Source organism: Arthrobacter sp. WCS2018Hpa-7, assembly GCF_031843805.1.
Classification (GTDB): domain Bacteria; phylum Actinomycetota; class Actinomycetes; order Actinomycetales; family Micrococcaceae; genus Arthrobacter.
This window is the reverse complement of record NZ_JAVTJB010000022.1, coordinates 1-57,296: the sequence shown is the minus strand read 5'-3', so window position 1 is coordinate 57,296 and position 57,296 is coordinate 1. Positions and strand designations below refer to the sequence as shown.

Below are 57,296 nucleotides of genomic sequence, written 5' to 3'. Positions count from 1 at the left end.
GCGACGTCCGAACCGGCTTCGCGTCCGATCAGAGAGGTTTCCGACGACGAGGTTGGCGACCAGCGCGCACATCGCGCCGAAGGCATTGACGGCGCCCAGCACCCCCGCCGGGTTCGCGAAGCCCAGGTCGGTCAGCCGCTGTGGTAGGACGACGGCCGCGACAACCATAAAGCCAGCCACCCATAGGAAGCCAAGCAACGCGAAACCGATGCAGTAGCGGAAGATCTGAACGGCAGTCGCCGACGTGGCCGAGATCGACGTAGTCGCAGTTCCTGGGGGCTTCAACTCGGAGAACGAGGTTGGGTGGGACATGTTGTGCACTCCTTCAGGCATCGTTGCCGGGCGGGTGCCCGATGTATGAAGATCATAGAACCTAATTTACCAACCAGTCAATAAATTAAAATGAGGCGGTATTCTGAAGTTGTGAGTGAAGCTAGGCAACGTGGAGTCGGACGCCCCCCAGCAGGTGGAGAGGACAAACGGCAGCGCATCCTTGATGAAGCTTCAGACGTCTTTGCCACGGATGGGTATGAGGCGTCATCCCTTGATCAGATTGCCCGGCGGGCCCGCATCTCGAAGGCGGGGCTGCTTCACCATTTCGGCTCGAAAGTAGCTCTTTACTCCGCGGTTCTCGAGCAGTGGGATGGTCAGAACCAGGATCAGTGGACTCCCTCTGAGGAACCGTGGGACTTCCTCGATTCATGGGTAGATCTCGCGGTCCGTAACGAACGCCGCCCGGAGACGATAGCGCTCTATACCTCGTTATTGCCGAGTGTGATGAACCCGGACCACCCCGCCCACGGGTGGATGCGCGCGCATCTGGAGCGCGCTGTCGAGCTTATTGCTTCAGGGTTCGAAGAGGGAAAGCGGCGCGGGTATGTCAAGGCGGATGCACCTTCGATCGAGCTCGCTCGATCAGTCACGGCCTACTCCGACGGCATTCAGGTACTCTGGCTGTGCCAGCTGAGCGCTCGGGATGGCCAAGAATCTGGGGTCGAGTTGCCGATGAACCTCGCCGAGCAGATGAGGATCTTCATCGACATGATCAAACGCTCGTGGGGAATCTGACTCGCCTTGCGCATTTAGGGTTGCGGACGAGCGGTCTGCCCCGCTCTGATAGTTGGACTAGGTGTCCAACTATGTGACTCCACCGCGTTCGTTGTGATGGTGGATTGCGCGGCCTGAGAATATGCCGCTCCAGTCACTAGTTCAACCGACGTAGGGCGAACTCACCCGATGCAAACGGTGGGTGCTCAGGTGCACTGACATGCCACAACCAGCTATCCTCGTCACTCAATCTGGGCCGGTGCCAAATCGTTTTTCATGGGGTGCCATCAGTCTTGTCGCCCTGGAAGCCGCAACGACGGACGCGGATAGGCCTAGCCTGGCTGAAAGATGGACAAGAATCATTCAGCGATGGAACGGCAGTTGCCGCCCCTGTCGAGGGCAGTGTTGCTGACGACGTCTTGACTTGAACCGTGCTAGCGGCCCTATGCCGCATGAGAGGTTAAGGATCAGTGAATCGGTTCTGCCGCACTGGGGGCTGCTTCGTCCTCGGCCTTGTATACGCCGAAAGTCACGCGTGGCATTTGGGCAAAGTCAGTCACGGGTTCATAACTCTCGACGATGCTGATGTTCTGTTGGACTTCGTGAGGCCAGCGCATCCCAATGATCCCTGAATGGATACGGGAGTCGGACAGCACGAACTTCAGGGCGGTGTCGTACAGGCTGTGCGCCTGTTGCCATCCGGGGGCGAGGAATGTAGCTTCTCGTTGGAAGATCCCGGAGGTCATCGTTCGCATGGTGACAATGCCGGCACCCGCTTCGTCCGCTTGGGGCAGGAAATGGCGTGCTGCCCCCTGGTAGATGAGGTTATAAGCGATTTGATAGACCTCGATCTCTCCTGTGCTCAGGAACGGTATCAGTGTCCATGGTTCCTCTGAAGTGATACCGATGTGGCCGATTTTGCCCTGTGCACGCAGTTTGACGAGTGCACTGAGAGGGCCGCCATTGATGACATGGTCCACGTCTTTGTTGGAGAACATGCGCCCATGGATTTGTAGCACGTCGATATGGTCGGTTTGCAGGCGTTCAAGGCTGCTGTGGACGCTGTCTTCCATGCCCGCGGCATCAAGATGAAACCACGCTTTGCTGGCGAGCACGCACTCATCGCGGCGTTCTTTCATTACCCGACCAATGAGAGTCTCGCTGTAGCCATCGCCATATGCCTGGGCCGTGTCGATGTAGTTGATCCCTGAGTCAAGACCGGCGTTGAGAGTGTCGATAACAGTTTCTGCCCCTTCCTCGCTCAGCGGGTTCCATCCGGTGGCCTCGTGGACGTATGTGAAAGCTGCCCCGCCAATCGCGATTGGTGAGACCGCGAGTCCTGTTCGACCCAAAAGACGTTTCTGCATGACTGCTCCTAATCTTTGATGTTCATTTATGGAGGAAGGTGGGGATGCGAGATCGGGTAATGTATCGCTTCCGAACCGACGAGGTGCTTCGTAAAGCAGAGTCACCTCAAAGCGACCGTCACCGGCACTCGTTGTGTCTGGTTTTCCTGCCGAGTCGGCGGCGAGGCCCGCTGAACCTGGTTGGCAGTTGTTATTAAGTGGTTGGGGTTGGCGCCGCAGGTTCCATCTTCCGGCGATCCCGGACGTTATGGTCGGACCAGTACTTTGCCCGTAGTGATGCGGCCGTCGAGTACGAGGGCAGCAGTTCCTCGATGTACGCCCTGGCCGGCGCGACCCCGCCGGTGGGCATGACGTCGGAGAGGCTCAGCAATGACGGGATCAGCGTCTCGTCGAAGCCGGAGGGGACCACAACAAGGGTTCCCGAAGCCTGCGGCACGCGGGCATATTCGCCCTGCCCGCCGTCGTCGTGCCCGCCCCAATGGGCACCATTGCGGCAGGAGGTCTGCAGGCCTTCCTTGCAGAAGTCGCAGGTGCCGTCGGAGGCAACGAAAGGTGCGATGACAAAGTCACCAATTGTCGGGCCGGTCACTTCGGAGCCGAGTTCTTCGACGATGCCGACGAACTCGTGGCCCATGCGGGCGCCTTCGGGGGATTCGGGTTTGGAGGCGTAGGGCCACAGGTCGCTGCCGCAGATGCAGCCGGCGACTATACGGACGGTTGCGTCGGTGGGCTCCTGGATGGTGGGGTTGGGGACGGTTTCGACGCGCACGTCTCCGGCACCGTAGATCAGTGTTGCTCGCATGGTGTTTCCTTCGTAAATTGGTGGCCAGGTTCCAGTGAACACCGGTGGTGGACCTCGTGGGAGTGCATGTCAGTACCCCCATGAACCGGTCCCCGGCGTGCGCGGACTGGCAGTTCCTCCCTCGCGTCAGCCCCCGGGCGTAGCGTGGAAGCCATGACACACAGCGAGGACGTGTGGAGGTTCCTGACCACCCGCCGCGTCAGAATCACCCCCGATGAAGCAGGACTGCCCGCCTATGGCGGCAACAGGGTGTTGATTGAGGCACCATTTGGGTAACACCCATGAAGCACATCAGCGAGAAAGAGAATGCCTACTGATCGTTGGAGCGAGGAAAGCCTTGCACGCCACGGGGCGGCCGGAGCTGTGCGCCAGGACTAAAACAACGCCCTGGTTCCAGAATCGTGGGCATCGAACTACGTTTAGGGCATGTCGAGTCGGGTTTTGTATGCGGTGTTTTTGTGGTGTTCCAGGCGGCGATGATGCCGGCTCCGAGCATTGGTCGGTGAGTCGTGCGAAGCGGTAGCCGGGGTCTGTGTCGAGGGCGAGGTGCATGTATTGGTGTGCTTTGGATCCTCGGCCTTCCCACCAGTTGATGTAGCCGATGGTGGTGAGGATTGGTGCTGCGTGGTGTGGACGGGTTCTGGTGTGTGCGTGAATGAGGAGTCGTTGGGCCCTTTAGACGCGCGACCACTTCGGCGCGGTCCCGGTTTGGGCGAAGAGATGTGTTGGGGTGGTTCGTTGATGCCGGGGATGTCTGCCATGAGCCGGTCGCGGATGTGCGGGAATTGAAAGTTCGCGATGAGCGTGGCGCAGTCCCCGTCGGTGGGGAAGTCGATGCTATCCAGCAAGCCCTCCAGAGCCTCCTGGCTTCTAGTGCCGCCTGATGGGGTGCCCCGGCGCGGATGGTGTTAATGCGGGTTTTCGGCGGCGGTGGCGTGGTCCGCTTCGTCGGCCCGCGTGGGGAGGACTATGCGGTTGGTGGGGTGCGATGGTGCTGCCGCGGTAGATGAATTCCGGGTATCTGCGGATCGTCTGCAAGGCCGGGGAGGGCGGTGGTGTTCCAAAACCCCGGTAAGGCTACGGTCGAATGCGAGGACGGGGCACGAGACTTTGGGCCGATCAGTCCATTGAGGGCTGAAGGAGTTCGAACCGGCCGGAAAGATCCTGAAAACCTTGTGCGCCCCATGCCAGTGCATCATGTTTTCGGGAGAGAAGTGAACACTTTCAGCCCTGTAACCCAGGCGTGGCAAAGAATAACCGCATTCCCCCGCTGGGGTCGCTTGAGAAAATGAACGTTAGAGTACACTAGGCCAATCGTTCGGAGGTCGTTGGCGTACTCTGGCGCCCGCCGTCCGGGCTGCCTGCCCGATGTTGGCGAAGGTGCCGCGCCTTGCACGATCTACCCGCCGACTCCGCGACGCCCTCGTAGCCTCCGTCATTGGAACGGGGAGGGCGCCGCTGCTCCGCAACAGTTCGTCAGGGAACGGTCAGCACGATGCGTCCGCCGCTCACCTCCCCGGAAGCGAGATGAGCGTGCGCGGCCCGGGCCTCATTTAGTGGATAGCTCGCAGCGACGCGGAGGGCGAGTTCTCCTCGTGCGGCGAGGTCCGAAAGGGTCGTGAGCATCGCGCCATCGGCGGCGATCTGTGTGAGTCGGACCCGTATGCCGCGCTCGGATTGCGGTAGGGCGTCGATACGCGTGGAGACGAATGCGCCCCCGTCTCGCACTGCGCCGAGGACCTCGTCGCCGAGCATCGCGGTATCGATGACACCGTCAACACCATTCGGATAGCGGCTACGGATAGCACCCACCAGCGCGTCGTCGGAGATGAGGTACTCGTCGGCGCCGGCGATGTCTGTGGCGAATGCGCCGTCTGCCGAACGACCACATGCGATAACGGTCGCGCCCCGTCGCTTCGCTAGCTGCACGGCGTACGCTCCCACGGCGCCCTGGCCGCCGGTGACCAGAACCGTAGTTCCCGGCTCGATTCGGAGCAGCTCGACGGACTGTGCCGCGGTGAGTCCATTGAGGGGGATAGTGGATGCTGCTGTCGGGTCGATGCCTTCCGGGGCTGGGGCGAGTGCGTGGCTCGGTACGATGACGTACTCGGCTTGCGCCCGATACTTGGCCACGGCACCAGCGCTGATTGCGATCACCGCTTGACCCGGTTGCCACACTGTTCCTGGTCCGGGGACGTCAACGACACCGGCGATATCCCAGCCGATCCCGAAGAAGTCGCCCTCCGGTGGTGCCGGAAACCGCCCGCTCCAAGCTGCGATGTCGGTGGGATTCAGGGCGGCCGCCTGTACTTTGATCCTCACTTCGGCATAACCCGGCTCCGGGATTGGGACTTCCTCGACGCTGATATCGTCGAGAGTGCCCACCGAACGGTAGATGACTGCGCGCATAGTTGCTTCCTTACGAAGGTCGATTTTGTTTATTCTGACTCGCACTTCCCACTGGTAGCTGGGCAGTGCGAACATTCTTTTGTTTCTTCTCAGCGCGAAGCCGGGAGACCCTGTCTAATCCCTACGAGTGCCTGACTCAGCCTCGAAGTCTGAACGTCGATCGCCTGGGGTCCGTTGCCTGTGAGTACGCGCAGTTCGCTGTCGTAGACTGCGCGTGCTGAGGTGGGGTTGATCGTTCCGGCGAGAGAGAACCCCGCATCGCGGAGAATTTCGTCCGCGTAGGAAGTGGGGCGGCTCCGTTCACCAGGAACATGTGGATAGCTCACTGTGAATGCGATCAGCTCAGAGCGCTTGTCTGCAACTGTCACCTTCGCCGCCGTGAACGCATTCTCAACGAGACGATACGGTTCGCCGTCCTCATCAACGCGCCACCAGGTCGATGCAAGCGCGACCGGCCCATGGCAGATGAGCGAGATCACGCCGCCATTCTCGCGTACGACATGCAAGGTCTCACCGAGCCATGCGTCCGATGTTAGATCTGCCATCGGAGCGTGACCGCCGGGTACATGCACGAAGTCGAACTCAGCTAGATTGAACGCGTCCGAACGGTCTCGGTGTCGTTGCACGATCGTTTCGAGCGAAGCGAACGGTATGGCGGGAAGGTTGCTTAGTCTCTCGACGAGTTCCTCGCGATACTCAACAAGCTCCGGTTCAGTGTTCGGAAGGATGCGGGAAACAGGGATGCCGCCGAGATGTTGCTCGAGCAGGCGCACCTCGCGCTCACGCCGCTCCGCGAGACCTCGGTGCCGGCGACGTAGCCCCTGGATGTCGGGCTTGCGTCCTGCCTGCTCGATCATCGTCAGACCGATGGTCAGCCCGAAGGCTGACCCAGCATGCATGGCCAAGGCGATGCCGTTGATATCAAGCTGTGGAGCCCGCCCATCCGGGGTTGCGAAGGTGAAATCGTACTCGTCGCCGAACGTCCGGAGGATCTCCGCGAGCTCGACGAGAAAGAATCCCGTCGATATTGAGCCTACATGCGCCGGCTCGGCGATTCTGAGGTCGTGCGCCGACGAGATGATGATGAGCGCCTTACGGCGCATAGCTACCGACATTCGTTGCTCCTGCTCTACGTTGTCTATAAATGGCATCATAGACACATATTGGCACTGAGTGCCACATTGCGTCTAAATGCGTTCCAACGCACAAATGGGCACGGAGTGTCACGACTGATAAGATGTGAGCATGGTTTTGATTGTCGACGTGCGTCAACGAGCCCGCGATGCTCTTCGCCAGGGCATCGCCGAGGTTGCACTGGCGTTGTTCGATGAGCGGGGTTTCTCGGCGGTCACTGTGGACGAGATCGCAGAAGCTGCTGGCATCTCGCGGCGTACGTTCTTCCGACATTTCGCAACGAAGGAAGACGTCGTTTTCACGAATATCATGGAGAACGGCATCATACTTCGTGATGCGCTGGCGCTGGTGCCCTCGGACGTGCATGCCTGGAGCGCAGTGCACGCAGCATTCCTGCAGAGCGCCGATTCCGTCGATTTGGCTCGCGAGCAGTGGCTTCTCGTACTCCGAGTCATCCAAGCAACACCGGCGCTTCGCGCACGAAACATCGAAAAACACTTCACATGGGCACAGTTGCTCGCCCCGGAGATCGAAACCCGACTGCACGGCTCCGTTATCGCTCGACGGAGAAAGTCTTTGACCTTGGCGAGTGCGGCGTTGGCCTGTCTCGATGTCGCACTCTCGGAGTGGGCTGCGGGGGGCGGTGAAGAACGATTCCGGGACGTCTTGACGGACACGTTCGCCGCGATCACGGATGCTGCTTGAGGGAGACCACGTGCCGATCGACTTCGCGGCCCCCATCCGAACCGATGCGGACTGATCACTCGCGGGACTTTTCGGTCCGCTGAGGTTCGAGGCTACTGGAATCTCCGCTTGGCCCACACCACCTCGACAGGCGCAGCGAGGGTGATCTCACGCAGTCGTTGAGGCTAGCGGGGACGGACCCGCTCACTGATAACACCGAAGGACGGGCAGCCAGCCTCGGCGGTAGCGAGGAATTCATCCGCGTGGCCATCGAGTACACAACGATCCTCCCGGAATAGACATCTTTCACCGCGCGGAGATAGCTTCCCCTCTGCGGTGGAATGTTCGGTAATGTCGGTCGGTCACTCATTGTTCGGCACCTCTGCAGTGAAGTCCCGCTCCACCAGGTCATTATGAACAGGCGGCCCCGGGTCTGCCGTTCAGGCCACGCTGCTCCGAGAACACAGGCTAGGTGCCGTGGTCCCTGCATAGGCGCTGGATCCTGTTCTCGCCCGCTGTGACGCCCTTCACTGGAGCTCGTCAGTGATGAAACGGTACCCGAAGCCGGATCCTCGGCATGGATATCCAAGGCCGCGTTGACGCGGTCGCGGTGCGCCTTGATCCAGTCGCGTTCCGTCACCGGGCTGGCCCTCTGACGCCGGCTGGTCCCGGGGAGGGCATGTGACTCAGGGTATATCCGACATGGTCAGGATCCTTCCACGAGCGCCAGCTCTTTAGGTCAGGGGGTCAACCAACACCGGGGGTCGTCCCGTTATCTCTGAAGACGTGCGTGATGCCGCCCGACGTCGAGCACTCGGGCGGCATTACGGCGAGGCTTCGGTCCCGAATTACTCTCGCAACAGCATTCCCCCGTTGATCGACCACACCTGACCGTTGATCCACACGGCATCGTCTGACAACAGGAATGTCACGACGCCAGCGAGATCTTCCGGCCGCCCTAAACGTGTGCTGGGGATTGTCTGGCGAACAAATTCCAGCGCCTCCGGCGGGAGTGCCATCTTTTCCGCGGATGTTGTCGGCACGACACCCGGAGAAACTGCGTTGCTGCGAACGCCGTCACGCCCCCAGCGCACTGCGATGTGACGAGTGAGTGCGTTGATTCCCGCTTTGCTCGTCTGGTAGGCGGCTCGCGAGTGGTCACCCACGTGTGCAGCCGCTGAGGAGGTATTGATGATGGACCCACCTCCCTGGGCGATAAAGTAGGGCAGCACTGCACGCGCTGTCAGGGCGTAGCCAATGAGGTTCACCTCGAGCGTGCGACGCCAGACCGCGATGTCCATGCCGAGGATGTCACCGTCTTGCCCGAGCACCCCCTCGGAGACGTCGGCTCCGACGTTGTAGAGCCCATCGACCCCACCAAAGCCTTCGACCGTCGAGCTGACAAGGTTCGACACCGACGTCTCATCCGCGAGGTCGAACTGTACGGCGATCGCGGCACCGCCGGCATCGGTGATCTGCTGCACGACAGCATGAGCAGCGTCGAAGTTCACATCTCCCACAGCCACGGACGCCCCTTCATTGGCCAACCGCTCGGCAGTCGCGCGCCCGATGCCGTTTCCGCCACCAGCCACGATGACTCGTTTGCCTGCCAGACCGTTCATGTTGATCACTCCCTGGAGATAGTCGCCCGTTGCCCTCTTTCGGCGCCTCCGGGCGGCGGTGCCATTCGGCATCCGCAATATACAGAGGTTAGCCTACTTCTGCACGATAACCTACGAATGTAGGAAAGTAAGAGAATAAATTGATGTGTACGATGGCGCCGGCGTCACAGGTTCGATTCGCCCTACGCCCTCTGCTGGCGGGAGGGCGGCGCGGTTGACGATCGGCAGCGTGTGGCCGCGATCAGTGCGGCGATCAGTTGCTGCGGCCTGACGGGGTGTCACGCCAACCTTCTTCCACTTATGGCGTTCTGTGCACGACTCCTATGTCGCACAATGATCCGCAGTCAGGTTGGCATTCAGCTGGAGTAGGCGCCCCAATAAAATCACCCTCCGGATGTAGGATAAACACCACATGCAGGCTTACAACAGGAAGTGACCGCTCATGGCAAGTTCATCGTCGGCGAATGACAACCCGAAACCGAGCGACAGGCGAGTGTTGCGAACACTCAAGAACCTAAATGAAGCGCTCCTGTCGCTGATTGAGAAGTACGATCTCGCAGAGATCAACGTCGCCACGATTGCCGAAGAAGCGGGCGTAAGTCGCTCCACCTTTTACGACCACTATCAGAACGTGCACCAGCTCGCCGAAGTCGCCTGCACCATCCTGATCGATGAGCTCGTCGAGTCGCTCCCGACGCCAGATTCGGACACGGTCGAACAGCGCGGCCCACAATCTCTGCAAGCGTTCTTCGAAAACCTCAAGGACCATGCCGGGCTCTACAGCAATCTCCTCGGCCCGCAGGGAAGCGCACTGGTTTCGGACCACATTCGTCGTCGTATAACGGCAGCCGTCCGAACCGGTATCGAGAACTCATCTGGCGCGTGGCCGCGCGACACCCGACCCGCACCCCGGGTGGACGACCAGGTCGCTGCAGCCTTCACCGGGGGAGCACTGATCGGCGTGGCGCTCGACTGGTTACACAGCGGCTTCCCATGTATGCCTGAGGAGATCGCTGCGATGACATGGAAATTGATGTCAACGCAAGGCAACGGGGCTGGCGCATGATGCGCCAGACATCAGCAGATGGCAGCCAGCCTCGGCACGAACGTCAAGATGCCCGGCTATCCACAAAGCCAAGCCCGACGTGATTGATGGGACTGCCGCCTCGGCGGTCTGTGCCACGTTCTCTAGGAGAACAGCGATGTGCAACCTGTTCTTGACCTCCGACCCTTCCGCTACGCGCTGAAACCAGAAGCAGTCATGGCCGGGACCGCCAATCTGGTGCCACGCGCAGGCGGCGCAACGTCGTCGAACGCAGCTTCAACACGCTCAAGCAACGGCGATCCCTGGCTACCCGCTACGACAAACCAGCTCTCACCTACCGCTCAGGGACTATTAGGAGACACGCCGTAGCAGACTTTTGGGTGTGATCCTAAGCTTTGCCAGCCGATGGCAGGTGTTCAACTTCCTTGGAACCGGAAGGCCCAATGCTCTTGGACAAGTGCTGGTCCGCTACCTAGTTCGCGTCTTGAGGAGGAACCGGTTACGGGGTTTCGCTGGCCTGGACGAGATCTGCCCCGAACCCGTGCTGCCTGAAGACCATCCCTAGCGTTGGCTGCTGACGTGCACATCATAACCACAAGCACTCAGGACGCTTGGGGGTACATTTCCTGGGGTGACGGGCTCTGAGCCAGAGAAAATATGACCCGAAGGACTGAGTCACATAAGGTACGTGCTGCACTGGAGCCGGGTTCGCTTAGTGGCGGTCCGCCCGCGGCCTAGCCGGTCCCTCAACGGGGGCCTGAACCGGATGACATTCGGTTGTGGGCAGCCTCGCCCGGTGTGGTCATTCTCAATGCTTCGTGTCAGGATCGCGTTTCGCATGGCGGTCCGCTTTCGGATGAGATGGGCTGGTCGGCCGTTTTGGTGCTGCCAGGGCCTCTTCGTCCGGGGGTCTGCGGGTGCCTGCCACCAGCGCATGCCTTGTCGTAGCGTTAGGATATGGACTATCAGGCAGAGCTGCGCGGCTTTCTGACCACACGTCGTGCGCGTATCACCCCTAAGGAAGCGGGCATGAATCCGTTCCCGGGGATGCGCCGTGTGCCCGGTCTTCGCCGTGAGGAAGTCGCATATATGGCGGGGATCAGTGTCGATTATTACACGCGGCTCGAGCGTGGCCGGGTCCAGGGGATCTCTGATGAGATCCTCGCCGCAGTCTCCCGCGCTCTCCGGCTGGACGACGTCGAGCACGAGCACCTGTTTCGGCTCGCACACGCGCTCCGACCGGCAGGCTCACGGATCAATAAGCCGCGACGCCCGTCAACGGCGGGGCAGGACGTCATTCTGCAGCGCGTACTCGATGCGCTCGAGGTTCCGGCTCTGATCCAGAACACGCGCCTGGACATCGTGGCCGCGAACCGGATGGGGTGGGAGCTCTACCCGCACGCGAAGCAGCACGTCGCCCGGAGCCACGGTGAACCCTTCAACCTGCTCCGGTTCCAACTCCTCGACCCGAGAGCACCGGACTTCTACGTCGACTGGGATCTCGCAGTACGCAACGGCGCCGCACTGCTTCGCGAAGCGGCAGGACGGGATCACGCAGATAAGGACCTCTTCGCGCTCATCGGGGAGCTCTCGGCGAAAAGCGAACTGTTCCGGACACTTTGGGCCTCCCACGACGTACTCCGCTACCGGTGGGGACAGAAGCGCTACCGGCATCCGCTCGTCGGCGATCTGGTGTTCGAGTCTCAGACATTCGCGGTGGCCGGAAACGCATCCCTCGACCTCGTCGTATTCACGGCGAGCCCTGACTCCCCGACTGCGGACGCTCTGAAGATCCTTGGGAACTGGACCACCGAGCATGACCGAGCGCCAGAGGAGTCCGACGCATCCCAACGGGACTAGAGCTCCCTGGCGGCAGCACTCCTTGACAGCCGCTGCTCTCCGGTTGAAGTGAACATCATAGCGGCTGCTCACGCCCCTGCCGCCGCATCACAGGTATTCCCAGCGTGAGGGGGTCTGCCAGACCCCGGGACGATGCGGGTCTGGTTCGTCGGCTGCCAGTGCCGTTACATGGATAACGGCCGCCGGAACTGTCGGCGGACGTCGTTCAAATGAACGTCGTGACGATGATCTGGAGAAGTAATGACCACGCAGGAACACCAGGGTATAGCGACTCAGCCGCGCGGGATGTCTCGCGGCTTGACGTTGCTCTTCGCGATCGCAGGGGGACTTTCGGTCGGCAACATGTACTGGGCGCAGCCGCTCCTCGCCCCGATTGCCCAGGATATGGGCGTCGCGTCGAGCGATGCCGGGTTGGTGATCACGTTGACCCAGATCGGGTATGCGGTCGGGGTGTTCCTGATTGTCCCGCTGGGTGACACCATGAACCGCAAGCGGATCGTCCCGCTCATCATGCTCGGCGCCGGTGTCGCCCTCGCGGCGGCCGCAGCAGCCCCTGGGTTTACCATCCTGCTGGTCGCCATCGCCTTGATGGGATCCTTGTCGATCACTGGGCAGATCCTGACGCCCCTCGCCGGGGATCTCGCCTCGGACGCACAACGCGGCCGGGTGCTGGGGACCGTGGCGTCCGGCCTCATGCTCGGCATCATCCTCGCCCGCGGATTGGGGGGTCTGGTCGCAGATGTCCTCGGCTGGCGTGCCGTGTTCATTGGAGCGGCGGCGTTGACACTACTCCTCGCCGGCGCGCTGTCGCAGCGTCTGCCCCGCGTGGACTCGCAGAAGGCGCAGCCCTACGGGCACCTGCTGATGGGCGTTCTGCGGACCGTCCGTGGTGACCGTCGTGTTCGGGTGACGATCCTGCTCGGCGCCGCACCGATGAGTGTTTTCACCATGTTCTGGACCGGACTGACCCTGCTGCTCTCCAGCGCCCCGTTCTCGTACTCGACCGGCACGATCGGCCTCATCAGCCTGATCGGCGTACTCGGGGCCGTCGCCGCGCTGCAGGCCGGCCGGCTGTTCGACCGCGGTCTGTCCGTGCAGGCCCTGGGCGCGGCGATGCTGGTCGCGTTGGTCGCATTGGTCGTCGGCGGAATCGGCCGCACCTCGATCGTCGCCATCATCATCACGATCGCCCTGTTCTCCATCGGCTCGCAGGCAGCCCTGGTGATCGCGCAGACCCGGATGATGAGCATCAACCCCGCAGCCCGCAGCCGGATGAACACCGTGTACGTGGTCGGGAACTTCATCGCCGGTGCTATCGGCTCCGCTCTCGCCGGACTCCTCTGGGCACTTGGCGGCTGGACCGCTGTGATGACTGTCGGCGCCGTGATCCTCATCGCCGGGCTGAGCCTCTGGACGTTCCAGCGCACCCGCGCCCTCGCCCACTAGCGCCCCAGCGAAACCCTCCGAACAGACAGCACATGCGACTCAACGGCCGGCCGCATGGGGCGATTCCTCCCGTCCCACAAACCCAGTAAACACACCCAGCCAGGAGAACAGCATGAGAATCGCAGTCAACGGAACCGGCATGGTTGGTCGCGCCTTCGCGACCAGGCTTACGGACCTCGGCCACGACGTCGTCGTCGGATCCCGCGACCCCGCGACCCCGAGGCGACCCTCGCCCGCACTGAACCGGAGCACAACGGCACCCCGCCATTGTCCGAATGGTTCAGAGACAACCAGGATGCACGCCTGGTCACGATGCCCGAAGCCGGGGCGCACGGCGAGCTCATCATCAATTCCACCGCCGGCATCAACGCAATCGCCGCCCTCGAACTCGTCGGCGCTCAAAATCTCTCCGGGAAGGTCCTGCTCGACCTCGCACTCCCGCTGGATCTCAGAGCGGGCTGGCCGCCACGATTGAGCGTCGTCAACGACGACAGTCTCGGAGAGCAGATCCAGCGCGCCTTCCCCGACACCCACGTTGTGAAGTCGCTGACCACCGTCCAATACGAGATCATGCTCAACCCCGCACGCCTGTCTGGCGAGCCCATCATGTTCGTCTCCGGTAACGACAGCGACGCCAAGGGGCCCGGTTACCTGCGTAACCGTCTTATCCAGATTGGAAAAAGCATTGTCTGCAGAATTTGACGGCAGGGTCGTCCTCGCCACTGGCGCCGGAACCGGGCTCCAACCCGAGAGGACGGAGCCACCTACGGCACCCCCGTGTGGATCAGGTCGGTCGCCGTAGGGACCCACCCGTTGAGCCTCCGAGCCGCAGACCCTGCTATCAACGAGCGCGTCGATGCTACCTTCACGCACAAGTACGCCAACAGCCCGCACCTTCCCGCGCAGTTCAGCGCAGGACCCCGCACAGCAACAGTCCTCGTCACCTCGCGGTTAACACCGCATTCCCATAGCGCCTCAGCCCCGGCCAAGCGCGAATCCACCACACAGAAGGATCACCCATGAAAGCAGCAGTCATCTTCGGTGCCGGCGACGTCCGGATCGAGAACGTCCCCGAGCCCAAGATCCAGCACCCCACCGATGCCATCGTCCGCACGGTGCGCACCTGCATCTGCGGATCCGACCTGCACCCCTACCACTCCCACCCCATCTCCGACACGGGCACCCCAATGGGCCATGAGCTCATCGGAGTCGTCGAGGAAGTCGGATCCAACGTCTCCACAGTGAAAAAAGGCGACTTCGTCATCGCCCCGTTCTCCTTCAGCGACAACACCTGCTCCTTCTGCCGCGACGGGTTCCAGACGGCCTGCAAGCACGGCGGCTTCTACGCCACCAACGAGACCAACGGCCTGCAGGCCGAGCTGGCCCGCATCCCGCTCGCTGACGGCAGCCTCGTCGTCGTCCCCGACGTCACGGAGAACGACACTGCGATTTTCCCGAGTCTGCTCACCCTGTCCGACGTGTACCTCACCGGATACCACGCCGCGTTCATGGGACAAATCGCTACGGGAAAGACCGTCACTGTCATCGGTGACGGCGCCGTTGGCCTGTCCGCCGTCCTCGCAGCGAAGCAGCTCGGCGCTGAAGAGATCATCCTGATGGGCCGCCACACCGCACGCACCGACCTCGGCCGTGACTTCGGAGCAACCCACGTCATCGCGGAGCGCGGTGACGAAGGCATCCAGGCAGTCCTAGATCTCACCCGCGGCGAGGGAAGCCACGTCGTCCTCGAGGCAGTCGGCCACATGCCCGCCTACGAGCAGGCCTACGGCGTCGTCCGACCCGGCGGAGTGATCTCCCGCGTCGGAGTGCCGCAATACGAGGATGCCCCTATCGGCTTCGGCTCCCTGTTCGGCAAGAACATCACCCTCACAGGTGGCCCGGCACCGGTTCGCCGCTACATCGAGGGCGCGATTCCCAAGGTCCTCAACGGTGACATCAATCCGGGCCGCGTCTTTGATCGGACCATTCCGCTCGCCGATGTTCCCGCCGGGTACGCGGCAATGGACGCCCGCCAAGCCCTAAAGGTACTCGTCACACCATAAAGAGAGGGCCGAACTGCGAGAACGCAGTGTCCACCGCCATGAGCCAACCGCTCCGCCAAGAAATCGCAAAGATCTATGAGAACTTACTTTCCAGGCCATGCAACTCCCCGGCGATGAAGGACTCACCCTCATCGCCTACAGTGCGGCACCGGTAAGCCCGGGACATGACGCAATCAACCTGCTCTCCACATGGGCTGCAACGATGCGCAGCGAAAGCAACAAAGCAAGGGAGCTGCCCGCTCGTCCCCGAACCACCTACTACGATTCGGCGCCGTTGATGCTCGTTGCGGTGTCCTCAGCATCCGATGAACGGCCGTTGTACTCGTCGTCAGTGATGTGCTCGCCCCAGAGGGTGGTCTTTGAGGGGTCTTCGCCGTTTTGAAGCATGGCAAGGTGTTCCATGAAGCAGCCCGGGGCGGCGGCGTGCCAGTGTTCCTCCCCGGGAGGAGTGTAGATCGTCTGGCCAGCGTGGACTTCGATGATTTTGCCGTCGCGGGTACCGAAACGACCGACACCTTGGGTTACACGCAGGTACTGACCGTGCTGATGCGAGTGCCACGCTGTCCTGGCGCCGGGAGCGAAGCGAACGGTGGCGACAACCATGGTCTGGTCGGGCTCGTGGGGGAGTGCGATTGGATCCAGCCAGACGTCGCCCGAGAACTGCGCGGGCGGATTTTTGGTGGTCGGCAGGGTGGGTTCGATATTCATGGGCTTCCCTACTTGTTGTCCGTAAAGAGTTCCTTGGCGATGCCCATCGCGGACATGCCTCGGGGCCAGCCAGCGTAGAACGTGACGTGGGTGATCGCTTCGATCAGCTCTTCCTGAGACACACCATTTTCGATGGCGCGGCCGAGGTGGAACCCCAGCTGGTCTGTGTTTCCGCCGGCCGTCAACACCGCTACTGTGATGAGGCTGCGGTCGCGGGCGCTCAGTTCGGGGCGGTTCCAGACGTCCTCGAAGAGCACGTCGTCGGTAAGTTCGGCGAGCTTCGGTGCGAACTCTCCGAACATTTTGCGGCCGCCGCCTAGTTGCTTGGGTTGATCAGTCATGATGGTCCTTCTCTCGGATTCTGATAATGGTCGGTGTAGCAAAATTGTCACTCGTGTGTCTCCACACCCGTGAGCCGTTGTTCTTCGACGTCGAGCCCGGTTTGGATGCGGCGGGCGACTGTGTCGTCGACTGTCCCGGCGAGCCTGAGGTCAAGGAGCGCTTCGCGCTTCTTGTCGAGTAGGGCCAGGCGAAGTTTCGCCTCCTCCTGCCGGGACTGTGTGACAGTGTCCGGATCGTCGCCGCCCTTGAGCGCCTGTGTCGCCGCCAAGTGGGACTGGAATTCGTCGGTGACGCGGGCACGGATATCTGTGGTGGTGCCGAGTTCGTCGGCGAAGTGTTCGACGGCCGAGGCGGCAGCGGTGGCGATTGCCAGTTCCGCTGTTCGGAGTTCTTCGTCCTCGGGTTCGTCGGGAAGTTTCGCCCACCGGACTACAACGGGGAGCAGTGGGCCTTGGATGAGCATGGTCAGGACGATTACGCCGGCGCTGATGAAGATGATGTCCTCGCGGCCGGGCAACGGCGTGCCGTCATTGAGTGCCAACGGTACGGACAGGGCTATAGCGAGGGACACTGCTCCGCGGAAGCCGGCAATGGAGCTGACAATGCGTGCCCGATACGTCATCCTGCGCCCTTGTTGGGAGGGGCGTCGGTCGAGGATCCGGATAATCGCGACGCTCACGGTTTGGAACGCGAACCGGATGATGATGAGTGACAGCCACACGGCGATCGTGGTCAGCAGAAGCCGTCCCACATCGCGGGCATCGATTTGGTGCACGGCGGCGTGTACTTGAATGCCGATGAGGACGAACAGGCCACCGTTGAGGAGGTAGGAGCCCAAGGGCCATGCTGATTCGGTCTGTCGGCGCGATGCTGCGGTGCTGATCTGGCTGGAAGTGAAGGAAATGATCAGGCCTGCTGCGACGACGGCCAGAACGCCGGATGCGTGAATGGCTTCGGCGAGCAGGAAGGCGGCAAAGGGGGTGATCAGCAGGGCGATGTTGATGATGAGGGGGTCACGCAGCCGGATCAGGAGCAGGTAGGCTGCTGCCGCCACGAGAATGCCGGCGACGGCCCCGCCAACGTAGGAGACGGCGAACAGGCCGGCGATGTTCAGTGGCGTGTAGCTGCCTCCAAGCGAGGCGCCTACGGCAATGGCGTAGAGCACCAGGGCTGTGCCGTCGTTGGTCAGGCTTTCGGCCTTCAGGAGCATGAAGTTCCGGCGTGGCAGCATCCGGCCCAAGGCCGCGACGGCGGTCGCGTCCGGGGGAGCGAGTGCCGCGCCGAGGATGAGGGCAGTGTTCCACGGCAGGCCCAGGAAGTGTGCCACGCCGGCGACGGCGAGGGCAGAGGCGACGACCAGCAGCGTGCTGAGCAACACGATGCCGCGCAGGTCCCGCCGGATGGACCGGAGTGAGGTGGTCAAGCTTTCCCAGAACAGCATCACTGGCAAGAAAATCAGCAACACTGTCTCCGGGGGAAGCTCAATCTGCCGTAACTGGGGAACGAAGCCCATGAGCAGGCCGAAGACCAGCAGCAACAATGGCGCGGCGACTCGGAGCCGGGGCGCCAGGATGGCGCCGGCCAGCACGCTCACGCCCAGCAATACGACTATTTCCAACCCTTCCATGCCATCTCCCATCCCTGAATTTGTTCTGTCACATTCACCTCATCGGTGGCCGAACACCTCCGGCGGTCCCAAGTTGACGCGACCGTGCGGACGATGACCCAGCCGCTGCCACGGGGTTCAAACCAGGACCGCACCGTCAAACGCCAAGTCGCCCTGGAACCAGGTCACCATCCGCCATCGCCTCACGCATGGCCTCATGAAGTGCTTCAGGGGTCATGGCGGTCATGGTCGTGTCCTTCGCCGGGCCTGGGGCGTGAGTTCGTGGGCTCCGTAGCTGTTGTCCTCGGGATTTAGCGTGACCCCAGGTGCGACGAGCTGGTCAATGCGGTCCAGCACGTCGGTGGTCAAGGTGATGTCGGCGGCGGGCAGGTAGGACTCGAGCTGTTCCATGGTGCGGGGGCCGACGATAGCGGACGTGACGCCCGGGTGGTTGATGACGAAAGCGATCGCCAGTTCGATGAGTGTCAGCCCGGTCTGCTCTGCGAGCTGGGCCAGTTCTTCGACGATGTCGAGTTTGCGTTGGTTCGCCGGGCTCGTCATGTCGAACCGGGCGTTCGGTCGCGCCGCGGAGGTAGGTGCTGAGGCCGAGTCTTTGCGCCAGCGTCCCGAGAGCCAGCCACCGCTGAGTGGGCTGTAGGTCAGGGTGCCCATGCCGTGGCGCTGCACTGTGGGAAGGATGTCTTCCTCGATACCTCGGACCAGGATCGAGTAGGGGGGCTGTTCGGTGACGAACCGTTCCACGTTCCGTTCCCGGGAAGCCCACTGTGCTTCGACGATCTGGGATCCGGAATACGAGGAGGAGCCAATGTACCGGACTTTTCCTTGGCGGACGAGGTCGGTGAGGGCACCGAGGGTCTCTTCAACGTCGGTATCGGGGCTGGGCCGGTGGACCTGGTAGAGATCGATGTGGTCCGTGTTGAGTCGGCGGAGCGAGTCTTCGACTGCCCGCATGATCCAGCGCCGCGATCCGCCGCGCTGGTTGGGATCGTCCTCGTTCATGGGCATGAAGAATTTCGTGGCGAGGAAGACGTCGTCACGGCGCCCGGCGATTGCCTGCCCGACGATTTCTTCGGATGCTCCGCCCGAGTACACATCTGCGGTGTCGATGAAGTTGATACCCGCGTCGAGTGCATGGTGGATGATGCGGGTGGAGTCGGCGATGTCATTATTGCCCCACGGGCCAAACATCATCGCGCCCAGGCACAAAGGGCTGACCTGCACACCTGTGCGGCCAAGCGAACGGTATTCCATCATGGGGTTTCTCCTTTGTTCAGGCTTCGGGAATGACCATGGCGAAGCGATCTTCGCGGGCTTCGTCCGGGTCGGGTCCGTTCCGCACTCCGGTGTCGAGCGCGTTAATGACGCCGAGTTCGGGTGGTGAAAGCTCGAAGTCGAAAACATCGAAGTTCTCGGCGATGCGGTTCGGGTTCGTCGATTTTGGGATGGCGGAGCGGCCTTGCTGCAGGTGCCAGCGAAGCATGACCTGGGCAGGGCTCTTCCCGTGGGCTTGACCGATAGCGGCGATAGCTGGGTCTTCCATGACGTTCCGTCGTTCCTCGCCCCACCCGGGGTAGAAGGTGATTCCCCCGATCGGAGACCACGCCTGGGTGATGATCCCGTGCTCGGAATTGACCCCCTGGACATCCTGCTGGGTGAAGTACGGGTGGAGCTCAATCTGGTTGATAGCGGGGATGACCTCCGTAGCCTCGAGCAGTTGCTTGAGGTGATGTGGCATGAAGTTGCTGACACCGATCGCCCGGACCCGCCCGTCAGCGAGTAGCGTCTCGAGCGCCTTGTACGCGTCGATGGTCTTCTCGAACCGGTCGGGAGCGGGCTGGTGCAGGATGAACAGGTCCAGATACTCCACACCGAGCTTGCCAACCGCTTTGTCCCAGGCGTGCAGGGTCTGGTCGTAACCGTAATCACTGACCCAGACCTTGGTCTCGACGAAGACATCCGAATGGCTCAGGCCCGACTTGCGGATGCCGTGCCCGACTTCCCGCTCGTTGCCATAGGCAGCCGCGGTGTCGATGTGCCGGTAGCCGGTGTTCAATGCCGCCTCGACGGCCGCCGTCGTCTCTTCAGGCGCGCTCTGGAAGACGCCGAGCCCGAGGGCGGGCATGGTGACTCCGTTGTTCAATGTGATGTCCATGGTTCTCCTGATGGTGGTTACGGGCGGACGAGTACTTTGAGCGCTTCGCGGTCTGCCATGGCCTGGTATCCGGCGGGGACGTCGTCCAGGCCGACGGTGCGGTCGAAGACCTTGCCCGGATTGATGCTGCCGTCGAGTACCAGGGGCAGCAGTTCCTCGATGTACGCCCTGGCCGGTGCGACCCCGCCGGTGAGCGTGATGTTGCGCATGAATTCGGGGAAGCCGAGCGGAACCTCAGTGAATTGCGGTGCCCCGACGCGGCTGATGACCCCGCCGTCGCGGACGACGCCGATGGCCATCTCGATGGCCGGCTTGAGTCCGACGGCTTCGAGCACGACGTGTGTTCCGTCGCCGTTAGTGAGTTCCTTGACCTTGGCGATTCCTTCATCGCCGCGTTCGGCGACGACGTCGGTCGCCCCGAATTCGCGGCCGAGTCCGGTACGGGATGCGTGACGGCCCATGAGGATGATGCGCGAGGCTCCCATGAGTTTGGCGGAAATCACTGCTGAGAGGCCGACGGCGCCGTCACCGATCACGGTGACTGTCTGACCGGGTTGGATGTTGGCCTTCTTGGCGGCGTGGTAGCCGGTGGACATGACGTCGGAGAGGCTCAGCAATGACGGGATCAGCATCTCGTCGAAGCCGGAGGGGACCACAACAAGGGTTCCCGAAGCCTGCGGCACGCGGGCATATTCGCCCTGCCCGCCGTCGTCGTGCCCGCCCCAATGGGCACCATTGCGGCAGGAGGTCTGCAGGCCTTCCTTGCAGAAGTCGCAGGTGCCGTCGGAGGCAACGAAAGGTGCGATGACAAAGTCACCAACTGTCAGGCCGGTCACCTCGGAGCCGAGTTCTTCGACGATGCCGACGAACTCGTGGCCCATGCGGGCGCCTTCGGGGGATTCGGGTTTGGAGGCGTAGGGCCACAGGTCGCTGCCGCAGATGCAGCCGGCGACTATACGGACGGTTGCGTCGGTGGGCTCTTGAATGGTGGGGTTGGGGACGGTTTCGACGCGCACGTCTCCGGCACCGTAGATCAGTGTTGCTCGCATGGTTTGTTCCTTCGTTAGGTGGCGCCCAGTTTCCAGTGAACACCGGTGGTGGACGTCGTGGGAGTGCATGTCAGTACCCCCATGACATGGGTTAGCGGACGTGCTCGGCCTCGGGTGCAGGTACGGCCGCACGTAGTGTCCTGTTTCGTGCGGCGAGGTCGTCGGGGAGTACCAGGACGATGGCGGTTGTGAGCTCTACGCTGACCTACGGGTAAAGGGGAATGCCTCAGTTCCGCCCGGGGGGCTGCTGCAGCGATCGCGACTCCGATGCCGAGACCAAAGCAGGTGCCCGTTTTACGGAAAATATCAGCAAGTCCCGAGGCAACTCTGGCGTCAGAGGCGGGAGCTCTGGTGCCGGCCGGAACACTATCGCGGGTTCAAGATCCATGCGTTCCATGCAACCGTGATTCCTTGCTGGCCGGGAGTCACGGTCGTTCCGGGTACTGGCAGTCCCTCCCTCGGTCTGAGGCATCGGCGTAGCGTGGAAGCCATGACACACAGCGAGGATGTGCGGAAGTTCCTGACTACCCGCCGCGCCAGAATCACCCCCGATGAGGCCGGACTGCCCGCTTATGGCGGCAACCGGCGCGTCAAGGGCCTGCGCCGGGAGGAAGTGGCGATGCTCGCCGGAATGAGTATCGACTACTACATACGCCTTGAACGCGGAAACCTTTCCGGCGCCTCGGACAGCGTCCTGGAAGCGCTCGGACGCGCCTTAAAGCTTGACGACGCCGAATTGGCCCACCTTTTCGATTTGGCCCGCGCCTCCACCGCTGTTCCTCGTGAACGACGCAAGCGCAGTCCCCAGACGGTACGGCCGAGCGTCCAACGCGTCCTCGACGCCATCACTGCCGCCCCTGCCTGGGTCCGCAACGACCGCGGGGACGTCCTCGCCGCCAACGCCCTTGGCCGCGCCCTGTACATGGAATTGATGGCCGAAGAGACCACACCGCCGAACAGTGCACGGTTCACGTTCCTGAACCCTAAAGCACGGGAGTTCTTCGCCGATTGGGAACGCGCCGCAGATGACATAGTTGCAGTCCTTCGGTCCACGGCAGGGAAAAACCCTTATGACAAGGACCTCACTGACCTGATCGGTGAACTCTCAACCCGAAGCGAAGAATTCCGTACCCGGTGGGCCCGGCATGACGTGAAGTACCACCGCACCGGCCGCAAGCGGCTCCACCACTCGATTGTTGGGGACCTCGACCTGAGCTTCGAAGCGCTTGAGTTGGCCGCGGACCCCGGGCTGCGGATCAACATCTATACGGCAGAGCCGGGGTCGCCCTCCGAGGACGCACTGAAAGTCCTCGCCAGCTGGGCCGCGACCCAGCGGAACACCACCCAAGCAGCGGTCCGGGAGACGTCGTAAATCACTGTCCATCGGTCTCCCGACACTGGCGCGGCGACGCGTCTGGTCTTGGCAGTGCGGGCTGGTGCCCTGGCTACTGCCACTCTTCGAACGATCATAAGGAAAACATGTCTTTCCGGACCCTCACACTCATGCCCGCGGTTACGGCGGGAATTGCAGCCAGTGCTGCCCTTTCATCCTGCGCCTCACCAGCAGGACAGCCGACAGCGAACGAAGTCTCTGCTCCAGCCACCACGAGCAGTCCGGAAGTTTCTACGTCTCCGGGTGGGCCTGACTATTCTGATGGCCAGTACAGCGCGGAAGGCCATTACGGCGGCCTGCCCTCCTCGATTGGGGTGACCGTGACCCTCTCCGCGGACATCGTCACCGAAGTCAGCGTTACACCTCGTGCGACTGATCCAACATCCTTGGACCTGCAGAAACGCTTCGCAGACGCCGTACCAGGTATCGTCGTGGGGCGCGACATCGATGAGATCAAGGTCGATCGACTCGCCGGCTCCAGCGGAACACCGCAAGGGTTCAACGCCGCACTGGAACGCATCAAGGCACAAGCGAATAATTGAGGCACCGTTCGGGCAACACCCATGAAGCACTTCAGCGAGAAAGAGAATGCCTACTGATCGTTAGAGCGACGAAAGCCTTTCCCGCCACGTGGCGGCCGGAGCTGTGCGCAGGGCTAAAAAACGCGCCCTGGTTCGTGAATCGACCGCCCAAATGCCTCTATATGGCCAGCAGGGCATTCGTCCCCACCGGCCGAAACAGAGCAATATGGAAACCGGCACTGAACTCAGCTGCCATCACCCTTCGAAGGCAGAATCACATGATGCCAACACCTGGACCCGCCGTTAAGCGGACACTCCGGCGGTTTGAAGAGGCCAGGCCATCAACACTTTTGCAGGGAGCACGAATATTGATTGCTTAGTGGAAGTGAAGCTGACCTTTGAGAGCGGTGGGGCTGCGTCCCGCTCGTGGGCGTTCCGACTTCTAAGGAATTGAAACACGCCTTATTGTTTTCGCTGCCGAGTCTTGGACACCGTCACGGATTGGGCCTCGCGGAGGGGGATCATGATGCGTCCGAGGCCGTCGTTTTGGATCATCCAGAAGACGCTGCGGTCTACCGCAAGCATGTCGATTTTGCCGGTCACGATGTTTCCGTCGGAGCGGAGAACGGTGACGGTGTCGTCGCGTGCCAGTTTTGACCAGTCAGGTACGGGCTGTGGACTTGTGACTCTTCTAATCACGCTGGTTGATGGTGGGCGCATTGTCCATGCTCCGTCGGTCTTGGGCTGCGCAGGGGGAAGTGACTGCGGGGATGGGTGGTGGGTTTCCGGCCCCGGGCGATGTTGTTGTGAGAGATCGGGCCCGGGGCCGGAAGCGTGAGCGAGCTGTTAGCGGTTTTGCTCGATGGTGCCGTCCACGAGACGGTTTACCTTCCAGGGGTTTGCTTCCTGCACGGGGGCGGGGCGAAGCTCCTCAGGGAAGTTCTGGTAGGCCACGGGGCGCAGGAAGCGGTTGATGGCCAGGGATCCGACGGACGTGGTCCTGGAATCTGATGTGGCGGGGAAAGGGCCTCCGTGAACCATGGTGTGGTTGACTTCAACTCCTGTGGGCCAGCCGTTGATGATGATTCGTCCTACTTTGCCTTCGAGGACGGGGATTAGTGGGGCGGCCGCACTGTAGTCCGATTCGGTTAGGTGGAGTGAGGCCGTTAGCTGTCCTTCCAGTTGTTGTGTGGAGGTGATGAGGTCCTCGACGTTTTTGTAGCGGACTACGAGGCTGGCCGCGCCGAAGATTTCCTCATGCAGGACCGGGTTGGAGGTGAACACGTCCAGATCTGCTCCGAAGACTGCCGGTGCCGGGGCGTTTTCCGTGGTGCCGGCCGTGCCGCGGGCGATGAGGTCTACCTCGGGGACAGCTTCCACTGCGTTGTAGCCCTTGTTCCAGGAGGCTGCGATGCCCGGGGTGAGCATGGTCTGACCGGCTTGTTCGGCCAGAACGCCGGTAATGGCTTTGGCGAGTTTGTCAGTGCCTTCGCCTATGGGGGCGAACAGTAGACCGGGGGAGGTGCAGAGCTGCCCGGAACTGCCGGTGACGGAAGTGACGTACTGACGGGCCAGTGCCTCGATGTCTCCTTCCAGGGCACCTGGGAAGACGTAGACCGGGTTGATCGAGGACATTTCTGCGTAGACGGGGATGGGTTCCGGCCGTGCGACCGCGGTGCGCATGAGCGCGGTTCCACCTGCACGGGAGCCGGTGAATCCGACGGCTTTGATGGCGGGGTCCGCTACCAGTGCCTGCCCGATGCTTGCTCCGGAGCCGTAGATCAGGGAGAAAACTCCGGGGTGCAGGCCGAGGTCGCGGATGGCCTGGGTGATTGCTTGGCCGACAAGTTCCGCGGTTCCGGGGTGTGCGTTGTGGGCTTTGACGATGACGGGGCAGCCTGCAGCCAGGGCTGAGGCGGTGTCGCCGCCGGCGACGGAAAAGGCAAGGGGGAAGTTGCTGGCTCCGAACACGGCCACGGGGCCGAGCGGGATCTGGCGCTGCCTGATGTCGGCACGGGGGAGGGGCTTGCGGTCCGGGATGGCTGGGTCCACGCGGACGCCTCGGAAGTCTCCGCGACGGATAACGTCAGCGAAGAGCCGCAGCTGACTGGTAGTCCGGGCTCGTTCGCCCTTGAGGCGTTCGGCTCCCAGCCCGGTTTCGGCCGAGGCCCGGTCAATGAGTTCATCACCGATGGCCTCGATGTTTTCCGCGATGGTCTCCAGGAACCGGGCGTGCTGGTCCGGGTCGAGGGTGCTGAAGGAGTGGAGGGCATCTGCGGCGGCGGTGGTGGCCGTCTTGAGCTGGTCATCGCTGATCAGGGTGTAGGCCGGTGCGAGTTCTTCGTTGGTCGCCGGATTGATGCCAAAGGTGGTTCCGGCGGCGCCGGTTACGGTTTGCCCTGCGATGAGGGATTGTCCGGTGAGTGTCATAGGGTGCTTCTCTCCAAAATGCGTGAGGTCAGGAGTACTGTTTGTGCCGTTACTTGGCTAGGCGTTGCCGGGGCCCAGATGCCAGATGCCGAGCGCTGAGAGTAGTTCGCGGGGGTCCCATACGACCCATTCTTCGGTGATTTTTCCATTCTCGAATTGGAGGAAGGATGCTCCGGTGACGGTGATGGACCGGCCTGTTGCCGGGACGTCCATGAAGGTTCCTTCGTGCGTGCCTTGGCTTTGCCAGTGGATCGCGGCGGTTTCGCCGTTTTCGATGATGTGGAGGATATCGGTGCTGAAATCCGGGAATGCTTCGTGGGTGGCTTCGATGGTTCTACGGAGTTTGTCGTAGTCCTCGTCGCCTGATTTGGAGCGTCGCACGTAAGTGGGGGCGAGAATTCCTTCGAAGGCGGTCATCTCGCCTTGGCCCCAGGCCTGGTTCCAGGCTTTGAGGATGGTGTCGCGTTTGGTGCTCATGATGCGCTCCTTGCTTCTGCCGGAACCGGCATCTCGATGGGCTGGTACTGACCGAATTTTCCGCCTCGGAAGATCAGGGCGTTGCCGCTGCCCTCTTCCATGCTGGTAACGGAACCTACCACCATGTAGTGGTCCCCCACGACGACTTCAGCGGTGACGATGCAGTCGATGTAGGCAGTGGCACCGTCAAGGTGCGGCGTTCCGAGCGGGCCGGGGCTGCAGGGCAGGTTCTCGAATTTCTCCGGACCCTTGCGGGAGAGGGACTTGCAGGTGGTGATCTGGTCATCGGCGAGGATGTTTGCGGTGAACTTCTGTAGTTTGCGCAGTTTGGGCCAGCTGGAGGATGACTTGTCCACGCAGAACATCACCAGCGGCGGTTCCAAGGACAGCGATTGGAACGTCCCGACGACGAGTCCGAGCTTTTCGTTGTCGTCATTGATTCCGGTGATGGCGACGACTCCGGTGGGGAGTTTCCCGAGGACCTGCCGGTAGAGGGCCGGGGTGATGTCCGCGGGTGGGGTGGCTGCGGAGGACGGGGTGATATCCATGTCAATCTTCCTTGATCGAGGGGGACGGTACTGGTGTGGGTTCGGTGAAACCGCCGAAGCGGCCGCCGTGGAAAATGAGGGGCTTGCCCTCACCGGGGGTCATCTCCAGGACACTGGCGACGACGATCAGGTGGTCACCTGCGATGATTTGCTGCTCGACACGGCAATCGAACCAGGCCAGGGAGTCGTTGATATGCGGTGTGCCCCAGAGAGATTCGGTCCAGTCCACGGCGTTGAGCTTGTCTTCTCCTTTGGAGGAGAGTGCCCGGCAGACGTGCTGCTGGTCCTCGGCCAGGAGGCTGACGCTGAAACGGTCCGAAACCGCGATCTTGGGCCAGCTCGTGGACGTGTGGGTGACGCTGAAGGTCACCAGCGCCGGTTCCATCGACAGGGATGCGAAGGTCCCGACGATCATGCCGTGCTGGGTGCCGGCTTGGGGGTCGGTGGAGCAGATGGCCGCGACGCCGGTAGGCAGGTGCCGCATTACGGACCGGTAGTGTACCGGAGCGATGGTGATGGTTTCGAGTGCGGGCGCGCTCATGGCTGTGCCTTCAGTTCTGCCCCGACGTTGCGAGCCGCGCGCAGTCCGCTTTCGATGGCACCGTCGAAGAAACCGGCCCAGATGTTGGCGATGTCACTGCTGGCGAAGTGCAGGGCACCTTCGCTGGCTTGCTGTGCTGCGTGGTATTTAGTGAGCTGGCCGGGACGCTGAATTTGCCAGGTCTCTTCCGCGTACGGGTCTTCACCCCACTTGTGACCGGTCACCTCGAGGACTTCCAGGTCATCGCGCCATACCTTGATGGCCTCGCGAATCTGCTCGATGTCGGTGACGTCGATGCGGTTTGCGTCGGCACCGAACCCGACCAGGACGGCGTCGGTGTCGCTGACGAACTCGGTGCGGATTACCGAGAGGGGCTTGTCCTGTGCTGAGTAGGCGAAGAACGGCTTGATGGGTCCCTTGACCCGGATCCAGGCTTTGACGCCTTGGGAGGCGGTCTTTTCGCGGCTGGCAGCGAGTTTGCCTTCGGAGAGGGCTGGCTGAACGTCGAGCTTGTGCAAGATGTTCTGTGAGAGGGTGATGACCACCTTCTCGGCCTTGATGCTCTGGCCCTCGGCGTAAGTGATGGTAGCGCCGTCGCTGGTGTGGCGGACGGAGGTCACTGGGGAGTTGAGACGGATATCGGCTGTGGAGTCCGCGGCGATGGCCTTGGTCAGTCCGTCGTTGCCGTTCTTGAGCCGGTAGATCGCTGAGGCTTCGTGCATCAGGTGCCAGTGGCCGGAGGAGCCGGCTGTCCAGCGCAGCGCGTTGACGTAGGCGCATTGGTCCAGGGGGGCGTTGAAGTGGCCCACCCAGGCTGCCTCGTTCGCGTTCCGCTCGTCTTCGGAGAGGTCCAGTTTGTCCAGCATTTCCTGGAGGTTGTACTGGTCCACCTCGGCGAGGTTTTCCACGGTCAGCGGGGCGTCGGGACGGGGGAGCCACTTCACGGTGTCTTCGAGCAGGCGCGTCATGCCCGGGTCGATCAAGGTCATGAAGTCGTCCAGGTTGCCGCGGCGCACTTCGTTGCCGGCCAGCCAGTAGGTTTCTTCAGAGCGGGGTCCGCGTGAGACTTCCAGCCCGTAGCGGGTGACCTCGGCCCACACGTGGGGCTGGGTCCAGTGCAGCCAGTTGCCGCCGAGTTCGAGGGTTTGGCCGAGGCGGCGTTCGGTGTACAAGCGGCCGCCGATCCGGTCTTGGGCTTCGAGGACGACCACGTTGTGGCCGCGGTTGCTCAATTCGCGGGCGGTGATGAGGCCGGCCAGGCCGGCGCCGATGACGACTACGTCGGTTTGTTCAGTCATGGGATTTCTCCGTTAGTTCTTTGCAGGTCGGTTCTGGATCAGTGGGCGGCCGGGGCCATGCGGTATTCGGTGGCAGGGTGGGCGGTCAGGGTGCGCTTGTGTCCGGGGTAGAGCTTTTCGCGCAAGGTCACCGGTTCTTGGTTCTGGACCCGGGCGGGGGAGACGATTTCCTGGCTGCGCAGTTCGGGGAGGGCGAGTTCGATGAACTCTTCCCATCCGCCGGGCTTGGAGGCGTAGCTGAGATTGATGCCGTCGATGTCGCCCTCGTCCCGCCAGCGGGCCAGTTCCGTGGCGACTGCTTCCGGGGATCCGACGATGGTGGCGCCCGTGCCGCCGATGGCCAGGAAGTCGGCCACTTCACGCGGTGTCCATTCCCGGTCGGGGTCGGCCTTGGAGAACATGTCCACCAGGGACTGGATGCCCTTGGTTTCGATGGACTTCAGCGGGGTGTCCAGGTCGTAGATGGAAAGGTCCAGGCCGGTCCAGCCCGCAAAGCGGCTCAGCGCGCCGTCGATGGTGGTGCGGCTCAGGTGCTGCCGGTACTTTTCCTGGGCTTCTTCGTCGGTAGTTGCCACGATGACGGTGACCAGAGCCACGACTTTGATGCTCTGCGGATCGCGGCCGGCGTCGAGTGCTGCTTGCCGGATCTTCTCTACGCTGCGCTTGGCCTGCGCAGCCGAGGTGGCGTTGATAAAGACTGATTCGGCGTGCTTGCCGGCGAAAGACATGCCTTTGGAAGACGCTCCGGCCTGGAAGAGGACCGGGGTGCGCTGCGGGGACGGCTCGCACAGGTGGAAGCCGGGGACGGTGAAGTACTTGCCGTCGTGGTTGATGGGGTGGACCTTTTCCGGGTCGACGTAGGTGGCGCCGTCGACGTCCCGCGTGACGGCGTCCTCTTCGAAGGAGGACTCCCAGAGCTTATAGACCACGTCCATGTATTCATCTGCGAGGTCGTAGCGTTCGTCGTGGCCGAGCTGCTCGACCTTGCCCAAGTTCCTGGCGGCCGACTCGGAGTAGGAGGTCACAATATTCCAGCCGACTCGTCCGTTGGTGAGGTGGTCCAGCGTGCTGAAACGGCGAGCCATCAGGTACGGAGCCTCATAAGTCAAAGAGCAGGTCACACCGAAGGTGAGGTGCTTGGTCACCGCGGCCATGCCGCTGATGAGCAACATTGGATCGTTGATTGGGAACTGCGCTGCATCACGGAGAGCGGCATCGCCGGAGCCCCGGTAGACGTCGTGGTAGCCGACCGTGTCGGCGAAGAAGATGCCGTCAAAGCTGGCGTCTTCGAGCATCCGAGCCACGCCGGTCCAGTACTGCAGATCGGTGTAGCGGGAGCCCTGGTCGCCTTCGTTGCGCCACGACCCTGCGGTCAGATGGGCAGGGGCGGTGACGTCAAAGGCAAACAGACGGAGGGGTTCTTTTTTCATGGCAACAGTTCTTCCTTGGACTCGTGCCGACAGGGCGACAACATCATCATTGACGTTCACAAAATGAACACTGCGTTCAAGTTAGAACGTTGCCTGCGCCACTGTCAAGACCCTCCGGGTGGGTGAAATGTGACGGCGGGCATCTTGACAGAGAATGTGTCCCATGCCATATTTTTGATCACGACGTTCAAGCTATGAACGGGCGCTCCCTGGGTCTAGAGGCTCTTGTCTTCCCCGCCGGTCTTCACTGACCGGGCCTGCGAGGTGAACCCGATCAGCTGATTTAACGCACGAGAACGAGGAAGTCCCTCGTGATAATCCCTGACACGGCGGCCTGCGGGCCCATCCTGTTGGGCGTGAAGCCTGCGGAGCATGTCGTCTGCTGTGCGCTTCTCATTGCAAGGAAAGAAGGACAAAGATGTTCGAAGAATCCGGCACACCACGCTCCGTGCCACCCAAAGCAACCCGCCGCCTGCGCGCTGATGACTGCATCATCGTCGACAAGCGCGAACTTCGCAGAGCACAGATCGGTGCAGGCGTGGGTAACTTCATTGAGTGGTACGACATAGGTATCTATGGATACCTCGCCGTCACCATGACTTCAGTGTTCACCGAGGGCATGGACGAAAAGATGGGCCTTCTGGTCACGCTTCTGGGCTTCGCTGTCTCCTTCATTGTCCGCCCCTTGGGCGGGATGATTCTGGGACCGCTCGGGGACAAGATCGGCCGCCGCAAGGTCCTCTTCTTCACCATGGCGCTCATGGCGGCTGCAACCACAGCCATCGGCCTGCTGCCTACCGCGGGCCAGGTGGGTTTGTGGGTCATCATTCCCCTATACATGCTGAAAATGCTGCAGGGCTTCTCTACGGGCGGCGAGTACTCGGGCGCCGCGACCTATATCGCAGAGTTCTCCCCTGACCGCAACCGAGGATTCATGACAGCTCTGTTGAACTCCGGCTCGATGCTGGGCTTTGCCGCGGGAGCCGGAACGGTGGCGGTCACGACCGCTGCGGCCACTTCGGCTTGGGGCCCGACTGCAATGCACGACGGCGCTTGGCGCATCCCGTTCCTGATCGCCCTGCCCTTGGGTATCGTGGCCGTTGCCCTTCGCAGCAGGGTCCCAGAATCACCCAGCTTCGAAATCGCACACGAGAAGACCGTCCACCAGGATGTCAACCCGATCTTCGTCCGCCACAACCTGCCGAACATCCTGAAGTTCTACTGGCCCCAGATCCTCATCGGCTGTGCGCTGATTGCTGCGGACGGCACCTCCTCTTACATGCTCACCAGCTACATGCCCACCTACCTGGAGACCCAGGTTGGTTCCCCCGCGGTGCATACTGCGGTGGCCGCCGTCGTTGTTCTCCTGCTTCAGGCTGTCCTGATACCCGTGGTCGCACGATGGTCGGACCGCATCGGCCGCCGGCCGATCTACAGGATGGCCACCATCGGCAACCTCGTCCTGTTGGTCCCTGCTTTCGCGTTGATGCATGTCGGTGCCATGTGGTCCCTGTATCTGGCAATGTTCCTGGTCATGGTCCCCAGTGCTTTCTTCCTGGCCATGACGGGGGCCGTGATGTCAGAGCTCTTCCCCACGGCATCCCGGTACGGGGGAGTGGGCGTGACCCACAACCTCGCCATTTCAATCTTCGGCGGCACTACGCCGCTGGTGAGCCAGATCCTCGTTCAGGTCACAGGTAACTCCTACGCACCGGCGTTCTACGTCATGTTCTTCTCCGCAGTTGCGCTCGTAGCGCTGTCGAAATTGAGGGAATCGGCGTCGCGGCCGCTCCTTGGGTCCGTTCCCGTGGTGACCAGCCGCGAGGAAGCTGCAGCCTTGGTCTCCGGACAGGACAACAACGAACGTTTGGACACGGCAACCATGCTGCTCACACCCACTGCGGCAGGATCCGGTAGTTCGGCCATGCGATGATCCATGTCCGGTGCCGGACCTTGCGAATGGTTCGGCGCTCCGGCCGCCGCCCTCCCGGGTCGCGACTCCCACCAGAATGAACGCCAAGTTCACAAAGTGGACCGCCTAGTATGGTCTTAGGAGCCATGAACGAGGGGCTTCAACCGATGCAGGCGGGAAGTGGACATGACGGTAGAACAGAACGACCTTCCGGACGCAGTCGCCGGGGAGGCAGTTTCCACCCAGGAGCCGCTTGACCTGACGAACAAATCCGTTGTGAAGGCAACAGTTTTGCTCACTGAGCTTGGTCGGCACCGAAATGGCATCACCGTCACCGAACTTGCCCAAGCCGTCAAGATGACCAGGCCCACCGCCTTCCGGCTGTTGCTGAGCCTCGAACAAACAGGTTTCGTTGACCGGACGGACAACAACTACCGGCTCGGCTGGCAGATGGCCCGTCTCGGCCGGCTGGCCGACCCCTATACGGGGGCGGTGGCGCGCATCCAGCCGGTACTGGATGAATACGCGATCAAGCTCAATGAAACCCTCGGTTTTGCGATGGTTCGAAACGAAGCAGAGTTCGACTTGATCGCCGAAGCTTCTGGCACCCACATGCTCAACGTTTCCCACGATTACATCGGCGGCTCCTGGCCCGTGCACGCAAGCGCAACAGGGAAGTTGGTCCTGGCAGAACTCGATGACGATGAAAAAGTCAGTGAGATCCTGCCGGACAAGCTGACTGCCTACACGCCCCAAACCATCACGCAGCGCAAGAATCTGCTCAAGGAACTCAAGACAGTCCGCCAACAGGGCTACGCCGTCATTGACGACGAACTCGAAGAAGGCCTGTTCGTCCTTGCAGTCCCGGTCCGCGACACATCCGGGGCCCTGGTTGGTGTCCTCTCCGTAAACGGGCCAACCCAGCGGATGAAGTCCGCCTACCTTGAGCGCACGATCAAAACGGCCCAACAAGCCGCGGACGAACTCGCCAAAGCACTCATCTAACAACGCGGCCCAACGCAGCTGGTGGCGTTTCCAGTCGACGGGAGCCCCTGAATTGGCTGCTGCGGAACCCACCGGGCACGACAGCTGAATTGCCGGGCGTTCCGACGCGCCCTTAGGGGCAATGGAGCATCCCTACCGATTTGTTGGGCCCGAAAATCATGATATGGACGCTGCGTTCAAAAATCTGTCCAAATTGGCTGAAACGGCTTGCTCTCCAAAGTGAGCCATGCCATGCTTAAGATACGTTCACATGATGAACGTGGTGTTCAGTTTTTTCGACCTATGTATGCCGATTGCTTCAGAGAGGAAGCCATCATGACCATCGTCCAGCGCACCTTTTCCGCGGCCTTCCGCCCTGTCTCAATCCCGCACCGGGGCACCCACTCCAAGCCCCAGACCGACGCGGTAGAGATCCATGAATCTCCCCGTCCATCGGCAAGCGCCTCGATGACCAGCGCTCCGTGGGAAGGGCTGTACTTCGAAGCTGAAGAAGCTTCCTGCGAACCGGCAGCAAATGGCACCAGGGCCCCTGTGTCCGAGCTGGAGAGGTTTCTCGCCAGCATCATGTACGGCGAATGAACCATTGCCTGCAGTCAACAACGAATTGAGACTCTTGGCTGTGTCCAACCCGCAACTGCCCCTCTGGGCCATGCAGCGCATTAACGCGGTCCTGGCGGATGAAGCCCGGGCGGGCCGCCGCCCCAGCAATCAAGTCCTCGCGCGCCGGACCGGACTCAGTAAGCGCCTGATCCGACGCTGCCTCATTCACTCAGCACGCAATTCCAGCGGGCCGGTGACGGCGGGCGCGACGCCCCCAAGCAGCTGACAGATCCTCGTTGCGTAAGGACGCCATGGACCGGCTTTGGGAAACCGTGGGTTGGGCCGGAGCGGGGGCAATCAACGGCGTCTACCGGGGCGTCTCCATGGGATGGCTAAAAGCGGGACACCGGTTCCAGGTCCCAACCTCCTGCGAGCCGGCGCCTTCGTCAACGGCAGCTTCCACCAAGCTTGGCCGTTCGTGGTACCAATACCGCGTGGTTCTTGATCTCCGCCGTCTCGCTCCTCCACCTCGGCCTGGTGCGTCAGCCCATGGCTGCGGCGGTTGAAGACGCACCCCACTGTCCCGTCCCAACTTCGGCAACCGGGCAACTCGCTGTCGTGGAAGTCGAGTCAAGGGCGACGCGTCAACGCGTTGACGAAACCTCGGACACTTCTCGTCCCTGACCAGACCAGGACCATATTCCAGCGCCCTGCTACCGCTGAGCGGACGCGCAACTTCCGGGCAGCCCGGCAATAGCCGCAACGCGCTTAGAGGCGTTCCGAAGGGCCGGAATGTCGTGCATCACGAATGCGGACCATGGCCAGCTATGTTCATCCAGTGAATGTAACGTTCGGAAACTTTGGCACCCCTCTTGCGGTTCGGCGTGAGCTGCGCCACAATTATGGCGAGTTCAAAAAATGAACGCCACGTTCATTGTTTGGTGATAGTCGAAGACGACTATCACCAGCACTCCGGACCATCCAGTTCCCTCGTCAGCGTTGAGGAGCCCCATCGTGCGCACTGCCTACAGAGCTTTGAGCAATCTTTTTGTCCAGTCCTTCCGTGTCGACGACTGCCAGAGCCACTCTGCGGTCTCCGCTGCGTCCAAAGGCCAAGGCCCGGGAACCGTGCACTCTGCCCCTTGGGCCGGACTCTCCGACGGAGAACACACGGCCTTCTGATAGCCCAGTCATTCGTGGAAACAACCCCGTTCGGGCCGCAAACCGGCTCAGGTGCTCTGGCAACCACCGGCTTAAAGGTTCGCCTAACAGCTGCCAACGCTTCCTGGATGGACCAGCAATAAATCTCCACTCTCCCCCCTCAATCGTGAAAGAGGCTCCTATGAGCACAAAACCTGAAGCATCGGATGTTCCGTCTGATGAGGTGGTAACGGCGCCACCTGTTGATGACACCGCGCACTTGCACCGGACTGAGTCCGAGGAAACGAAGATCCTCGAGGATCTTAAGGACGGTGTTGCCGAACGCCGTGGATCGGCCCGGGCTCATGTCCGGGGTTTGGATAAGACCATTTTCATCGTCACTGGTGCCTTGGTGATCGCGTTCCTGATTTGGGGATTCGCGGACACGGCAGGGCTCGCGTCGGCCTCGACGGCTGCGTTGAACTGGGTCCTAGGCAGCTGGGGCTGGGTTTTTGTCCTGCTTTCCTCAGTGTTCGTCGTCTATGTTCTCTGGCTGGCCATCGGCCGTTTCGGGAACATCCCCCTGGGCAAAGACGGGGAAGGGCCCGAGTTTAAAACCGGGTCATGGATCTCGATGATGTTCGCCTGCGGCATGGGCATTGGCCTGATGTTCTACGGTGTGGCCGAGCCGCTTTACCACTATATTTCCCCGCCGCCGAGCACCGTGGACGGGCAAACAGTCGAAGCCGTCGAAACGGCCATGGCCACCTCCGTGTTCCACTGGACCCTGCACCCCTGGGCGATGTACGCGGTCGTGGGCATCGCCATCGCCTACAGCACCTTCCGCCTGGGCCGGAAAAACCTCCTCTCCGAAGCCTTCACATCCCTCTTCGGCCGCAAAGCAGTGGACGGCATCGGCGGGAAAATCATCAACATCTTGGCCATCTTCGCTACCCTCTTCGGTTCGGCAGCATCCTTGGGCCTGGGAGCGCTGCAGATCGGCAGTGGCCTGAAGTTCAACGGCGTCGTCGGTGAAGTCGCCACACCATTGCTGGTCATCATCATCGCGATCCTGACCTTCTGTTTCGTCGCCTCCGCGGTCTCGGGCCTGGAAAAGGGAATCCAATTCCTGTCGAACACAAACATGATCCTCGCCGTGGTTCTGGCAGTCATTGTCTTCGTTGTCGGACCGACCCTGTTCATCCTGAACCTGATCCCCTCCGCTCTGGGCTCCTACATCCAGCAATTGCCTGAGATGGCGGCCCGGACCGAAGCGACGGGAGATGAGACCATGCGTGCCTGGCTTTCGAGCTGGACGGTGTTCTACTGGGTCTGGTGGATGTCCTGGACCCCGTTCGTGGGCATGTTCATCGCCCGGATCAGCCGCGGCCGGACCATTCGCCAGTTCGTCACCGGCGTTCTGTTCATCCCCTCGGTCGTTTCCCTGCTCTGGTTCGCCATCTTCGGTGGCACCGCCATTCACCAGCAACGCGCCGCCGATGCCACACCCAGCACCACCGACGGCATCGCGACCATGGTCGATGGCGCACCCTCGATCTCCTTCGACGGCGCCCTCTTCGCGATGCTCAACGGACTCGGGACACCCCAATGGCTTACTATCGGCCTGGCGGTCCTAGCCATGGTGTTGACTGCCATTTTCTTCGTAACCGGCGCTGACTCGGCCTCGATCGTTATGGGCTCCCTCAGTTCCCGCGGGACCCTGAAGCCATCCAAATCCGTTGTGGTGTTCTGGGGCGTCCTGATGGGAACCGTCGCGATCGTCATGCTCCTGGCGGGCGGGGACACGCCCGCCGAAGCCCTCAGCGGACTCCAACGCATGACAATCGTCGCTGCCGCACCGTTCGTGATCGTGCTCCTGGTCCTGTGCTTTGCTCTGACCCGTGATCTTCGCAGGGACCCCATCTGGCTGCGGAAAAAACTCTCCGATTCCGTTATGAGACGGACCGTCCGCGCAGCAGTTGACCGGCATGGGCACCAGAAATTCATCCTCGCCACCGAGGAAAGCACCGCACCACCCACAGGCCAAATCAAAGCCGTCGACGCCACCGCAGCAGGCGAACCCATCTACACACCCAACGGCAAGCCTTCCCGACCGGAAGTTCACCACCGCGAGGAGGACGACAGTAGTGACGTAAGCTCTCCGGCAACCAGCAAACCTTGAGCATGTGAGCGACCAAAGCAGGCTCCCAGGTCTGAACGGGTGTCCGAAAGCCGGACGAGCTAAATAGATTTTTGGCCGCGAGGGCCTGGGCACGGTATCCCACCGGGCTCAGGCCCTTTAGCTTTGTTGAGATTCCTTTGGTATGTACCAGTGGATGTATCCGGGGAGCGCTGCTGCCCGGGCGTCGGTGTTGTGGAAGCGGGTTTTGGGCCTTGTTAGCGGGAGTGGTGGTAGAAGACTGTGGACCGGGCTAATCCGCTACCTCCTAGAGAAATTCGCCCTGTGATGCCGTCTTTTCGCGGCCTGCGGCGAGCTTGCCTTCGGAGAGTGGGGCGGTGTTCTAACGGCAGGGTAGTCAACGACAACCGACTTCATTCCCCCCCTCGTGCCGATCCTGGACGATTATCAGATGATGGAGTTGGAGAGCGCCTGTTCAAGTTGGACATGAACGGACCCTAGTCCTGAGTGAACGCTCCAAGCTACATCCATGTCCAATCTGTGTTCACTAGATGATGATAAAGATCATGGCGTGGACATCTCATGTGATAATAATTACACGTGTTCCCGGGACTTGTAGGCGCAGGGGACGCCAATCGACATGTTTTCCATGTGCGGCCTGAGTAGGCCGTCACGTTCCTTTGAAACAACTGCGAAAGGATTCGCTATGGCCCTGCCAGCGACAATGGCCGCCGTAATCTTGACTGGTCACGGAGGCCCGGAAAAGCTTGAATATCGCACTGACGTTCCGGTGCCTCGCCCAGGCGCCGATGAAGTTTTGATCCAGGTCGAGGCTGCCAGCGTCAACAACACGGACATTAACACGCGTATCGGCTGGTACTCGAAGTCGGTCAGCGGTGACACAAACTCGACTGCCGCCGACGGCGCCGGCCTCGCCGATGACGACGATGCATCCTGGTCTGGGGTGCCGCTGAAGTTTCCTCGCATCCAAGGCGGCGACGTGTACGGGAGGATTGTTGGCGTTGGCGAAAACGTCGACGACGGTCGGCTCGGGCATCGAGTGATCGTGCGGAACTTGATGCGACACTATGTCCATCGTCGACCTTACGAATGCTGGACCTACGGCAGTGACTGCGACGGTGGATTCGCTCAGTTCGCCGTGGCTCCGTCTAGCGAAAGCTACACGATCGACTCCGACCTGTCTCCGCATGAGCTTGGTGCAGTCTCGATTGCTTACTCCACGGCCGAAGGCATGCTGCACCGTGCCAGGGTGGGGGCGGAGAGGGTCATTATCACCGGCGCTTCCGGTGGTGTTGGACTTGCAGCCGTTCAACTGGCCAAGCTCCGAGGTGCTGAAGTCATCGCTATCAGTTCACCAAGTAAGGCCGATGTGGTCAGCGCGTCCGGTGCGGACCGCGTTATTGACCGCGGTGAGAACCTCCTCAAGGCGCTGGGTCCGGGATCGGCAGACGTCGTGATCGATGTGGTCGGCGGCGGGCAGGTTTCCGAGTTGCTGAGTTTGCTCCGACGCGGTGGCCGCTACGCCATAGCAGGTGCCATCGGTGGTCCACTCGCGGAGATTGATCTGCGCACCGTTTACCTCAACGACCTCACTCTCCATGGCTGTACGTTCCAGGAGGACGAAGTATTCGAGAACCTCGTTCGTTACATCAATGACGGTCAGATTCGCCCCCTTGTGTCCAAGGTCTACCCATTGAGTGAGATTCAAAGCGCACAGGAGGACTTCGTCTCCAAAAAATATCCCGGCAAGCTCGTGCTCGTCCCACCGCCCGTCGAGTCTTAAACCTCATGGCAAAGCCCAAGCAAATAAGGAGAGAAAACACGTGAAAATCGCAGAAATTGCCATCTATGCGCACGATCTTCCAGTGCGTAACGGCCCCTACCGGATGTCCCACGGCGAGGTATTTTCGTTGGACACTACTTTGGTTCGTATCAAGACCGATACCGGCTTGGTTGGATGGGGCGAAGCGTGCCCCGTTGGCCCTGTCTACGAACAGCACCACGCTGCAGGTGATCGTGCAGCACTGGCTGTCATGGCGCAGGGACTCTTGGGTCACGATCCGTCGAATATCGTGAGGCTCCACCGGCGAATGGGTGAACTGCTGAACGGTCACAACTACGCTAAAGCGGCCTTGGACATCGCAGCGCACGATGTGACAGGCAAGCACTACGGAGTACGTGTTGCGGACCTGCTGGGCGGCGTGGAGACGGAAAGAATTCCGTCCTATTACGCGCTGGCTGTCGACGAGCCGGCTATCGTTGCGGAGCGCGCCGCCGAGAAAGTAGCCGAGGGGTATCCTCGTCTGCAGCTCAAAGTTGGAGGGCGACCCGTCCAGCTCGACATCGAGACCATTCGGAGGGTCTGGGAGAGGGTGGGTGGACAAGGGGTCAGCCTCGCTGTTGATGCGAATCGCGGCCTTACCGTTCGCGACGCGTTGCGACTGAGCCGGGAATGCCAGGGCGTCCCGTTCATCATTGAGCAGCCGTGCAATACCTTGGAGGAAATGCTTGCGGTGCGAGCACGGGTGAACCACGCGATCTACTTCGACGAGATAACCACTGACCTGGTAAAGACGGTTGGTCCGGTTGCAAAGCGCGAGTGCGACGGCCTCGGCTTGAAAGTAACGCGACTGGGCGGCCTCCATCCCACGTCAGTGGTTCGTGATGTGTGCGAGGCATATTCGACACCACACACCACTGATGATTCTTGGGGCGGCGACATCATCGCCGCGGCGTGCGCGCATCTCGGAGCCACTGTCCGTCCATCACTTAACGAGGGTGTTTGGATCGCGCAACCTTACATAGAGGGTCACTACGACCCCCGTGGGGGCGTACGCGTTGAAGGCGGACACATCGTTCTACCCCAGGGGCCCGGACTTGGGATAGAGCCAGACGATGCTCTCTTTGGAGACCCGGTTGCAGAGTTCGCCTGACAGGTAGATTCCGAGGGCGAGGCCAGCGGGCTGTACTGGCCGTTGCACCCTTGATCGCGAAAGAGAAGCATGTCATAGTAATCACATTACGTTCATTGAATGAGCGTTCTGATCAACTAGTGAACACTTTCCCGCAATGTCGCGGATGGGTGTCGCCCGATTTAGGAGAAGAGGAAACCATGTTCAACACATCAGTTTTGGCCACAGTCACCCCGGCGAGCTACCGCCCTCAGCATGACGCGGACGAGCCGACGTATGTGTCCGATCGGGTTGCTTGCTCCCCTTGGGAGGGGCTGTACCTTGAGCAAGCATCCTCCGGCTCCGCTGCCAAACAGCTCTGAGTCAACGAGGGAAAATCACTGATGACCGTCGTCGTTGATGGCACCTCCGTCCAAGGGCCCATGCATCTCAGCGTTCAAAGTGTTGTGGCAGTGGTGGTGGAGTGGCGCGGAAAAATCGCCTTGCTCAAGAGGAGCCACTCTCTGAACCATGACCGGGGGCGCTGGCATTGCGTCACCGGCTACATTGAGCCAGGAACATCTCCGAGAGGGCAAGCCCTGCAGGAGCTGCTTGAGGAGACGGGCATTCGGGATTCGGAAATCGTCGAACTCAAGCCTGGCGTAATGCTGTTTCTCAACGATGAAGCGGGTTCTACCTGGGTTGTGCACACATTCACGGCTGTCACATCGAAGCGCAGATTGGTTCTTGATTGGGAGCATGACTCGTTCCGCTGGACCATACCGGAGAAGACCGCACGCTTCGCAAATCGCGTGGTGTGGCTCGATACGGTATTGGAAGCGACGGGGCATTTGAGCCGCTGAGCGCCACAGCTCAACAAAAAGTGATCCCGGCACGCCGTCCGTGCCGGGATCACTTTTTGTTGTCAGCTGTGAGTGTTGTGTCCGAACAGGAGCTGAGACTAGTGGGCTTCGTGCTTATGATGACCGACGGTGACAGGGGACAGCAGCATGGTGGACGTGTCAAGGTGCTTGTTGGTGTCCTGATCCTTCACCAAAGCGGTGGCCTCTTCAGGGGTACTCACTACCGGAACAGAGCCCAGCAGGGGCCTCGCTGCGGTCTCGCGCATTTTGGTGAGCGCGAACAGCGCCACGGCGGAGAAGAACATCACATAGAACGCCGGGGCGAAGGAGTTGCCCGTATACTCCACCAGGAGCTGGCTGACCAGTGGTGTGGTCCCGCCAAACAGTGAGATGGCGATGTTGTGCGTAAATCCGACTCCGCCGTATCGCGACGCTGTGGGGAACAACTCGGACATTGCGGCGCCGGTCAATGCCAGGAAGAAGGCGCTGGGCAGCGAAACCATGAACAGTGCCACATACAGCGACCAGACTTCGCCAACGTGCATGAGAGCGAACGCCGGGATCAGGAGGATCAGGTTTCCAATGGTGGCTATGGTGTACATGGGCCGGCGTCCCACCCGGTCGGACCATCGTGCAACCACCGGGACCAGGAGTGCCTGAAGGAGCAGGATCACCACCGTGGCCATGGCTGTGTTGGCGGCTGCTATGCCTATCTGGGTTTCAAGGTAGGTCGGCATGTAACTTGTCACGGTGTAGGAGGACGTCCCGTCCGCGGCGATAAGCGCGATGCCCACGAGAATCTGGGGCCAGTAGAGCCGCAGGATGTTCGGCAGGTTCTGCCTGACAAAGATGGAGTTGGCGTCCTTCGTCTCGGCCTTTTCATGGACGACCTCAAAGCTGGGAGATTCCGGAATCCTATTCCTGAGGGAGACTGCAATCAGGCCCAAGGGAAGGGCCAGGAGGAAGGGGATGCGCCATCCGCCCTCACGCATTGCTTCTTCACCCCACACGGAAGTGGTGATCATGGAAGTTGCTGCAACGACGGCGGCTCCTGCTGCAAACCCCAACTGCGCACCGGTGTTCAGCAGTGCGGTCCAAAAACCACGGTGACGGTCCGGGGAGAATTCCGCGACGTACGTTGCCGCTCCCGAATATTCGCCGCCTGTAGAGAAGCCTTGCAGCATCTTGAGCAGGTACAAAGGAACAATCACCCACAGGCCTACTTGCCCTGCAGTGGGCAAAACGCCAATCAAAGTGGTGGACGCGGCCATGAGGGCCATGGTGAAGAAGAGAACTTTCCGTCTCCCGATCCGATCACCGAGCGGGCCGAGGATCATACCGCCGAGTGGCCGGACAATGAACGAGACCGCGAATCCCAAAAGGGTCACCAGCAGGCCGGTGCGTTGGTCCATGCCTTCAGTGAACACACTGGTCATGGTGACGGCGAGGTATCCGTAGATCCCGATGTCGTACCACTCGATGAAATTGCCAACCCCTGCGCCAAGCTGGGCTTTACGGAGTTCCCGCTTATCAACGACGATGCAGTCTTCCGTGCGGAGTCGGCGGCTGGTTCTTGATGTTGGGAGTTGAGTCCCTTGATAATCGGACATCTTTGTCTTTCTATTGGGATGAAGTCGCTGGTCGTCGTCGAAGAGCGTCAGGGCTGGGCAACGATCGACATATGTGAACGACGCGTTGCGCCGTGCGCTCCCTGGGAGCAGCCAGGTGCTGCCATCGCCTGGGTCGAACGCACGTCGCCAGCGATCAATTGGACCAATTCAGTTTCAGTTTGGCACCGCATCTGGGGCCGAAGGAAGGAGACCAGCTCGATATTCAAGCGGCAGCCGTAGATATCACCGTCGAAGTCCAGAAGATGCGCTTCCACCAGCATCTCGGCGGAGTCGGCGTAGTACGTGGGCCGCCTGCCGATGGATACTGTGGCCCGGAAGCTGCCTATGCCATGAACTACGGCATAGGCAGTCCAGATCCCCTCCACATCGGGGCTAAAGTCTCCGGCGACGTTTGCCGTCGGGAAACCCAACAAGCGGCCTCGGGCATCGCCGTGTTCCACGGTTCCGGAAATGATGTGCGCCATGACCTCTCCTGAAGGAATCGCCGGCGCTAAACCGTGCGGACGCCGTCGATCAGCCGGGGGGCTGAGAGCGGGTTCTCTTCCTGCAGCTCCGCCGGCAGCAGATGTTGCGGGAAGTTCTGGAAGGCTACCGGCCGGAGAAAACGGGTGATCGCAGCCGTGCCTACGGACGTGGAACCAGGGACGGTGGTGGCCGGATATGGACCACCATGGTGCTGGGCGTAGGTGACGGAGACACCGGTAGGCCACTGGTTCCAGAGGACGCGCCCGGCTTTCTCCACCAGCACTGCCACCAGTTCCTGAACTTGGCAGTCGTCTTCTGCCTGCAGGGTGGCTGTCAGTTGACCCTCAAAAGTCCGCGCTGCCTGCACAAGCTGTGCCTCGTCGTCATACTCCACCACCAAAGCAGCAGGGCCGAAGCATTCCTCTTCGAGACCCTGGGGATTGGCGAGCAGCTGCCCAACGGTGGTGGACAGCAAAACAGGGGCAGGAGCATCTGTGCCGGCAGCTGTGGTGTTGAGCGTTTCCACGCCGTCGATGCCGCTGAGAGTACCCAGGACGTGACTGAAGCCCTGGTGGATCTTCGGACTCAGCATGGCGTGTACCGTCGGCAAGACAGCGTTCCGCAATTCGTCCACCATGCCGGAGTCACGCGGCACGAAGAGCATGCCGGGCTTGGTGCAGAACTGGCCCGATCCCATGGTGAAGGATTCGATGAAGCCAGCGGCGATGTCCTTGCCGCGTTCCCGGGCTGCGGATTGGGTGACGAAGACTGGATTATTGCTTCCCAACTCTCCAAAGAACGGGATGGGATCAGGGCGGGAGTTCGTCAGTTCCATGAGCGCTCGACCACCGGGAATCGAGCCGGTGAATCCTGCGGCCTTAATGCGCCGGTCTGTCAGGACTGTGGTCCCTGCTGCCCGCCCGAGTACCACTGTGAGGAGGTTCGGATCTGCGCCGGCAGCTGCAAGGGCATCACGGACTACGTTCTCGGTGAGCCGCGACAGGCGGGCGTGGCCCTCGTGCCCCTTGACTATGACAGCGTTGCCGGCCGCCAAGGCTGATGCGGTATCGCCACCGACCACTGAGAAGGCAAAGGGGAAGTTGCTGGCCGCAAACACCGCTACCGGCCCGATGGGCCGCAGGGAGCGTCGTAGATCCGGGCGCGGTGCGCCCATGGGCCATGCGGGATCAGCGTGATCAATGCGCGCGTCCAGGTATTCGCCGTCGCGGAGCACGGTGCCGAATAACCGGAGTTGGAACGCCGTCCGCTTGATCTCGCCCAGGAGACGCGGTTCGGTGAGGTCGGTTTCCTCGACGGCGGCTGGAACCAGGGTTGCTGCGGCGTCTTCCAGGGCGTCGGCTACACGGTCGAGGACGACGGCGCGTTCCCCAGTGCCGGTGGCCGACCACTTGGCGTGAGCGGAAGCGGCCGCGGCCAGTGCCTCTTCCACCAGCGCGGCGGAAGTGTCCTGCGTGTCGACATAGGTAGTAGTCATCTCAGTGGTTCCCTTCGGGTGGTTCGGTGCATGAACCCTTCCGAAAACAGCCACCAAAGGGTGGGCTACTCCGGGTGCGAAGGGTTCATGCGTTGCTGCACGCGATCTGCCACGGCAACCAAATGCGCGGGCAGTTCAGCCTGCTTATCTTTGTCATCCATGCGGTGGCGGGGACCTACAACGGACAGGGCGCCGACCAAGGTTCCCACCGAGTCCCGCACAGGGGCAGCGAAAGCGATGATGCCGTCTTCGAGTTCTTCGACCGTGCTGGCCCAGCCGCGTTCGTGGACTTTTTTCAGTTCTTTGGCCAGGGCATCGCGATCCGTGATGGTTCTGGACGTGAGTTGAGTCAGCTTGTCTCCCAGCGCCATCCGCAGCTGCTCCGGCGGGAGCTCGGCCAGCAGCACTTTGCCGGTTGCCGAGGCGTGATGCGGCCATTGCATCCCGTTCATGTCGGACATGGTCACGCTGAGGAGCCTTGATGACGCCTGCAGCACCAGGTCCAACTCGTAGAGCCCGCGCCTGAGGCTGAAGGTGACGGTCTCACCTGTTTCGTCGGCAAACTCTTCTAGGATGTCCTTGATGCGGGGCACCAGTCCTGAGGCCGGGTCCACAGTTTGAGCAAGGCGGCCCAGGTCCCACCCCAGGGAATACAGCGTGTCTTGGCGGTCCACCATGCCTTCATCCTCCAACGTCATCAGGAGGCGGAAGGTGGTTGCCCGGGCAAGATCAATCTTCTTGGCCACATCGGTAACAGTCATTGGGGCATCGGCCGCCGCCAAAGCCCGCAAAATCCGGATCGCCCGAGTCACTGAACGATTTGATGCGTATCCTGGCTGGGGTGATTCCTGGGTGCTGCTCACGTCCGTTAAGGCCTTTCGAGTAGTTGTCTACTCAACCCTAACTGGCCGCAGCGTAATCGAAGCCAACCTCGCCCCAGCCTTCAAACCGGCCAGTAATGCGTGTGCCCGGAACCATCTTTGCGGCTGCGAGGCAACTGCCCGGGAGGATCAGTTGGCCGGCCTTCAGGGTGATGTCGTATTCCGCGATACGGTGGCAAAGCCAGACGAGCGCCGAGAGCGGGCTGCCGTAGATGGCGTTGGTATTACCTTCCGCTACAACGTCGCCATCGAAGGTGATCGCTCCGGGGGTGTCGGAAAGGTTGACCTCACTGAGCTTGCGTGGCTGTCCGCCGAGGATGACGCCTGCGCTGGATCCGCTGTCCGCGAGGGTATCGAAAAGGCCGATGTTCCATCCGCGAACCCGGGAGTCGATGATTTCCAGTGCTGGAACAACGTAGTCCGTAGCAGAGATGATGTCTGCGACCGTTACATGGCGTCCCCCCACGTCGCGCTTGAAGACGAACGCAGGTTCCAGTTCCACGTACGGTTCGATGAATTCATCTTCCGAACGTGGAATGTTTTCAGGGTAGAACTGACTTGCCAGCAGGTATCCGTAATCCGGTTCATCCACACCGAACTTTGCCTGCATTGCCTTGGCGATATTTCCAAGCTTGAAGCCCACAACCCGGTCGCCGGCTTCCACCTGGCGCCGGATGACCTCCTGCTGCACGCGGAAAGCGTCCGCAACTGTCGGCCCGTCTTCGGCATGAACCAGAACATCCACGGGCGAACGGCTGGCCTTGGCATCCAGGATGCGTTGGGCGGTTTCAACGATATTAATCGGCAAGGTTCCCAGCCTTCCGGCGCTGGGAGCGCTGGTCGCCGAGATGCCAGATGCTCATGGAGGACAACATTTCACGGGGATCCCAAACCACGTCTTCAGAAGTGATCAGTCCATCCCGATGGCTGATAAAAGAGGCTCCGCGGACCGTGACAGCCCTGCCCGTGGGCGGAACTCCCATGAACTCCCCGGTGTGCTTTCCTACTGTTTCCCAATGAATAGCCACCAGGTTGTCGTCCTCAATGGCCCGCAACACCGTGACATGGAAGTCGCTGAAGGCCAGGTGGGATTCTTCGATCTGACGGACCACGTGTGCCAGATCCTCAGAGCCGGTCTTGGACTGGCGCGTGTAATCTGAGGAGACCAGACGTTCAAAGGCTTCCGTTTCGCCCTCGCCCCAAGCCTTGGTCCAAGCCTGGGTAACGCGTTCGAGCATGCTGGTCATGGTCACTGGTCCTTTCCGGTGGATGCGGCAGCCGGGACAGCCGTAACGGGGGCCGGGGCTGGCCATTGATTGAAATCTCCGAACTTGCCGCCCTTGAAGAGCAGCGCATCGCCGCTCCCGGGAACCAGCTCTTCGATGGAGCCCACAATCATGTAGTGGTCACCGGCAACAACCTCGGACAGGACTTCGCAGTCGATCCAAGCCGTGGCGCCGGCAATACGGGGAGTTCCAAGCGGGCTACGCTCGTAGTCCACACCATTGAACTTTTCGTCACCTTTGCGCGAGAGCGCCCTGCAGACGGGGAGCTGCTCGGTGGAAAGGATATTTGCAGTGAACTTACCCAAGGATCGAAGGGTAGGCCAGGTGCTGGAGGACTTGTCCACGCAAAAGGTGACCAAGGGCGGTTCGAGGGACAAGGACTGGAAAGTGCCGACAACGAAACCTCGCGGGGTGCCGTCCTCAGTCAGACCCGTGATGGCTGTAACGCCGGTAGGCAGGGCGCCGAAGACCTGACGCTGGGTTGCCGGATCAATGAAGGAATTTTCGGCTGTAACAATGATGGACATGATGGGTTCCTACTGTGCCTGGATGGTGCGTGTACGGTGATAGGCGGCGCCCGGATGATCCGAGGCGAGCCTGGATTCCCCGGCGCCGAAAAGGCTTTCCCGGAGCGTAGTGCCGTCATAACCGGTACGCATGACGCCGCGGGCCTGAAGCTCGGGTGCTACGTATTTCGCGAAGTCCTCGATATCCCGGAACTTCACGGCGTGCGAGATGTTGAACCCGTCCGCCCCGGTTTCCTCTATCCACGAGATCAATTCGTCGGCCACCGTTTCGGGGGAGCCTACGATGACCGGGGATGTCCCCCCGATGCCGTTGTACTCGGCGATATCGCGGGGAGTCCAACGCTTCTCCGGGTCGATCTTGGTAAAGAAGTTCACCATGGTCTGGCCGGCGTTGGTCTTGACGTCTTCGAATGGTTGGTCCGGGTCGAACTGGGACATGTCGAGCCCGGTCCACCCGCTGTAGCGAGCCATCGCGCCGTCGTAATCCACATAGGACAAGTAGTCCTGGTACTTGGCCTGTGCCTCTTCATCGGTGGGGGCACTGATGACCGTGATCATCTGCAGGACAGCGATGTGGGACGGGTCGCGGCCGAACTCGACAGCTTTGGCGCGGAGCGCGTCGATCTGCTTCTTCAAACCGGGTTTGGTGGCTGCATTCATGAAGACGGCTTCGGCGGTCTTGGCGGCCAGTTCGACGCCGCGGGGTGAGCCGCCGGCCTGGAAAATCACCGGGGTGCGCTGCGGGGAAGGTTCGCAGATGAAAATCCCGGGCACGGTGAAGTGCTTGCCTTCATGGCCTATCTCGTGGACCCGCTCCGGGTCAACGTAGGTGCCGTTCTCCTTGTCGATGACAACGGCATCGTCATCCCAAGAGCCCTCCCAGAGCTTAAGGGCAACGTCCAGGAACTCGTCGGCGATTTCATAGCGGTCATCGTGGGCCGTCTGGGTACCCGTGCCAAGGTTGCGGGCCGCGCTGTCGGAGTAGGAGGTGACAACGTTCCAACCAATACGTCCCTGGGTGACGTGGTCAAGGGTGGAGAACTTTCGCGCCAGGTTGTAGGGGTGGTCGTACGCCGTTGACGAGGTGACACCGAATCCCAGGTGCTTGGTTGCCGCGGCCAGCGCGGGAACCAGATAGCCGGGGTCGTTGGCGGGAATCTGCGCGCCGTCGCGCAAGGCGCCGTCAACGCTGCCTTGGTACTTGTCGTGGTAGCCGTTGTTGTCTGCGAAGAACATCCCGTCGAATCCGGAGCGCTCGAGCAGTTGTGCGTACTCAATCCACCGGTGGACGTTGGTGTACTCCGAACCTCCGTCGCTGGGGTGACGCCAGAGTCCCGCCGAAAGATGGGCCGGACCGTTGAAGTCGAAGGCAAACACCTTTATTTGCTTTGTCATGCCATTCCTTGCTTCGAGGTTCACCATCGAGAGTATGACCACTAGGTGAACAGACCATTTATCTGTTGAACACAAAGTTAGAGTGGTCCGGGACACATCGTCAAGTCCTTCGCCGCAAATCCAAGCGTCGGGAACCATCGCTCGAAATGACGGGCAGTGAAGATTCCCGGTGAAACCAGCGGGTCCAGTCAGCCCCTAGCCTCGGGCTTCCCCTGAGGTCGACGTCCATCCGGAGCGTCCTGAAAGAAGCCGCAGTCGAGTAATCGGCCCTGGCCCTACAAGTCCGGCAGTACAGGGAGTCGCGGCGTGGTGGAACGTTGTCGCGGAAGCGGTCGAGGCCGATATTCGTGAGTTACTCATTCGGTTTATGTCGACCTGACACGCAAAAGCATTGACGCCGTGACGAGTGTCACCTTATGCTTTTGGTCATACACCAATCAAACCGTTCACTCAGTGAACACATATTGAGTTGGACCTCAAACCCCAGGCGTACTCAACTCCCGGAGCTTCACCCTTCGCATCGCAGACAATAGGCCCCTGCCACCCCTTCCTCCGGCGTCACCGTCACTGCCGGACCCGGCAAGCTCCTACTCACCATCGAGGAACTCATGACAGCTCAGCATGTCGCTCTACCAGCCTCCCTTGACACCGAGGAACCAATGGAACGTGGAACACCCTTGATCAGCGTGAAGAACCTGAAGAAGGTTTTTCATACCGGGAAAGGCCGTCGTAAGCTGCGGTTCTTTTCGAGCCAGCCGGCGTCCGCCGGGTTTGTCGCCGTCGACGACGTCTCTTTCGACGTCCAGAAGGGCGAAATCTTCGTGATCATGGGCCTCTCCGGTTCGGGCAAGTCCACTATCATCCGCATGGTCAATAGGCTCATCGACGCCAGCGACGGTGTCATCACCGTTGACGGCAAAGACGTCCGCTCGTTGGAGCCCAACGGCCTTCGCGACTACCGGAACAGGACCATCAACATGGTCTTCCAGCACTTTGGGCTGTTCCCGCACAAATCCCTGGTGGACAACGTGGCCTTCGGGTTGAAGGTCCGGGGGGTAGACAAAGAAGCCCGTGAAGCAAAAGCCGCCGAGGCCTTGGCCGTAGTAGGCCTGGGTGACCGCATCCATGCGATGCCGGATCAACTCAGTGGTGGCATGAAGCAACGTGTCGGCCTGGCACGGGCACTGGCCACCGACGCCGAAATCCTGCTGATGGACGAGCCCTTCAGCGCCTTGGACCCTTTGATCCGCAAGGATATGCAGGAACTGCTCATCAAACTTCAACGGGAGCTCAAAAAGACGATCATCTTCGTTACGCATGACCTCAACGAAGCCATGTACCTGGGAGACCAGATCATGGTCATGAAACAGGGCAAGAGCATCCAGTGCGGGACCGCTTTGGAACTTCTTGAAGCCCCGGCTGACCCCTACATCGAGGCCTTCGTCGCCGAAGTGGACCGCAGCAGGGTCCTCACCGCAGGCATGCTCGCCCAGCGCTCAACAACTCAGAGGCTCCCAGTCCCCGCCCCGTCCTCGGACAGCCCCCGTTCCCATCGTGTCCCGGAAGGGACCTTCCTTCACGATCTCCTTCCTGTTCTCGCAACCGAGCCGGTGGAAGTTATCGACAATGCAGGTGCCGTCATCGGCCAACTCACCGCCGCAGACGTATTCTCGGCCCTTTCACCCAGCAAGGGGAGCAGTAACAATGCAGCTTAATGTCGGAACTTGGTTTGCCGCCTTCATCGACTGGGCCCTCGCCAATTTTGGCTGGTTCTTTGACGGAGTCTCCTGGATCATCAACTTGTTGGTGGGCAACGTGGAGGCCATCCTCGTCGGATTGCACCCCTTCGTCGTCATAGCCATTCTCGCGGCTGCCGCGGCCATCCTCACCCGGAGCGTGGGCCTCACGATCTACTCAGTCCTGGCCTTCCTGCTGATCGTCTCCATGGGACTCTGGGTCGAAAGCATGTCCACGCTCGCAGTCGTGCTGGTTTCGGTGGCTTTCTCCTTGGTTATCGGTGTGCCACTGGGTATCTGGGCGGCACTCAACACAACAGTGAGCGCGGTGGTCCGGCCTGTACTTGACCTCATGCAGGCCATGCCGGTGTTTGTGTACCTGATCCCGGCCGTCTTCTTCTTCGGTGTCGGCATGGTGCCGGGCATCGCGGCCACCATCATCTTTGCCATCCCGCCGGCAGTCCGCTTGACGGAACTAGGCATCCGGAAGCTCGATGTTGAACTGCTCGAAGCGGCAACAGCATTCGGGGCAAGGAAGGGACTGATCCTCAAAGACGTCCAGCTTCCCTTGGCATTCCCCTCCATCATGGCCGGCGTCAACCAGGTCATCATGCTCGCATTGTCCATGGTGGTCGTCGCTGGACTCGTCGGTGCCGGCGGCCTCGGTGGCGTCGTCGTCGAAGGTGTTGCCCAATTGGACACCGCCCGAGGCTTCGAAGGCGGCCTCGCCGTCGTCATCGTTGCCATCTATCTGGACCGCGTAACCAGCGGTGCAACGTCCTTCGGCGACGTCCTGCGGAGCCGAAAAGTCAAAAAGGAACAGCTCGCCGCAGCCAAGGTGCCCGCTCCTGCGGCCGCCGTCTAGACAACCATTTCACTGCAAGTCAAGGGAGATTTACATCGTGTTCAAGAAAATTGGGGCCTTCGCGGCCGTCGCACTCCTCGCCGCCGGCGTCAGCGCCTGTTCCGGTGTCAGTACCGCTTCATCGGGTGGCGGCACTGACAGCAAGACCATCACCATGGCATTGCCCGCAGGCTACGACGACTCCGTCTCTGTTACCGGGCTCTGGGCGGAACTGCTATCGACCCGTGGCTACAAACTCGAGACCAAGAGCGTGGACCTTGCGGCCGGCTTTTCCGGCATTGCCCGCGGCGACCTGGATGGTTACCTCAACGCCTGGCTGCCAACCACGCACGGGACCATGTTGGAGAAGTACAAGGACCAAGTCACCATCTTGGAGAAGCCCTTCTTCGACAACGACCGCCTGGTGCTGGTCGCACCTAAGTTCGTACCGGAAAACACCATCGCGGATGTCGTAGCCAATGCGGCGAAGTACGACTCCAGGATTGTGGGCATCGAGGCCGGGTCCGGCGAAATGAAGATCCTCCCTGACGTCCTGAAGAAGTACGATGCCACGGACAAGCTCAATGTCGTCGCCGGCAGCACACCTGCAACCCTCGCGGCACTCAAGGACGCAATCGCCAAGAACAAACCGGTTGTTGCCACCCTTTGGACCCCGCACTGGGCATTCTCCTCCATGGACATCAAAGTGCTGGAAGACAACCTCGAAGGATGGCCCAAGCCGGACGGCTCCCACGTGGTGCTGGCCAAGGACTTCACGTCCGAACACCCCGATGTGGCCAAGTGGCTGTCCAACTTCAAACTCACCGAACAGCAGTTCGCCGATCTGATGCTTGCTGTCAGCGAAGCTTCCAGCCCTACCGAGGGCGCAAAGAAGTGGCTCGAAAATCCCGACAACAAGAAGGCCGCCGACAGCTGGTTCAACTAGCACACGGGCCGTACTGCAGGTAGGGCAGTGAAAGGTCCGCAGGGTTCTGCGGACCTTTCACTCCGATGGAAGATTCAAGGGAGACTCCTATGACCGAACAGACAGATGTCGTCGTTATCGGTGCCGGCCTCGCCGGCCTGGTAACTGCCAGGGAACTAACCAACCGCGGCCACAAAGTAGTGGTGCTGGAGGCCCGCGACCGTCTCGGCGGTCGCCTCTGGACAGAGCATCGCCTCGGCCGGAACCTGGAACTTGGCGGCAACTGGCTGCACTGGACCCAGCCCCATGTGTGGGCTGAAGTGACGCGTTACGGACTGGAAGTCTCCCGCGGCCCCCGCTCGGAAGAAACGTACTGGCTGGCCGGAAACGAGGTCCGCCGCGGCAACCTGGATGACTTCATGAAACTGATCGATCCCGGTATGACCCGCCTTCTCGAGGACACCGTGAAGTGGCTGCCCCGTCCGGACGCTCCGCTCACCGTTGAGAACCTCGCCGAGGCCGATCAGTACAACCTTCAGGAAATGCTGGACAAGCTGGACCTGTCCGAGGACGAGCGCAATGCCAACGAGGCAGCCTGGGTGGGTCATTTCAACGCTCCGTTGGATCAGTGTGCCTACGTCAATGCCCTGCGCTGGACTGCCGGATCGTCGGGGCACTGGCACCTAATGCATGAAGCTTCGGCCATCTACCGGCTCAGGGACGGCAATGACGGTTTGATCAACGCCATTGCCGAAGACACGACGGCCGACATCCGCTTGGATTCGCCCGTCACCTCTGTAGATCATCACCACGACGGCGGCACGGTCACTTACGGCGACGGGAAGCGACTCGAAGCCAAGAAGGTCGTGATCACCCTCCCAGTCAATGTGCTGCATAAACTCAACGTCAATCCCGCACTGACTGAGGGCAAGCTCGCACCCAGTCGGGAGCAGACCGCTTCCCAAGGTGTAAAGGCCTGGATCCGTGTCAAAGGGCCCATCAAGCCCTTCTTTGCCTACTCTTCCCAGGACAAACCCCTCTCCGTCATCCGCACTGAATTCCTGGGGGAGGAGGACGCCGTCCTGGTCGGATTCGGCGCGGATGGCAACAGAATCGACGTCACGGACATCCACCAAGTGCAGGAGGCCATCCGGGTCTGGCGTGACGACCTTGAAGTCCTTGAAGTCACCGGCCACAAGTGGGGAGAGGACCCCTACGCCGAGGAAACCTGGCTGGTTCAACGCCCCGGACAACTCACCAAGTATCACGCGGCCCAGCAAGCAAGCGAAGGTGCACTTCACTTCGCCAGCGGAGACATCGCCAACATCTGGGCCGGATTCTTTGACGGAGCGGTGGAGAGCGGACTTCGAGTGGGCCGCCAAGTCCATGCGGAACTTGAACTTGGCTCACCTGGATCGAGGGCCCTCCCGTGCGCCTAGCCAATATTTCAGGACGCCCCGCCCTCGTCACCCCGGAAGGCTACGTCGTCGATGTGTCAGCAGGGAGCGGTGGGCGGATCAGCGCGGACATCCAGCAATGCTACGAGCAATGGGACCAACTCCTTGCCTTGGCTCCTGTACTTACAGCACAGGCCGGCATCCCCTGGGACGATATTCCGCCTGAACACATCGGCAGCCCGGCGCCCAGCCCCCGGCAGATCTTCGCTATAGGCCTGAATTACGCCGCGCACGCCGCCGAGGCGGGCCTGGCCACACCGGAAGACCTCACAGTCTTCACCAAGTTCGTCACTGCCATCACCGGACCTTATATGTCAGTGACACTCCCGCCGGGAACAGTTGATTGGGAAATAGAGCTCGTCGTTGTCATCAGCAAAGGCGGAAGGGACATACCCGCGGACGAAGCCTGGAACCACATCGCCGGAATCACCGGCGGGCAAGACCTCTCCGAACGAACCCTCCAAACCTCCGGGCCGGCACCCCAATACAGTTTGGCGAAATCGTTTCCGGGCTTCGCCCCCATGGGACCAGTCCTGGTGACGGCCGACGAATTCAACGACCCCAACTCCATAGAACTCAGCTGCACCGTCAACGGCGAACAACTCCAGCGTGGAAACACCAACGACATGGTCTTCTCTGTGCCGGAAATCGTTGCCCGGCTCTCCGCGGTGACGCGGCTGCTGCCGGGTGACGTGATCTTCACCGGCACCCCACCCGGAGTAGGTGTTGGCCGGACACCGCCGCGATTCCTCAAACCGGGCGACGAACTCATCAGCCACGTTCAGGGCGCCGGCCATATGCGCCATGTCATGAATTAGCGGCAGTTCCTTGCCCCCAGTTCAAGGGCTCCTCTTGATGCCGTTGTTTCGCCTATATTTCCCGGCGGTTTAACCTTCGTCCCGGGAGGGGAGGCCGTCATAAAAGCACTTGCTTTGTGATCAACTAGATGCCAATAATGAACGATATGTTCATTGAATGAATACCAAATGACCATTACCCCTCTTCCAGCAGACAGGATCCACCCCATGACTTCACAGCTCAAGGGCGTACTCACGGCGCTTGCCACTCCGTTTACTCCAGAAGGCACCATCGACGTCGGCGCACTACGCCTCCTGGTGGACCGCTCCATTGATGGTGGCGTCGACGGAGTGGTGGCCTGTGGTTCGACCGGTGAATTTGCAGCCCTCCGAGCAGAGGAGCGCCGGCTCGTCATCGAAACGGTGACAGAGCACACGGCCGGACGGGTTCCGGTGGTAGCCCAGACGGGAGCTGTCAGCACCGCCGAGGCAATCAGCAACTCACTTCACGCACAGGAGTGCGGGGTGGATGTCCTCATGCTCATCACCCCCTACTACGAACCCATCTCACTGGAAGAAACCACCAACTACCTTCGGACAGTTGCGCAGTCCGTGGAACTTCCCGTGATGCTCTACAACCTGCCGTCGGCGACCGGAGTCAATCTCGATCCGAACACCGTTGGGCGACTCGCCCGCGAAGTAGAGAACATCAGCTACATCAAGGACTCCAGCGGCGATATGGGCCAGGCCACGCAACTGATCCACCATCACAGCGACTACATCTCGACCATTGTCGGCTGGGACGCTTTGATCCTCTCCGCCCTGACGGAAGGTGCGCCGGCAGTCATGGCAGGAACTGCGAACATCCTTCCCCGCGAGATCGTCGCTGTTCAGCGGGCCGTGGCCGCCGGCGACTTCACCACCGCCCGTTCGGAATGGAACCGGATCTACCCGTTGATCGACGCGATTCTGACGTCTCCCTTTGTTCCTGCTGTCAAGGCGGCTCTGAGCATTCTTGGCCAACCCATCGGCACACCCCGCCGCCCCAGCGCAGATCTCGATGCCGCATCGGTGAGCCGCATCCAAGGACTCGTGAACGAACTGCGGCTCTCGCCCGCAGCAGCCGGATAAGCACGACGCCGGCCTAGGCGCGGTCGCCAAGTCCGCCCTTTAACCGCACCCCATGACGACCAACAAGCAAAGGAACATCTGTCATGACAACTGAACTCACCACAAGCACGGGAGCCGTGCGACGTAGCCCGGAAGCCGCGCCGCTCCTCGACGAATCTTCGCTCGCACCCACCCGGCACTTCATCGCCGGTGAATTCCGCGACGGGCTTGGTAACGAGTCGCAGGCCATCGTCGACCCCTGCAGCGAGGAAACCATTTGCGAGGTCAGCCAAGGCACGGCAGCAGACGTGGACGCTGCCGTGGCTGCCGCCCTCGACGCGAAGCAAGCTTGGGGGCGCACGCTGCCCAAGAAGAGGTCAGAGATCCTGCTGGCCATCGCCGATCGCCTCGCCGAGAATGCAGATATGCTTGCGCGCCTTGAAGCGTGGAACACCGGCAAACCGCTGATGGTCGCCGAAGATGACATCGCTGGATCGATCGATTCCTTCCGCTTTATGGCCGGTGCCACACGAGCCACCACTTCCCTTGCCGCAGGCGAGTACGCCGAAGACCACCTGTCCGTGATTGTTCGCGAACCTCTTGGAGTTGTTGGAGTCGTCACGCCGTGGAACTACCCATTGCTCATGGCTGCCTGGAAAATTGCTCCCATCCTTGCGGCTGGCAATACCATCGTCCTTAAGCCTTCCGAGCAGACGCCCTTGACGACGCTCAAATTCGCCGAATTGACGGCCGACCTCCTGCCCGCCGGCGTCTTCAACGTGGTGACGGGCCTCGGACCCGTGGTCGGTGGCCGGCTCTCGGAGCACCCGAACGTTGACATGATTGCTCTGACGGGGTCGGTGAACAGCGGGCGTGCCGTTGCCCGGAATGCAGCTGAGACCATCAAACGCGTCCACCTTGAACTGGGCGGCAAGGCTCCCGTGGTGATCTTCGAGGACGCCGACCTGGCTGCCGCTGCTGAATCCCTGCGCGCCGCGGGGTACTGGAACTCCGGGCAAGAATGCGGTGCGGGCTGCCGAGTCCTCGTCCACGAATCGGTAGCCGAACGCTTCACGGAACTTTTGGTTGAACAGGTGGCAACGTTAGTGGTCGGCGAACCCACGGCCGGCGCCGACGTAGAGATAGGTCCTCTGATTTCCAAAGCGCACTATGACCGCGTCCTGGGACATCTGGAACGTGCCCAATCTGAAGGGGCCACAGCTGCCCTCGGTGGCGGGGCGCTGGAGGGAGCCGGCTACTTCGTGGCACCGACCGTCCTCACCAACGTCTCCGAAGGCGCCCCCTGTACGTTGGAAGAAATTTTCGGCCCCGTAGTCACCGTAGAGACCTTCGCCAACGAGGATGAGGCCATCACCCGGGCCAATGCGGTTCCCTATGGACTGGCTGCTTCGGCGTGGACACTGAATCCCCAACGCGGGCACGATGTCGCTTCCAAGCTGGACGCGGGCACAGTCTGGGTCAACTCCCACCTGGTGCTGGCCAACGAAATGCCGTGGTCCGGCTTCAAGAGCTCCGGCTATGGACGCGATCTCTCCGCCTACGCCCTGGACGACTACTCACGCACCAAGCACGTCATGCACAACAAGGCCCGATAGAGTCCCGCTACGCAGTAAACCTGAAGGTCCTCTGAAAAGACCGGAGACACTCGGCGGAAGCACCACAGCCGAGTGTCTCCGGGCCCCGGCACCTTCGCCGGGTCCGCCGGCAGGCATGCCACCTGAATTGCCTGTTGCATGGGCTCTATGAGCGGCCCAAGTGAACTCCAAAAAAGGAGGTTCCGTAAGCCTGGCCTTACTCGGAAAAAGTGGCTTATGGCATGTCGAGCCGGGTTTTGTAGGCGGTGTTTGTGTTGGTGGTCCAGCCAGCGATGATGCCGGCGCCAAGCATTTGGTCGGTAAGTCTGGCGAAGCGGTAGCCGGGGTCGGTGTCGAGGGCGAGTTGCATGAATTGGTGTGCTTTGGATCCTCGGCCTCACCACCAGTTGATGTAGCCGATGGTGGTGAGGATAGGGGCTGCGTGTTGCGGGCTAGTTCTGGTGTAGGCATGGATGAGGAGTTGTTGAGCCCACTCGACCCGTGACCATTTGGGCGCGCCCTCGGTTTGGGCGAAGAGGATGTGTTGGGCCGGTTCGTCGATGCCGGGGATGTCGGCCATGAGCCGGTCCCGGATGTGCGGGAACTGGAAGTTCGCGATGAGAGTAGCGCAGTCCTCTTCACTCG

54 protein-coding genes and 3 pseudogenes (1 of these 57 running past the window's edge) are annotated in these 57,296 nt (G+C 61.2%); 26 read left to right on the top strand and 31 right to left on the bottom strand.

Annotation, left to right across the window (positions count from 1 at the left end; all coding sequences use genetic code 11):
- Nucleotides 1-312, bottom strand: the 5' portion of a protein-coding gene (locus tag RQH14_RS19265) for an MFS transporter (protein WP_311214737.1). Its footprint begins 978 nt before the window's first position; only the first 312 of its 1,290 coding nucleotides appear in the window; the start codon lies at nt 310-312; its stop codon lies beyond the left edge, outside the window.
- Between the two features lie 111 nt (nt 313-423).
- On the opposite strand from RQH14_RS19265, the gene RQH14_RS19260 reads away from it, so the two are divergent.
- Nucleotides 424-1,068 (top strand): TetR/AcrR family transcriptional regulator, encoded by a 645-nt coding sequence (locus RQH14_RS19260; protein ID WP_311214736.1) that lies wholly within the window; start codon nt 424-426, stop codon nt 1,066-1,068.
- A gap of 446 nt (nt 1,069-1,514) precedes the next feature.
- Here RQH14_RS19260 and RQH14_RS19255 read toward each other — a convergent pair whose 3' ends face one another.
- Nucleotides 1,515-2,414 carry an aldo/keto reductase gene (locus RQH14_RS19255; RefSeq protein WP_311214735.1) on the bottom strand — a complete coding sequence of 300 codons (900 nt, stop codon included), beginning with the start codon at nt 2,412-2,414 and terminating at the stop codon, nt 1,515-1,517.
- A gap of 193 nt (nt 2,415-2,607) precedes the next feature.
- Nucleotides 2,608-3,216, bottom strand: coding sequence for an alcohol dehydrogenase catalytic domain-containing protein (locus tag RQH14_RS19250; RefSeq protein WP_311214734.1), 609 nt, complete (start codon nt 3,214-3,216; stop codon nt 2,608-2,610).
- Nucleotides 3,217-3,369: 153 nt separating this feature from the next.
- Here RQH14_RS19250 and RQH14_RS19245 point away from each other — a divergent pair.
- Nucleotides 3,370-3,465, top strand: a pseudogene (locus RQH14_RS19245) (transcriptional regulator); the annotation flags it as partial.
- A 42-nt stretch (nt 3,466-3,507) separates the two neighbouring features.
- On the opposite strand, the gene RQH14_RS23180 reads toward RQH14_RS19245, so the two are convergent.
- From RQH14_RS23180 to RQH14_RS19235, 3 genes are all read right to left on the bottom strand, one after another.
- Entirely contained in the window at nt 3,508-3,831 is a 324-nt protein-coding gene (locus RQH14_RS23180; protein ID WP_396136675.1) for a hypothetical protein, read from the bottom strand.
- Between the two features lie 861 nt (nt 3,832-4,692).
- Nucleotides 4,693-5,601 (bottom strand): NADP-dependent oxidoreductase, encoded by a 909-nt coding sequence (locus RQH14_RS19240; protein ID WP_311214733.1) that lies wholly within the window; start codon nt 5,599-5,601, stop codon nt 4,693-4,695.
- 113 nt (nt 5,602-5,714) lie between these two features.
- The gene (locus tag RQH14_RS19235; protein ID WP_311214732.1) at nt 5,715-6,740 is read right to left on the bottom strand and encodes a DJ-1/PfpI family protein; all 1,026 of its coding nucleotides are present in this window, start codon (nt 6,738-6,740) and stop codon (nt 5,715-5,717) included.
- A 130-nt stretch (nt 6,741-6,870) separates the two neighbouring features.
- On the opposite strand from RQH14_RS19235, the gene RQH14_RS19230 reads away from it, so the two are divergent.
- Nucleotides 6,871-7,464, top strand: a complete 594-nt coding sequence (locus RQH14_RS19230; protein ID WP_311214731.1) for a TetR family transcriptional regulator — start codon at nt 6,871-6,873, stop codon at nt 7,462-7,464.
- 223 nt (nt 7,465-7,687) lie between these two features.
- On the opposite strand, the pseudogene RQH14_RS19225 reads toward RQH14_RS19230, so the two are convergent.
- Nucleotides 7,688-8,101: pseudogene (locus RQH14_RS19225) on the bottom strand (IS3 family transposase); the annotation flags it as partial.
- Nucleotides 8,102-8,291: 190 nt separating this feature from the next.
- A complete protein-coding gene (locus tag RQH14_RS19220; RefSeq protein ID WP_311214730.1) occupies nt 8,292-9,065 on the bottom strand; it encodes an SDR family oxidoreductase in 774 nt (257 codons plus the stop codon).
- Between the two features lie 442 nt (nt 9,066-9,507).
- On the opposite strand from RQH14_RS19220, the gene RQH14_RS19215 reads away from it, so the two are divergent.
- From RQH14_RS19215 to RQH14_RS19185, 6 genes are all read left to right on the top strand, one after another.
- A complete protein-coding gene (locus RQH14_RS19215; protein WP_311214729.1) occupies nt 9,508-10,131 on the top strand; it encodes a TetR/AcrR family transcriptional regulator C-terminal domain-containing protein in 624 nt (207 codons plus the stop codon).
- 1,008 nt (nt 10,132-11,139) lie between these two features.
- Nucleotides 11,140-11,970: a helix-turn-helix transcriptional regulator gene (locus RQH14_RS19205; protein WP_396136332.1), complete on the top strand. Its 831-nt coding sequence runs from the start codon at nt 11,140-11,142 to the stop codon at nt 11,968-11,970.
- Nucleotides 11,971-12,210: 240 nt separating this feature from the next.
- On the top strand, nt 12,211-13,416 hold the full coding sequence (locus RQH14_RS19200; RefSeq protein WP_311214727.1) for an MFS transporter: 1,206 nt from the start codon (nt 12,211-12,213) through the stop codon (nt 13,414-13,416).
- A gap of 267 nt (nt 13,417-13,683) precedes the next feature.
- Nucleotides 13,684-14,118, top strand: a complete 435-nt coding sequence (locus RQH14_RS19195; protein WP_311214726.1) for a hypothetical protein — start codon at nt 13,684-13,686, stop codon at nt 14,116-14,118.
- A 111-nt stretch (nt 14,119-14,229) separates the two neighbouring features.
- A complete protein-coding gene (locus RQH14_RS19190; protein WP_311214725.1) occupies nt 14,230-14,439 on the top strand; it encodes a hypothetical protein in 210 nt (69 codons plus the stop codon).
- Nucleotides 14,436-15,479 (top strand): zinc-binding dehydrogenase, encoded by a 1,044-nt coding sequence (locus tag RQH14_RS19185; RefSeq protein ID WP_311214724.1) that lies wholly within the window; start codon nt 14,436-14,438, stop codon nt 15,477-15,479. Before RQH14_RS19190 ends, RQH14_RS19185 begins: the two co-directional genes overlap by 4 nt.
- Before the next feature lie 258 nt (nt 15,480-15,737).
- Here the strand turns inward: RQH14_RS19185 and RQH14_RS19180 are convergent, their stop codons facing one another.
- The 6 genes from RQH14_RS19180 to RQH14_RS19155 form a co-directional block, all read right to left on the bottom strand.
- On the bottom strand, nt 15,738-16,187 hold the full coding sequence (locus tag RQH14_RS19180) for a cupin domain-containing protein (RefSeq protein WP_311214723.1): 450 nt from the start codon (nt 16,185-16,187) through the stop codon (nt 15,738-15,740).
- Between the two features lie 8 nt (nt 16,188-16,195).
- Nucleotides 16,196-16,528 carry a carboxymuconolactone decarboxylase family protein gene (locus RQH14_RS19175; protein ID WP_311214722.1) on the bottom strand — a complete coding sequence of 111 codons (333 nt, stop codon included), beginning with the start codon at nt 16,526-16,528 and terminating at the stop codon, nt 16,196-16,198.
- A gap of 47 nt (nt 16,529-16,575) precedes the next feature.
- The gene (locus RQH14_RS19170) at nt 16,576-18,156 is read right to left on the bottom strand and encodes a Na+/H+ antiporter (protein WP_311214721.1); all 1,581 of its coding nucleotides are present in this window, start codon (nt 18,154-18,156) and stop codon (nt 16,576-16,578) included.
- Nucleotides 18,157-18,378: 222 nt separating this feature from the next.
- Nucleotides 18,379-19,407 (bottom strand): aldo/keto reductase, encoded by a 1,029-nt coding sequence (locus tag RQH14_RS19165; protein WP_311214755.1) that lies wholly within the window; start codon nt 19,405-19,407, stop codon nt 18,379-18,381.
- A 19-nt stretch (nt 19,408-19,426) separates the two neighbouring features.
- Nucleotides 19,427-20,308: an aldo/keto reductase gene (locus RQH14_RS19160; protein WP_311214720.1), complete on the bottom strand. Its 882-nt coding sequence runs from the start codon at nt 20,306-20,308 to the stop codon at nt 19,427-19,429.
- Between the two features lie 17 nt (nt 20,309-20,325).
- Nucleotides 20,326-21,357, bottom strand: a complete 1,032-nt coding sequence (locus RQH14_RS19155; RefSeq protein WP_311214719.1) for a zinc-dependent alcohol dehydrogenase family protein — start codon at nt 21,355-21,357, stop codon at nt 20,326-20,328.
- Between the two features lie 490 nt (nt 21,358-21,847).
- On the opposite strand from RQH14_RS19155, the gene RQH14_RS19150 reads away from it, so the two are divergent.
- Nucleotides 21,848-22,729 carry a helix-turn-helix transcriptional regulator gene (locus RQH14_RS19150; protein WP_311214718.1) on the top strand — a complete coding sequence of 294 codons (882 nt, stop codon included), beginning with the start codon at nt 21,848-21,850 and terminating at the stop codon, nt 22,727-22,729.
- Nucleotides 22,730-22,836: 107 nt separating this feature from the next.
- Nucleotides 22,837-23,292, top strand: a complete 456-nt coding sequence (locus RQH14_RS19145; protein ID WP_311214717.1) for a hypothetical protein — start codon at nt 22,837-22,839, stop codon at nt 23,290-23,292.
- A gap of 441 nt (nt 23,293-23,733) precedes the next feature.
- Here RQH14_RS19145 and RQH14_RS19140 read toward each other — a convergent pair whose 3' ends face one another.
- The 7 genes from RQH14_RS19140 to RQH14_RS19110 form a co-directional block, all read right to left on the bottom strand.
- On the bottom strand, nt 23,734-23,970 hold the full coding sequence (locus tag RQH14_RS19140; RefSeq protein WP_311214716.1) for a hypothetical protein: 237 nt from the start codon (nt 23,968-23,970) through the stop codon (nt 23,734-23,736).
- Between the two features lie 147 nt (nt 23,971-24,117).
- Nucleotides 24,118-25,701 (bottom strand): aldehyde dehydrogenase (NADP(+)), encoded by a 1,584-nt coding sequence (locus RQH14_RS19135; RefSeq protein ID WP_311214715.1) that lies wholly within the window; start codon nt 25,699-25,701, stop codon nt 24,118-24,120.
- 57 nt (nt 25,702-25,758) lie between these two features.
- Entirely contained in the window at nt 25,759-26,178 is a 420-nt protein-coding gene (locus RQH14_RS19130; protein ID WP_311214714.1) for an ester cyclase, read from the bottom strand.
- Complete coding sequence (locus RQH14_RS19125; RefSeq protein ID WP_311214713.1) at nt 26,175-26,726, bottom strand: flavin reductase family protein; 552 nt, start codon at nt 26,724-26,726, stop codon at nt 26,175-26,177. Before RQH14_RS19125 ends, RQH14_RS19130 begins: the two co-directional genes overlap by 4 nt.
- 1 nt (nt 26,727) lies before the next feature.
- Nucleotides 26,728-27,267 carry a flavin reductase family protein gene (locus tag RQH14_RS19120; protein WP_311214712.1) on the bottom strand — a complete coding sequence of 180 codons (540 nt, stop codon included), beginning with the start codon at nt 27,265-27,267 and terminating at the stop codon, nt 26,728-26,730.
- A complete protein-coding gene (locus tag RQH14_RS19115; protein ID WP_311214711.1) occupies nt 27,264-28,565 on the bottom strand; it encodes an NAD(P)/FAD-dependent oxidoreductase in 1,302 nt (433 codons plus the stop codon). The genes RQH14_RS19120 and RQH14_RS19115 overlap by 4 nt, the downstream gene beginning before the upstream one ends.
- Nucleotides 28,566-28,603: 38 nt before the next feature.
- Complete coding sequence (locus RQH14_RS19110) at nt 28,604-29,995, bottom strand: LLM class flavin-dependent oxidoreductase (protein ID WP_311214710.1); 1,392 nt, start codon at nt 29,993-29,995, stop codon at nt 28,604-28,606.
- 418 nt (nt 29,996-30,413) lie between these two features.
- On the opposite strand from RQH14_RS19110, the gene RQH14_RS19105 reads away from it, so the two are divergent.
- The 8 genes from RQH14_RS19105 to RQH14_RS19070 all read left to right on the top strand — a co-directional run bounded on the left by RQH14_RS19105 (nt 30,414) and on the right by RQH14_RS19070 (nt 40,507).
- A complete protein-coding gene (locus tag RQH14_RS19105; RefSeq protein WP_311214709.1) occupies nt 30,414-31,928 on the top strand; it encodes an MFS transporter in 1,515 nt (504 codons plus the stop codon).
- Between the two features lie 165 nt (nt 31,929-32,093).
- Nucleotides 32,094-32,912, top strand: a complete 819-nt coding sequence (locus tag RQH14_RS19100) for an IclR family transcriptional regulator (protein ID WP_311214708.1) — start codon at nt 32,094-32,096, stop codon at nt 32,910-32,912.
- A gap of 315 nt (nt 32,913-33,227) precedes the next feature.
- Nucleotides 33,228-33,491, top strand: a complete 264-nt coding sequence (locus RQH14_RS19095; protein ID WP_311214707.1) for a hypothetical protein — start codon at nt 33,228-33,230, stop codon at nt 33,489-33,491.
- A gap of 1,303 nt (nt 33,492-34,794) precedes the next feature.
- The gene (locus tag RQH14_RS19090) at nt 34,795-36,774 is read left to right on the top strand and encodes a BCCT family transporter (protein ID WP_311214706.1); all 1,980 of its coding nucleotides are present in this window, start codon (nt 34,795-34,797) and stop codon (nt 36,772-36,774) included.
- Between the two features lie 664 nt (nt 36,775-37,438).
- Complete coding sequence (locus RQH14_RS19085) at nt 37,439-38,536, top strand: alcohol dehydrogenase family protein (protein WP_311214705.1); 1,098 nt, start codon at nt 37,439-37,441, stop codon at nt 38,534-38,536.
- 40 nt (nt 38,537-38,576) lie between these two features.
- Nucleotides 38,577-39,686 (top strand): mandelate racemase/muconate lactonizing enzyme family protein, encoded by a 1,110-nt coding sequence (locus RQH14_RS19080; protein WP_311214704.1) that lies wholly within the window; start codon nt 38,577-38,579, stop codon nt 39,684-39,686.
- Nucleotides 39,687-39,865: 179 nt separating this feature from the next.
- Complete coding sequence (locus RQH14_RS19075; RefSeq protein WP_311214703.1) at nt 39,866-40,027, top strand: hypothetical protein; 162 nt, start codon at nt 39,866-39,868, stop codon at nt 40,025-40,027.
- Between the two features lie 21 nt (nt 40,028-40,048).
- Nucleotides 40,049-40,507: an NUDIX domain-containing protein gene (locus tag RQH14_RS19070; protein WP_311214702.1), complete on the top strand. Its 459-nt coding sequence runs from the start codon at nt 40,049-40,051 to the stop codon at nt 40,505-40,507.
- 98 nt (nt 40,508-40,605) lie between these two features.
- Here the strand turns inward: RQH14_RS19070 and RQH14_RS19065 are convergent, their stop codons facing one another.
- From RQH14_RS19065 to RQH14_RS19030, 8 genes are all read right to left on the bottom strand, one after another.
- The gene (locus tag RQH14_RS19065) at nt 40,606-42,117 is read right to left on the bottom strand and encodes an MFS transporter (RefSeq protein WP_311214701.1); all 1,512 of its coding nucleotides are present in this window, start codon (nt 42,115-42,117) and stop codon (nt 40,606-40,608) included.
- Nucleotides 42,118-42,164: 47 nt separating this feature from the next.
- Nucleotides 42,165-42,602 carry a riboflavin kinase gene (locus RQH14_RS19060; RefSeq protein ID WP_311214700.1) on the bottom strand — a complete coding sequence of 146 codons (438 nt, stop codon included), beginning with the start codon at nt 42,600-42,602 and terminating at the stop codon, nt 42,165-42,167.
- Between the two features lie 26 nt (nt 42,603-42,628).
- On the bottom strand, nt 42,629-44,098 hold the full coding sequence (locus RQH14_RS19055; RefSeq protein WP_311214699.1) for an aldehyde dehydrogenase (NADP(+)): 1,470 nt from the start codon (nt 44,096-44,098) through the stop codon (nt 42,629-42,631).
- Nucleotides 44,099-44,163: 65 nt separating this feature from the next.
- A complete protein-coding gene (locus RQH14_RS19050; RefSeq protein ID WP_311214698.1) occupies nt 44,164-44,910 on the bottom strand; it encodes an IclR family transcriptional regulator in 747 nt (248 codons plus the stop codon).
- Nucleotides 44,911-44,998: 88 nt separating this feature from the next.
- A complete protein-coding gene (locus RQH14_RS19045) occupies nt 44,999-45,787 on the bottom strand; it encodes a 2-hydroxypenta-2,4-dienoate hydratase (RefSeq protein WP_311214697.1) in 789 nt (262 codons plus the stop codon).
- Entirely contained in the window at nt 45,777-46,226 is a 450-nt protein-coding gene (locus RQH14_RS19040; protein WP_311214696.1) for an ester cyclase, read from the bottom strand. Before RQH14_RS19040 ends, RQH14_RS19045 begins: the two co-directional genes overlap by 11 nt.
- Before the next feature lie 2 nt (nt 46,227-46,228).
- The gene (locus RQH14_RS19035) at nt 46,229-46,792 is read right to left on the bottom strand and encodes a flavin reductase family protein (protein ID WP_311214695.1); all 564 of its coding nucleotides are present in this window, start codon (nt 46,790-46,792) and stop codon (nt 46,229-46,231) included.
- Between the two features lie 9 nt (nt 46,793-46,801).
- Nucleotides 46,802-48,187, bottom strand: coding sequence for an LLM class flavin-dependent oxidoreductase (locus tag RQH14_RS19030; protein WP_311214694.1), 1,386 nt, complete (start codon nt 48,185-48,187; stop codon nt 46,802-46,804).
- Nucleotides 48,188-48,846: 659 nt separating this feature from the next.
- Between RQH14_RS19030 and RQH14_RS19025 the strand changes: the two genes are divergently transcribed.
- From RQH14_RS19025 to RQH14_RS18995, 7 genes are all read left to right on the top strand, one after another.
- Complete coding sequence (locus RQH14_RS19025; RefSeq protein WP_311214693.1) at nt 48,847-49,902, top strand: betaine/proline/choline family ABC transporter ATP-binding protein; 1,056 nt, start codon at nt 48,847-48,849, stop codon at nt 49,900-49,902.
- Entirely contained in the window at nt 49,892-50,788 is an 897-nt protein-coding gene (locus tag RQH14_RS19020; protein WP_311214692.1) for an ABC transporter permease subunit, read from the top strand. Before RQH14_RS19025 ends, RQH14_RS19020 begins: the two co-directional genes overlap by 11 nt.
- A gap of 37 nt (nt 50,789-50,825) precedes the next feature.
- Nucleotides 50,826-51,713: a glycine betaine ABC transporter substrate-binding protein gene (locus RQH14_RS19015; RefSeq protein WP_311214691.1), complete on the top strand. Its 888-nt coding sequence runs from the start codon at nt 50,826-50,828 to the stop codon at nt 51,711-51,713.
- Nucleotides 51,714-51,802: 89 nt separating this feature from the next.
- Complete coding sequence (locus tag RQH14_RS19010) at nt 51,803-53,131, top strand: NAD(P)/FAD-dependent oxidoreductase (protein WP_311214690.1); 1,329 nt, start codon at nt 51,803-51,805, stop codon at nt 53,129-53,131.
- Nucleotides 53,122-53,967 carry a fumarylacetoacetate hydrolase family protein gene (locus tag RQH14_RS19005; protein WP_311214689.1) on the top strand — a complete coding sequence of 282 codons (846 nt, stop codon included), beginning with the start codon at nt 53,122-53,124 and terminating at the stop codon, nt 53,965-53,967. The genes RQH14_RS19010 and RQH14_RS19005 overlap by 10 nt, the downstream gene beginning before the upstream one ends.
- A 207-nt stretch (nt 53,968-54,174) precedes the next feature.
- A complete protein-coding gene (dapA, locus tag RQH14_RS19000) occupies nt 54,175-55,077 on the top strand; it encodes a 4-hydroxy-tetrahydrodipicolinate synthase (protein ID WP_311214688.1) in 903 nt (300 codons plus the stop codon).
- An 83-nt stretch (nt 55,078-55,160) separates the two neighbouring features.
- Nucleotides 55,161-56,672 carry an aldehyde dehydrogenase family protein gene (locus RQH14_RS18995; RefSeq protein WP_311214687.1) on the top strand — a complete coding sequence of 504 codons (1,512 nt, stop codon included), beginning with the start codon at nt 55,161-55,163 and terminating at the stop codon, nt 56,670-56,672.
- Nucleotides 56,673-56,886: 214 nt separating this feature from the next.
- Here the strand turns inward: RQH14_RS18995 and RQH14_RS18990 are convergent, their stop codons facing one another.
- Both RQH14_RS18990 and RQH14_RS18985 read right to left on the bottom strand, forming a co-directional pair.
- On the bottom strand, nt 56,887-57,021 hold the full coding sequence (locus tag RQH14_RS18990; RefSeq protein WP_311214686.1) for a hypothetical protein: 135 nt from the start codon (nt 57,019-57,021) through the stop codon (nt 56,887-56,889).
- 27 nt (nt 57,022-57,048) lie between these two features.
- A pseudogene (locus tag RQH14_RS18985) lies at nt 57,049-57,296 on the bottom strand (DUF4192 domain-containing protein); the annotation flags it as partial.

Bases quoted from the DNA above. Each gene is read 5' to 3' on its own strand.
- RQH14_RS19255 (WP_311214735.1), bottom strand. From the start codon at position 2,414: ATGCAGAAACGTCTTTTGGGTCGAACAGGACTCGCGGTCTCACCAATC.
- RQH14_RS19250 (WP_311214734.1), bottom strand. From the start codon at position 3,216: ATGCGAGCAACACTGATCTACGGTGCCGGAGACGTGCGCGTCGAAACC.
- RQH14_RS19235 (WP_311214732.1), bottom strand. From the start codon at position 6,740: ATGTCGGTAGCTATGCGCCGTAAGGCGCTCATCATCATCTCGTCGGCG.
- RQH14_RS19230 (WP_311214731.1), top strand. From the start codon at position 6,871: ATGGTTTTGATTGTCGACGTGCGTCAACGAGCCCGCGATGCTCTTCGC.
- RQH14_RS19220 (WP_311214730.1), bottom strand. From the start codon at position 9,065: ATGAACGGTCTGGCAGGCAAACGAGTCATCGTGGCTGGTGGCGGAAAC.
- RQH14_RS19215 (WP_311214729.1), top strand. From the start codon at position 9,508: ATGGCAAGTTCATCGTCGGCGAATGACAACCCGAAACCGAGCGACAGG.
- RQH14_RS19205 (WP_396136332.1), top strand. From the start codon at position 11,140: ATGAATCCGTTCCCGGGGATGCGCCGTGTGCCCGGTCTTCGCCGTGAG.
- RQH14_RS19200 (WP_311214727.1), top strand. From the start codon at position 12,211: ATGACCACGCAGGAACACCAGGGTATAGCGACTCAGCCGCGCGGGATG.
- RQH14_RS19185 (WP_311214724.1), top strand. From the start codon at position 14,436: ATGAAAGCAGCAGTCATCTTCGGTGCCGGCGACGTCCGGATCGAGAAC.
- RQH14_RS19180 (WP_311214723.1), bottom strand. From the start codon at position 16,187: ATGAATATCGAACCCACCCTGCCGACCACCAAAAATCCGCCCGCGCAG.
- RQH14_RS19175 (WP_311214722.1), bottom strand. From the start codon at position 16,528: ATGACTGATCAACCCAAGCAACTAGGCGGCGGCCGCAAAATGTTCGGA.
- RQH14_RS19170 (WP_311214721.1), bottom strand. From the start codon at position 18,156: ATGGAAGGGTTGGAAATAGTCGTATTGCTGGGCGTGAGCGTGCTGGCC.
- RQH14_RS19165 (WP_311214755.1), bottom strand. From the start codon at position 19,407: ATGGAATACCGTTCGCTTGGCCGCACAGGTGTGCAGGTCAGCCCTTTG.
- RQH14_RS19160 (WP_311214720.1), bottom strand. From the start codon at position 20,308: ATGGACATCACATTGAACAACGGAGTCACCATGCCCGCCCTCGGGCTC.
- RQH14_RS19155 (WP_311214719.1), bottom strand. From the start codon at position 21,357: ATGCGAGCAACACTGATCTACGGTGCCGGAGACGTGCGCGTCGAAACC.
- RQH14_RS19150 (WP_311214718.1), top strand. From the start codon at position 21,848: ATGACACACAGCGAGGATGTGCGGAAGTTCCTGACTACCCGCCGCGCC.
- RQH14_RS19145 (WP_311214717.1), top strand. From the start codon at position 22,837: ATGTCTTTCCGGACCCTCACACTCATGCCCGCGGTTACGGCGGGAATT.
- RQH14_RS19135 (WP_311214715.1), bottom strand. From the start codon at position 25,701: ATGACACTCACCGGACAATCCCTCATCGCAGGGCAAACCGTAACCGGC.
- RQH14_RS19130 (WP_311214714.1), bottom strand. From the start codon at position 26,178: ATGAGCACCAAACGCGACACCATCCTCAAAGCCTGGAACCAGGCCTGG.
- RQH14_RS19125 (WP_311214713.1), bottom strand. From the start codon at position 26,726: ATGGATATCACCCCGTCCTCCGCAGCCACCCCACCCGCGGACATCACC.
- RQH14_RS19120 (WP_311214712.1), bottom strand. From the start codon at position 27,267: ATGAGCGCGCCCGCACTCGAAACCATCACCATCGCTCCGGTACACTAC.
- RQH14_RS19115 (WP_311214711.1), bottom strand. From the start codon at position 28,565: ATGACTGAACAAACCGACGTAGTCGTCATCGGCGCCGGCCTGGCCGGC.
- RQH14_RS19110 (WP_311214710.1), bottom strand. From the start codon at position 29,995: ATGAAAAAAGAACCCCTCCGTCTGTTTGCCTTTGACGTCACCGCCCCT.
- RQH14_RS19105 (WP_311214709.1), top strand. From the start codon at position 30,414: ATGTTCGAAGAATCCGGCACACCACGCTCCGTGCCACCCAAAGCAACC.
- RQH14_RS19100 (WP_311214708.1), top strand. From the start codon at position 32,094: ATGACGGTAGAACAGAACGACCTTCCGGACGCAGTCGCCGGGGAGGCA.
- RQH14_RS19095 (WP_311214707.1), top strand. From the start codon at position 33,228: ATGACCATCGTCCAGCGCACCTTTTCCGCGGCCTTCCGCCCTGTCTCA.
- RQH14_RS19090 (WP_311214706.1), top strand. From the start codon at position 34,795: ATGAGCACAAAACCTGAAGCATCGGATGTTCCGTCTGATGAGGTGGTA.
- RQH14_RS19085 (WP_311214705.1), top strand. From the start codon at position 37,439: ATGGCCCTGCCAGCGACAATGGCCGCCGTAATCTTGACTGGTCACGGA.
- RQH14_RS19075 (WP_311214703.1), top strand. From the start codon at position 39,866: ATGTTCAACACATCAGTTTTGGCCACAGTCACCCCGGCGAGCTACCGC.
- RQH14_RS19070 (WP_311214702.1), top strand. From the start codon at position 40,049: ATGACCGTCGTCGTTGATGGCACCTCCGTCCAAGGGCCCATGCATCTC.
- RQH14_RS19065 (WP_311214701.1), bottom strand. From the start codon at position 42,117: ATGTCCGATTATCAAGGGACTCAACTCCCAACATCAAGAACCAGCCGC.
- RQH14_RS19060 (WP_311214700.1), bottom strand. From the start codon at position 42,602: ATGGCGCACATCATTTCCGGAACCGTGGAACACGGCGATGCCCGAGGC.
- RQH14_RS19055 (WP_311214699.1), bottom strand. From the start codon at position 44,098: ATGACTACTACCTATGTCGACACGCAGGACACTTCCGCCGCGCTGGTG.
- RQH14_RS19040 (WP_311214696.1), bottom strand. From the start codon at position 46,226: ATGACCAGCATGCTCGAACGCGTTACCCAGGCTTGGACCAAGGCTTGG.
- RQH14_RS19035 (WP_311214695.1), bottom strand. From the start codon at position 46,792: ATGTCCATCATTGTTACAGCCGAAAATTCCTTCATTGATCCGGCAACC.
- RQH14_RS19030 (WP_311214694.1), bottom strand. From the start codon at position 48,187: ATGACAAAGCAAATAAAGGTGTTTGCCTTCGACTTCAACGGTCCGGCC.
- RQH14_RS19025 (WP_311214693.1), top strand. From the start codon at position 48,847: ATGGAACGTGGAACACCCTTGATCAGCGTGAAGAACCTGAAGAAGGTT.
- RQH14_RS19020 (WP_311214692.1), top strand. From the start codon at position 49,892: ATGCAGCTTAATGTCGGAACTTGGTTTGCCGCCTTCATCGACTGGGCC.
- RQH14_RS19010 (WP_311214690.1), top strand. From the start codon at position 51,803: ATGACCGAACAGACAGATGTCGTCGTTATCGGTGCCGGCCTCGCCGGC.
- dapA (WP_311214688.1), top strand. From the start codon at position 54,175: ATGACTTCACAGCTCAAGGGCGTACTCACGGCGCTTGCCACTCCGTTT.
- RQH14_RS18995 (WP_311214687.1), top strand. From the start codon at position 55,161: ATGACAACTGAACTCACCACAAGCACGGGAGCCGTGCGACGTAGCCCG.
- RQH14_RS18990 (WP_311214686.1), bottom strand. From the start codon at position 57,021: ATGCAACTCGCCCTCGACACCGACCCCGGCTACCGCTTCGCCAGACTT.